This is a genomic window from Bradyrhizobium stylosanthis, from assembly GCF_001641335.1.
Taxonomy (GTDB): Bacteria; Pseudomonadota; Alphaproteobacteria; order Rhizobiales; family Xanthobacteraceae; genus Bradyrhizobium; species Bradyrhizobium stylosanthis.
The window spans coordinates 396641-453761 of record NZ_LVEM01000005.1; the positions used below are offsets into that span (position 1 = coordinate 396641).

The 57121-nt window shown below is 65.1% G+C and carries 49 protein-coding genes and 1 pseudogene (1 of these 50 only partly in view); 30 read left to right on the forward strand and 20 right to left on the reverse strand.

The window, feature by feature from the left end:
• The 3 genes and pseudogenes from A7X65_RS33140 to A7X65_RS33145 form a co-directional block, all read left to right on the forward strand.
• Positions 1 to 381, forward strand: partial view of an ABC transporter substrate-binding protein gene (locus A7X65_RS33140; RefSeq protein WP_208608640.1) — the end only. The gene continues 825 nt to the left of window position 1, outside the view; 381 of the gene's 1206 nt are visible here — the last part of the coding sequence; its start codon lies beyond the left edge, outside the window; its stop codon occupies positions 379 to 381.
• 473 nt (positions 382 to 854) lie between these two features.
• A pseudogene (locus A7X65_RS43380) lies at positions 855 to 1700 on the forward strand (serine/threonine protein kinase); the annotation flags it as partial.
• 142 nt (positions 1701 to 1842) lie between these two features.
• The gene (locus tag A7X65_RS33145) at positions 1843 to 6243 is read left to right on the forward strand and encodes a trifunctional serine/threonine-protein kinase/ATP-binding protein/sensor histidine kinase (protein ID WP_245324016.1); all 4401 of its coding nucleotides are present in this window, start codon (positions 1843 to 1845) and stop codon (positions 6241 to 6243) included.
• A gap of 1 nt (position 6244) precedes the next feature.
• Here the strand turns inward: A7X65_RS33145 and A7X65_RS33150 are convergent, their stop codons facing one another.
• Positions 6245 to 6610: a response regulator transcription factor gene (locus tag A7X65_RS33150; RefSeq protein ID WP_063693251.1), complete on the reverse strand. Its 366-nt coding sequence runs from the start codon at positions 6608 to 6610 to the stop codon at positions 6245 to 6247.
• Positions 6611 to 6898: 288 nt separating this feature from the next.
• Here A7X65_RS33150 and A7X65_RS33155 point away from each other — a divergent pair, with 288 nt between their 5' ends.
• Both A7X65_RS33155 and A7X65_RS33160 read left to right on the forward strand, forming a co-directional pair.
• On the forward strand, positions 6899 to 7537 hold the full coding sequence (locus tag A7X65_RS33155; RefSeq protein WP_063693853.1) for a response regulator transcription factor: 639 nt from the start codon (positions 6899 to 6901) through the stop codon (positions 7535 to 7537).
• Between the two features lie 278 nt (positions 7538 to 7815).
• Positions 7816 to 8127: a hypothetical protein gene (locus A7X65_RS33160; RefSeq protein WP_245324017.1), complete on the forward strand. Its 312-nt coding sequence runs from the start codon at positions 7816 to 7818 to the stop codon at positions 8125 to 8127.
• Between the two features lie 103 nt (positions 8128 to 8230).
• Here the strand turns inward: A7X65_RS33160 and A7X65_RS33165 are convergent, their stop codons facing one another.
• The 4 genes from A7X65_RS33165 to A7X65_RS33180 all read right to left on the reverse strand — a co-directional run bounded on the left by A7X65_RS33165 (position 8231) and on the right by A7X65_RS33180 (position 14612).
• Entirely contained in the window at positions 8231 to 8647 is a 417-nt protein-coding gene (locus A7X65_RS33165) for a CBS domain-containing protein (RefSeq protein WP_063693254.1), read from the reverse strand.
• A 69-nt stretch (positions 8648 to 8716) separates the two neighbouring features.
• Positions 8717 to 9187: an aminoacyl-tRNA deacylase gene (locus A7X65_RS33170; RefSeq protein WP_063693257.1), complete on the reverse strand. Its 471-nt coding sequence runs from the start codon at positions 9185 to 9187 to the stop codon at positions 8717 to 8719.
• 211 nt (positions 9188 to 9398) lie between these two features.
• Positions 9399 to 9719, reverse strand: a complete 321-nt coding sequence (locus tag A7X65_RS33175) for a hypothetical protein (protein WP_063693263.1) — start codon at positions 9717 to 9719, stop codon at positions 9399 to 9401.
• Positions 9720 to 9788: 69 nt separating this feature from the next.
• On the reverse strand, positions 9789 to 14612 hold the full coding sequence (locus A7X65_RS33180; RefSeq protein WP_063693266.1) for an NAD-glutamate dehydrogenase: 4824 nt from the start codon (positions 14610 to 14612) through the stop codon (positions 9789 to 9791).
• 436 nt (positions 14613 to 15048) lie between these two features.
• Between A7X65_RS33180 and A7X65_RS33185 the strand changes: the two genes are divergently transcribed.
• Together A7X65_RS33185 and A7X65_RS33190 are read left to right on the forward strand one after the other, a co-directional pair.
• Entirely contained in the window at positions 15049 to 15723 is a 675-nt protein-coding gene (locus A7X65_RS33185; RefSeq protein WP_167358320.1) for a tetratricopeptide repeat protein, read from the forward strand.
• A 103-nt stretch (positions 15724 to 15826) separates the two neighbouring features.
• Complete coding sequence (locus tag A7X65_RS33190) at positions 15827 to 16729, forward strand: hypothetical protein (RefSeq protein ID WP_063693271.1); 903 nt, start codon at positions 15827 to 15829, stop codon at positions 16727 to 16729.
• A gap of 8 nt (positions 16730 to 16737) precedes the next feature.
• On the opposite strand, the gene A7X65_RS33195 is transcribed toward A7X65_RS33190, so the two are convergent.
• Entirely contained in the window at positions 16738 to 17514 is a 777-nt protein-coding gene (locus A7X65_RS33195) for an IclR family transcriptional regulator (protein WP_063693854.1), read from the reverse strand.
• A 194-nt stretch (positions 17515 to 17708) separates the two neighbouring features.
• On the opposite strand from A7X65_RS33195, the gene A7X65_RS33200 reads away from it, so the two are divergent.
• From A7X65_RS33200 to A7X65_RS33210, 3 genes are read left to right on the forward strand one after another with little or no spacing between them, the layout of a single operon-like run.
• The gene (locus tag A7X65_RS33200; RefSeq protein ID WP_063693273.1) at positions 17709 to 18500 is read left to right on the forward strand and encodes an enoyl-CoA hydratase/isomerase family protein; all 792 of its coding nucleotides are present in this window, start codon (positions 17709 to 17711) and stop codon (positions 18498 to 18500) included.
• A 3-nt stretch (positions 18501 to 18503) separates the two neighbouring features.
• Positions 18504 to 20591, forward strand: coding sequence for an acetate--CoA ligase family protein (locus A7X65_RS33205; RefSeq protein ID WP_063693274.1), 2088 nt, complete (start codon positions 18504 to 18506; stop codon positions 20589 to 20591).
• Between the two features lie 22 nt (positions 20592 to 20613).
• Complete coding sequence (locus A7X65_RS33210; RefSeq protein ID WP_063693855.1) at positions 20614 to 21636, forward strand: tripartite tricarboxylate transporter substrate binding protein; 1023 nt, start codon at positions 20614 to 20616, stop codon at positions 21634 to 21636.
• A 233-nt stretch (positions 21637 to 21869) separates the two neighbouring features.
• Here the strand turns inward: A7X65_RS33210 and A7X65_RS33215 are convergent, their stop codons facing one another.
• Positions 21870 to 22583 carry a helix-turn-helix transcriptional regulator gene (locus A7X65_RS33215; protein WP_063693276.1) on the reverse strand — a complete coding sequence of 238 codons (714 nt, stop codon included), beginning with the start codon at positions 22581 to 22583 and terminating at the stop codon, positions 21870 to 21872.
• Between the two features lie 615 nt (positions 22584 to 23198).
• Here A7X65_RS33215 and A7X65_RS33220 point away from each other — a divergent pair.
• The 3 genes from A7X65_RS33220 (at position 23199) to A7X65_RS33230 (ending at position 25904) form a co-directional block, all read left to right on the forward strand.
• Positions 23199 to 23891, forward strand: coding sequence for a hypothetical protein (locus A7X65_RS33220; protein WP_063693279.1), 693 nt, complete (start codon positions 23199 to 23201; stop codon positions 23889 to 23891).
• A 290-nt stretch (positions 23892 to 24181) separates the two neighbouring features.
• Positions 24182 to 24847 carry a class I SAM-dependent methyltransferase gene (locus A7X65_RS33225; protein WP_063693856.1) on the forward strand — a complete coding sequence of 222 codons (666 nt, stop codon included), beginning with the start codon at positions 24182 to 24184 and terminating at the stop codon, positions 24845 to 24847.
• Positions 24848 to 24860: 13 nt separating this feature from the next.
• Complete coding sequence (locus A7X65_RS33230) at positions 24861 to 25904, forward strand: zinc-binding dehydrogenase (RefSeq protein ID WP_063693281.1); 1044 nt, start codon at positions 24861 to 24863, stop codon at positions 25902 to 25904.
• 21 nt (positions 25905 to 25925) lie between these two features.
• On the opposite strand, the gene A7X65_RS33235 is transcribed toward A7X65_RS33230, so the two are convergent.
• Entirely contained in the window at positions 25926 to 26252 is a 327-nt protein-coding gene (locus A7X65_RS33235) for a hypothetical protein (protein ID WP_063693283.1), read from the reverse strand.
• Positions 26253 to 26471: 219 nt separating this feature from the next.
• Between A7X65_RS33235 and A7X65_RS33240 the strand changes: the two genes are divergently transcribed.
• On the forward strand, positions 26472 to 26690 hold the full coding sequence (locus A7X65_RS33240; protein ID WP_063693286.1) for a hypothetical protein: 219 nt from the start codon (positions 26472 to 26474) through the stop codon (positions 26688 to 26690).
• A gap of 10 nt (positions 26691 to 26700) precedes the next feature.
• Positions 26701 to 27156, forward strand: a complete 456-nt coding sequence (locus tag A7X65_RS33245; RefSeq protein WP_063693288.1) for a hypothetical protein — start codon at positions 26701 to 26703, stop codon at positions 27154 to 27156.
• 64 nt (positions 27157 to 27220) lie between these two features.
• Here A7X65_RS33245 and A7X65_RS33250 read toward each other — a convergent pair whose 3' ends face one another.
• The 6 genes from A7X65_RS33250 to A7X65_RS33275 form a co-directional block, all read right to left on the reverse strand.
• Positions 27221 to 27649, reverse strand: coding sequence for a hypothetical protein (locus tag A7X65_RS33250; protein ID WP_063693291.1), 429 nt, complete (start codon positions 27647 to 27649; stop codon positions 27221 to 27223).
• Positions 27650 to 27689: 40 nt separating this feature from the next.
• On the reverse strand, positions 27690 to 28043 hold the full coding sequence (locus A7X65_RS41085) for a hypothetical protein (RefSeq protein WP_082885144.1): 354 nt from the start codon (positions 28041 to 28043) through the stop codon (positions 27690 to 27692).
• A gap of 60 nt (positions 28044 to 28103) precedes the next feature.
• Complete coding sequence (locus A7X65_RS33260) at positions 28104 to 28640, reverse strand: hypothetical protein (protein ID WP_063693857.1); 537 nt, start codon at positions 28638 to 28640, stop codon at positions 28104 to 28106.
• Positions 28641 to 28961: 321 nt separating this feature from the next.
• Complete coding sequence (locus A7X65_RS41090; RefSeq protein WP_082885145.1) at positions 28962 to 30038, reverse strand: M48 family metallopeptidase; 1077 nt, start codon at positions 30036 to 30038, stop codon at positions 28962 to 28964.
• Between the two features lie 119 nt (positions 30039 to 30157).
• Positions 30158 to 31180, reverse strand: a complete 1023-nt coding sequence (locus tag A7X65_RS33270; protein ID WP_063693859.1) for an LLM class flavin-dependent oxidoreductase — start codon at positions 31178 to 31180, stop codon at positions 30158 to 30160.
• 30 nt (positions 31181 to 31210) lie between these two features.
• On the reverse strand, positions 31211 to 32140 hold the full coding sequence (locus A7X65_RS33275) for a LysR family transcriptional regulator (protein ID WP_063693297.1): 930 nt from the start codon (positions 32138 to 32140) through the stop codon (positions 31211 to 31213).
• Between the two features lie 106 nt (positions 32141 to 32246).
• On the opposite strand from A7X65_RS33275, the gene styA reads away from it, so the two are divergent.
• Positions 32247 to 33497 carry a styrene monooxygenase subunit StyA gene (gene styA / locus A7X65_RS33280; RefSeq protein ID WP_063693300.1) on the forward strand — a complete coding sequence of 417 codons (1251 nt, stop codon included), beginning with the start codon at positions 32247 to 32249 and terminating at the stop codon, positions 33495 to 33497.
• A 23-nt stretch (positions 33498 to 33520) separates the two neighbouring features.
• Positions 33521 to 34006: a styrene monooxygenase NADH-dependent flavin reductase subunit StyB gene (gene styB / locus A7X65_RS33285; protein ID WP_063693860.1), complete on the forward strand. Its 486-nt coding sequence runs from the start codon at positions 33521 to 33523 to the stop codon at positions 34004 to 34006.
• Positions 34007 to 34016: 10 nt separating this feature from the next.
• Here styB and A7X65_RS33290 read toward each other — a convergent pair whose 3' ends face one another.
• Positions 34017 to 35585: an ATP-binding protein gene (locus A7X65_RS33290; RefSeq protein WP_063693861.1), complete on the reverse strand. Its 1569-nt coding sequence runs from the start codon at positions 35583 to 35585 to the stop codon at positions 34017 to 34019.
• Between the two features lie 618 nt (positions 35586 to 36203).
• Between A7X65_RS33290 and A7X65_RS33295 the strand changes: the two genes are divergently transcribed.
• Complete coding sequence (locus A7X65_RS33295) at positions 36204 to 36497, forward strand: antibiotic biosynthesis monooxygenase family protein (protein ID WP_063693862.1); 294 nt, start codon at positions 36204 to 36206, stop codon at positions 36495 to 36497.
• 106 nt (positions 36498 to 36603) lie between these two features.
• Here A7X65_RS33295 and A7X65_RS33300 read toward each other — a convergent pair whose 3' ends face one another.
• Together A7X65_RS33300 and A7X65_RS33305 are read right to left on the reverse strand one after the other, a co-directional pair.
• A complete protein-coding gene (locus tag A7X65_RS33300) occupies positions 36604 to 38625 on the reverse strand; it encodes a YgiQ family radical SAM protein (RefSeq protein WP_063693303.1) in 2022 nt (673 codons plus the stop codon).
• Positions 38626 to 38709: 84 nt separating this feature from the next.
• Complete coding sequence (locus tag A7X65_RS33305) at positions 38710 to 39576, reverse strand: beta-keto acid cleavage family enzyme (RefSeq protein ID WP_063693306.1); 867 nt, start codon at positions 39574 to 39576, stop codon at positions 38710 to 38712.
• Positions 39577 to 39732: 156 nt separating this feature from the next.
• Between A7X65_RS33305 and A7X65_RS33310 the strand changes: the two genes are divergently transcribed.
• The 3 genes from A7X65_RS33310 (at position 39733) to A7X65_RS42910 (ending at position 41256) form a co-directional block, all read left to right on the forward strand.
• Positions 39733 to 39918 (forward strand): hypothetical protein, encoded by a 186-nt coding sequence (locus tag A7X65_RS33310; protein WP_063693309.1) that lies wholly within the window; start codon positions 39733 to 39735, stop codon positions 39916 to 39918.
• 68 nt (positions 39919 to 39986) lie between these two features.
• Complete coding sequence (locus A7X65_RS33315; RefSeq protein ID WP_082885146.1) at positions 39987 to 40931, forward strand: DMT family transporter; 945 nt, start codon at positions 39987 to 39989, stop codon at positions 40929 to 40931.
• A 187-nt stretch (positions 40932 to 41118) separates the two neighbouring features.
• A complete protein-coding gene (locus A7X65_RS42910; RefSeq protein WP_167358314.1) occupies positions 41119 to 41256 on the forward strand; it encodes a hypothetical protein in 138 nt (45 codons plus the stop codon).
• 5 nt (positions 41257 to 41261) lie between these two features.
• On the opposite strand, the gene A7X65_RS33320 is transcribed toward A7X65_RS42910, so the two are convergent.
• Together A7X65_RS33320 and A7X65_RS33325 are read right to left on the reverse strand one after the other, a co-directional pair.
• Complete coding sequence (locus A7X65_RS33320; protein WP_063693315.1) at positions 41262 to 41942, reverse strand: GntR family transcriptional regulator; 681 nt, start codon at positions 41940 to 41942, stop codon at positions 41262 to 41264.
• A 12-nt stretch (positions 41943 to 41954) separates the two neighbouring features.
• On the reverse strand, positions 41955 to 43367 hold the full coding sequence (locus A7X65_RS33325; protein ID WP_063693318.1) for an FAD-binding oxidoreductase: 1413 nt from the start codon (positions 43365 to 43367) through the stop codon (positions 41955 to 41957).
• Positions 43368 to 43536: 169 nt separating this feature from the next.
• On the opposite strand from A7X65_RS33325, the gene A7X65_RS33330 reads away from it, so the two are divergent.
• From A7X65_RS33330 to A7X65_RS33345, 4 genes are all read left to right on the forward strand, one after another.
• Positions 43537 to 44421, forward strand: coding sequence for a dihydrodipicolinate synthase family protein (locus A7X65_RS33330; protein WP_063693321.1), 885 nt, complete (start codon positions 43537 to 43539; stop codon positions 44419 to 44421).
• 199 nt (positions 44422 to 44620) lie between these two features.
• The gene (locus A7X65_RS33335) at positions 44621 to 46957 is read left to right on the forward strand and encodes a TonB-dependent siderophore receptor (RefSeq protein ID WP_063693324.1); all 2337 of its coding nucleotides are present in this window, start codon (positions 44621 to 44623) and stop codon (positions 46955 to 46957) included.
• Positions 46958 to 46959: 2 nt separating this feature from the next.
• The gene (locus A7X65_RS33340) at positions 46960 to 47988 is read left to right on the forward strand and encodes an extracellular solute-binding protein (RefSeq protein ID WP_063693327.1); all 1029 of its coding nucleotides are present in this window, start codon (positions 46960 to 46962) and stop codon (positions 47986 to 47988) included.
• Positions 47981 to 49174, forward strand: coding sequence for a PepSY-associated TM helix domain-containing protein (locus A7X65_RS33345; RefSeq protein ID WP_063693330.1), 1194 nt, complete (start codon positions 47981 to 47983; stop codon positions 49172 to 49174). Before A7X65_RS33340 ends, A7X65_RS33345 begins: the two co-directional genes overlap by 8 nt.
• 57 nt (positions 49175 to 49231) lie before the next feature.
• On the opposite strand, the gene A7X65_RS33350 is transcribed toward A7X65_RS33345, so the two are convergent.
• Positions 49232 to 49897 carry a hypothetical protein gene (locus A7X65_RS33350; RefSeq protein ID WP_063693333.1) on the reverse strand — a complete coding sequence of 222 codons (666 nt, stop codon included), beginning with the start codon at positions 49895 to 49897 and terminating at the stop codon, positions 49232 to 49234.
• A gap of 182 nt (positions 49898 to 50079) precedes the next feature.
• On the opposite strand from A7X65_RS33350, the gene A7X65_RS33355 reads away from it, so the two are divergent.
• The 5 genes from A7X65_RS33355 (at position 50080) to A7X65_RS33375 (ending at position 57079) form a co-directional block, all read left to right on the forward strand.
• Positions 50080 to 51312 carry a rhodanese-like domain-containing protein gene (locus A7X65_RS33355; protein ID WP_063693336.1) on the forward strand — a complete coding sequence of 411 codons (1233 nt, stop codon included), beginning with the start codon at positions 50080 to 50082 and terminating at the stop codon, positions 51310 to 51312.
• A 183-nt stretch (positions 51313 to 51495) separates the two neighbouring features.
• Positions 51496 to 52740: a phosphoglycerate dehydrogenase gene (gene serA, locus A7X65_RS33360; protein WP_063693339.1), complete on the forward strand. Its 1245-nt coding sequence runs from the start codon at positions 51496 to 51498 to the stop codon at positions 52738 to 52740.
• A gap of 109 nt (positions 52741 to 52849) precedes the next feature.
• Entirely contained in the window at positions 52850 to 53869 is a 1020-nt protein-coding gene (locus A7X65_RS33365) for a patatin-like phospholipase family protein (protein WP_063693342.1), read from the forward strand.
• Positions 53870 to 53872: 3 nt separating this feature from the next.
• On the forward strand, positions 53873 to 55327 hold the full coding sequence (locus A7X65_RS33370) for a GntP family permease (RefSeq protein WP_063693345.1): 1455 nt from the start codon (positions 53873 to 53875) through the stop codon (positions 55325 to 55327).
• Positions 55328 to 55417: 90 nt separating this feature from the next.
• Positions 55418 to 57079 carry a tannase/feruloyl esterase family alpha/beta hydrolase gene (locus A7X65_RS33375; RefSeq protein WP_063693348.1) on the forward strand — a complete coding sequence of 554 codons (1662 nt, stop codon included), beginning with the start codon at positions 55418 to 55420 and terminating at the stop codon, positions 57077 to 57079.
• Positions 57080 to 57121 lie beyond the last annotated feature (42 nt).

Here is a 57121-nt window from a genome sequence, read left to right on the forward strand (position 1 = left end):
GCGTTCTACTGGGATCGTACCCCGGAAACGCGCGCGTGGTCGCAGCGATATTTCGATCGCCAGGGGCGCATGCCGACGATGGTCCAGGCGAGCATCTACTCGGCGGTTCGGCATTATCTGCGCGCTATTGCCGCAGCGGGCACCGACGAGTCCAAGACCGTGATGGCGAAGATGCGCGAGCTGCCGGTCGACGATTTCTATGCCAGGAACGCCCCGCTGCGCGTGGACGGCAGGCTCGTCCACGACATGTATCTCGCCGAGGTGAAATCGGCGGCCGACGTCAAGCGGCCCTGGGATTACTACAATATCATGAAGACCATCCCGGGCGATCAGGCTTTTCAAGCGCTGAAAGACGGCGGCTGTCCGCTCGCTGCGCGCTGACGCGTCTGCTCGGGACGAAGCAGGCCGGAAGATGCGCTGGCGCACCGGGTGGGCGCCTTTGCACGTTCTACCGATAAATTTCATTTTCGCACGGTGATCGTCAGTTCGCACGGCGAGCTGCTTCTATCGACGCGATTGATCGGTATATCGTGGCGCGTTGGTGCGGCCTAACCTCACACCGTCGGGCAGGTTGCTGTCCGATTTCGTGCATCCATTTCATTGCGCAACCTGGCCAAGGGCGAGCGTATTGGTCGCGAAAATGCGAACGGCCGGCAGGGGGAAGAGGATCGGACGCGCACCAGAGGGGTGCCTGGATGTCTTCGACCGTTACTCCGCCTGTAAGCGGCCTGCCGTTTGATGTCTTCAGGGCCGATGGGCTTGGTGGTTTCGAGCTTTTATCGCAAGGCGCCGATCGCGTCCTGTACAGGCGGGTGCGGCGAAGCGGCCCTGATCAATCTGCAATTTTGATCGCGATGCCCGCGGTCGAGCACCCGGCACGCGCAGTTCTCGATCGTCTCGTGCATGAATACGAGCTGAGGGACGAGCTGGATCGCGCATGGGCTGTCAGGCCCATCGAGCTCAGTCGCGAAGCCGGGCGGACGATGCTCGTTCTCGAAGATCCCGGCGGGGAGCTCCTCGACAGGCATCTTGCGCAAGCGATGGATGTCGAAAAATTCCTGCGGCTCGCGATCAACCTTTCGGCCGCTCTGCACGGATTGCATCAGCGCGGGATCATTCACAAGGACATCAAGCCTGCCAACGTCTTCTACGATCCTGACACTGGACAAGTGTGGCTGACGGGCTTCGGCATCGCTTCGCGCCTGCCGCGCGAACGCCAGGTGCCGGCTCCGCCCGAGGTGATCGCCGGTACGTTTGCCTACATGGCGCCCGAGCAGACCGGCCGGATGAATCGATCGATCGACGCGCGCAGCGATCTCTACGCGCTGGGGATTACGCTTTACCAGTGCTGCACCGGCGCCTTGCCCTTCTCCGCCACCGATCCGATGGAGTGGGTGCATTGTCATATCGCGCGGCAGCCTCTGTCGCCCGTCGAACGTTCGCCGGCCGTGCCCGGCCCGGTCTCGGCCGTGATCATGAGGCTGCTCGCCAAGACCGCGGAGGAGCGTTACCAGACCGCTGCCGGCGTTGCGCAGGATCTGCAACGTTGCCTGGCCGACTGGCAGCGTCAGGGCATCATCGACGAATTTCCGCTGGGCCAGCAGGACACGCCCGGCCGGTTGCTGATCTCTGAAAAGCTCTACGGTCGCGAACGAGAGATCACGACCTTGCTTTCCGCATTCGATCGGGCGACCGGCAGCGGTGCGGCCGAGCTCGTGCTGGTCTCCGGCTATTCGGGGATAGGCAAGTCGTCGGTCGTCAATGAGCTGCACAAGGTGCTGGTGCTGCCCCGCGGATTGTTCGCCGCGGGCAAGTTCGACCAGTACAATCGTGACATCCCCTATGCGACGCTCGCCCAGGCGCTCCACAGCCTGGTGCGATCGTTGCTGGGCAAAAGCGATGCCGCGCTGGCGCCTTGGCGCGACGCGGGAGGCGCTCGGCCCGAACGGCCAGCTCATGGTGGATCTGGTACCGATCCTCGAGGCGCTGATCGGACCGCAGTCACCCGTCTCCGAGCTGCCGCCGCAGGAAGCGCAGCGCCGCTTCCAGCTGGTGTTCGCCCGGATGCTGGGCGTGTTTGCACGTCCGGAGCATCCGCTGACGCTGTTCCTCGACGATCTGCAATGGCTCGACATCGCGACGCTGGATATCCTCGAATATCTGGCGACCCAATCCGATTTGCGCAACTTGCTGCTGGTCGGCGCCTACCGCGACAATGAGGTCACGGATACGCATCCGCTGATGCGGCGACTGGCGGCAATTCGTAACGCCGGCGGGCGTGTGCAGGAGATCGTGCTGAGCCCGCTCCGGCTAGGTGATGTCGAACGGCTGATCGCCGATGCGTTGCGCTCCGAGCCGGGGTTCGTTTCGCCGCTGGCCCGGCTCGTGCACGAGAAGACCGCCGGAAATCCTTTCTTCACCGTCGAGTTCTTCACGGCGCTCGCTGAAGAGGGTTTGCTCGTGTTCGATCACGCCCAGAGGCGCTGGTCCTGGGAGCTCGAGCGCATCCAGAACAAGGGTTACACCGAAAACGTGGTGGACCTCATGCTGGGCAAGCTGCAGCGCCTGCCCGTGGAGACGCAACGCGTCCTGCAACTCATGGCCTGCCTCGGCAACAAGGCGGCGGCCGGCACGCTGGCCACGGTTCACGATCAGGACGAAGCAGCCGTCGACGTTGCGATGTGGGCCGCGATGCAGGCCGGACTGGTGGTGCATTCAGACGGGCTCTACAGGTTCGTGCACGACCGTGTCCAGGAAGCTGGCTACGGTCTCATCCCCGAAAGCAATCTGGCAAAGGAGCATCTGCGGATCGGCCGCCTGCTTGAGGCCCGCGCGGCGGTGACGGCGACCGAAGAATCCGTCTTCGATATCGTTCGCCACCTCAACCGCGGCGCGGCGCTTCTGACCTCGGTCGAGGAGCGTGAGCGGCTGGCCGAACTCAATCTGCTCGCGGGAAAGCGGGCCAAAGCCACGATGGCCAGCAATTCGGCGTTGGGGTATTTCGTCGCCGGTGAAGCACTTCTGGGTGACCAGGGCTGGCAAAGCCGGCCCGACGTCGCTTTTGCGCTCGCGCTGAACCGCGCCGAATGCGAGTTCCTGACTGGAGCGCTCGCGGACGCCGAAAGCCGCCTGGCGATGCTGTCGGCGCGCGCCGGCGATCTACTCGACCGCGCTGCGATCACCTGTCTGCAGATCGAGCTTTACACGACCCTCGATCGCAGCGACCGAAGCGTCGAGGTCACCCTCGACTATCTGCGCGGCGTCGACATCACCTGGTCGGCCCATCCGGCGAGCGAGGACGTCGAGCGTGAGTACGAGCGCATCTGGCAGCAGATCGGTTCGCGTCCGATCGAGGCGCTGTTCGAGCTGCCGCAAATGGACGCCCCTGTCTGGAAAGCGACCATGGAGGTGCTCGCCGCGGCGATCACGCCTGCGCTGTACACCGACGAGAACCTTTATTGCCTCGTCATTGGCCGCATGGCCAATACGAGCCTGGAGCACGGCAACAGCGATGCGTCGGGCTACGGCTATGCCATTCTCGGCACGGTGCTGGGTCGCCGCTTCAACGACTACAGGTCAGCGTTCCGTTTCGGTGAGCTCGGCTTCAAGCTGGTGACGCAGCTCGGGCTGGATCGCTTCAAGGCGCGCATCTACGTGACCTTCGGGCACCACATCATTCCATGGACGAAGCACATCCGCACCAGCCGCGAGCTGCTGCAGCAGGCCCTGGACGCGGCGCACGACGCCGGCGATCTCACCTATGGAGCCTTTAGCCGGACTCACTTCGTCACGCATCTTCTGGCCTGCGGCGATCCGCTCGATGCGGTGCAGCGCGCGGCCGACGCAGGGCTCGATTTCGCGCGACAATCCCGGTTCGGTCTTGTCGTGGATCGAATTACCGGGCAGCGTCAGTTGATCCGGACGCTGCGCGGACTGACGCCGGCGTTCGGCTGCTTCGATGAGGACGGGTTTGACGAGGCGGGATTCGAGCAGCATCTGGCTGCGGACTCGCGGCTCGCGCTGGCCGCCTGCTGGTACTGGATCCGGAAGCTGCAAGCCCGCGTGCTCGCCGGTGACCATGCCGCCGCGATGATCGCGGCCGCACAGGCGGAACGCCTTCTCTGGACATCGCCCGCGTTCTTCGAGCGAGCGGAGTATCATTTTTATGCGGCCTTGGCCCGGGCGGCTGCTTGCGGCGCGCCCGGCGAAGCGGAGCGCGACGCGCATCTGGACGCATTGGCCGCCCACCATCGTCAGCTTCAGGAATGGTCCGGCAATTGCCCGGAAAATTTCGAGCACCGCGCCGCATTGGTCGGAGCGGAGATCGCCCGGTTGCGAGGACGGGACCGCGAGGCGATTGATCTCTACGAGCGCGCGGTGAGGCTCGCCCGCGCCAACGGCTTCGTCCACAACGAGGCGATCGCCAATGAGATCGCGTCGCATTTCTACACGACGCTGGGTCTGGAGACGAGCGCGCACGCCTATCTTCGCAATGCCCGGCACTGCTATGTCCGTTGGGGTGCTGTCGCCAAGGTGATGCAGCTCGACGAGGAGCACCCCGAACTCGCAGGGGAGCAACAGCCGAGGAGCCCGACAAGCACCTTCGGCGTGCCGGTCGAGTATCTCGACCTTGCCACCGTGACCAACGTGCTGCAGACGGCTTCGAGCGAGATCGTGCTTGGAAAGCTGCTCGACACGCTGATGCGTTCCGCGATCGAGCAGGCCGGCGCGGAGAGAGGGCTGCTGCTGCTGCCGTTCGGCAGCGAATTGCGGATCGCTGCAGAGGCCAGGACCCGCGACGACGCCATTGTCGTGCAGTCGAGCGATGTTGCCGTCAGCGCGGCTGCCTTACCGGAATCGATCCTCCATTATGTCCAGCGCACGCACGAGCTCGTGCTCCTCGACGACGCCTCGGCCCGGAATCCGTTTGTCGCCGATCCCTACATCGATCAGCACCAGGCTCGTTCGGTTCTCTGCCTGCCCTTGATCAATCAGACCAAGCTGATCGGCGTGCTCTATCTCGAGAACAATCTCAGCTCCCGCGCCTTCGTGCCGGCGCGGATCGCGGTTCTGAAGCTGCTCGCCTCGCAAGCTGCGATCTCGCTTGAGAATGCCAGGCTCTACCGCGACCTCGAAGAGCGCGAGGCCAAGATCCGCCGGCTGGCGGACTCCAGCATCATCGGAATCTTCATGTGGAATTTCGATGGCCGGATCCTGGAGGCCAATGACGCCTTCCTCCGCATGCTCGGCTACGACCGTCGGGACCTTGCCGACGGCCGCATGCTGTGGACCGGCCTGTCGCCGCCGGAATGGCGCGATCGCAGCGCGCGGGGCGTCGACGATCTGAAAAAGACCGGCGTCGCACAGCCCTACGAGAAGGAATACCTTAGACGGGATGGCAGCCGCGTGCCTGTCCTCGTCGGCGCCACGACCTTCGAGGAGAACGGCAACCAGGGCGTATCTTTCGTCCTTGATTTGACCGAGCGCAAGCGCGCCGAAGACGCGCTGCGTCAGCTGGAGTCCGATTTCGCCCACATGAACCGTGTCAGCATGCTCGGAGGATTGGCGGCGTCGCTGGCGCATGAGATCACGCAGCCGATCGCGAGTGCCCGCAACAATGCGCGCGCGGCGCAGAATTTTCTGGAGATGGCGCCGCCTGATCTGGGCGAGGCGATCGAGGCGATCACCTCGGTCGTATCGGATACCGATCGGGTCGGAGATATCATCGGCGGGATTCGCGAGCAGATCAGGAAATCGCCGCCGCGAAAGGATCGCTTCGATCTCAATGCGGCGATTGCCGAGGTGGCCGCGCTCGCGCGCAGCATGACGGTGCGCAGCGGCGTCCTGGCCGAGATCCGGCTTGCCGATGGATTGCCTCCCGTCCAGGGAGATCGCGTTCAATTGCAGCAGGTCATGCTGAACTTGATCCTCAACGCAGTGGAAGCGATGGGCTCGGTCGAGCCGGCCGCGCGGGAGCTGCTCATCAGCACGGAGCGTGAGTCGACCGGGGTCGTCGTGGCGGTCCGGGATTCCGGACCGGGGATCGATCCCGCGCATATCGAGCGCGTCTTCGAGGCGTTCTATACCACCAAGCCCAGCGGGACGGGGATGGGGCTCGCCATCTGCCGATCCATCATCGACGCACATCGCGGCAAGCTGTGGGCGTCGGTCAACGAGCCGCGCGGCGCCGTGTTCCGGTTCACACTACCCAACGCCGAAGAGGAGTTGGCTATCGGGAGGTAATTCACGGGGCGAGAATTTCGCTGAGGCACTGTGTGAGAGTCGAATGGTCGACCGGCTTGGCCAGATAAAGCGCGACCCCGTCGGCAAGCGCTCGCGCGCGGTCAATGTCATTCGGAAACGCTGTGACGAGGATCGTTGGAATTCTGCGGCCTGTGTCGACAAGCTGCTTATAGAGCGCAAGTCCGGTCATCCCGGGCATGTTGACGTCGGCGATAAGACAAGCCGTTTCGCCGAGATGAGGCGATGAGAGAAATTGGGAGGCGGACGGGAATGCGTGGACCTTGTAGCCAAGCGACCTCAGCAGTCTTTCCATCGACTCCCGAAAAAATCGATCGTCCTCAACGATCGATACCAGCTGTTGTTTCATATGCGGGCCTGTGGCACTTCGCTAACCCGCCTGGTGGGGGCCAGACACGCTCCGTGAAATGGGACCAGAAGTCCAGATAATGCCACGAGTTCAGCGCCGGGCCCCCTAAACTTTGGCTTAGCCTGCGCGAATTCTGCGCGGTTTGCAGGCACGGACGGATTGCTGCGAACTGTGTCCAAATGCCCGTCGTTGATCGTCTCGAGCAAGTTGGGCTGGCCAGTTTTACCGATTGGAGCTAGAATTCGTGCGCAGTGGTCTTCGAGATTTGTCGTGAATCCGAGCGATACGATGTCTTCCGCAAGTTCTACCGTATTGGTGATCGACGACGATCCGCATGTCCTCGCTTCGATTGGACGGCTGTTGCGATCGGTTGGCGTCAATGCCCAGCTGTTCGGGTCGATACCGGAGTTTCTCAGTTCCGATCCCCCTGATGGTCCCGCTTGCCTGGTGCTCGACGTCAGGTTGCCCGGCCAGAGCGGCCTCGATCTCCAGCGCGAGCTGGCCGAGGCCAACAACGAGATCCCGATCATTTTCGTCACCGGGCACGGCGACATCCCGATGACAGTGCAGGCCATGAAGCGCGGCGCGATCGAATTTCTCACCAAGCCGGTGCGCGACCAGGAGCTGCTCGACGCCATCCAGACTGGACTGTCTCGCGATCGCGCGCGGCGCGAGAGCGAAAGGGAATTGGCCGTCCTCAAGGAGCGCTTCGAGTCGTTGAGCCCGAGAGAGCGCGAGATCGTGATCCTGGTGGCTCACGGCCGCCTGAGCAAGCAGATCGCCTTCGATATCGGCATCGCCGAGGCCACAGTGAAGGTTCATCGCAGCAAGGCCATGCAGAAGATGCAGGCCGGCTCGCTGCTCGAACTCGGCCGCATCGCGGCCAGGCTCAAGCTGCTGCCAAATGTGGCCTCGCGCGCGAGCTGACGTCACCGGCCCGCCAGCACCTCCTTGCACTTGGCCGCGAAGGCGTTGAGGTCGGCGCCGATCTCGCTCGCCGCACGGCATCGCTGCGTCCCTCGGAACGTCCACCATGCGCCGCCGGGGGCAGGGATGAAACCCCTTGCCGGCCGGATGAAGCGAGCCGGAAACAAACCAGGCTTAGCGTCTGGTCTTCTCCAACCCGATTTGAGGGAGGATCTCATGAAAGCAGCGCTTTTGGTCCTGCCGCTTCTTGGCCAGCCCGCGATGCCGGTTCGGACCGCATGCCCGTCTTCAACGTGGAAGCCATGTGCAGGGACGTTTCCGCTGACGACAAAGCGTCGGGACTCGCCCTGGCGCAGGACGCCGGCGAATGCGTACGTGACGAGACGCTTGCACAGCAACAGCTCAGTTCGGCCTGGCTGACCGTTCCGGGGCCTGCGCGCGAAAGCTGCGAAGGCGAGGCTGCGGCAGCGGGAATACCAAGCTATGTCGATCTGCTCACCTGTTTGCAGATGACGGGCTGGGCGAATCCAGCTCCGCCACCGGCGATCCCGCTCAGGGGAGCGAGCAAGATGCGGAACGCCAAGAACTAATCCAAGAACTAGTTCAGGATGAGTTGCGCAGTTGCTGCGTTTCGCCGGCAGCGAAGCTTGCGAGCGATGCGACGAAGTTCCGGCGCGGACGTGGCGGTTGCCGTCAATGATGGGCCGACACGCTCTTGACGCACTGGCTCACCACATCGGCGGTGGCGAACTGGCCGACATCACCCAGGCTGATCATGCCGACCATCCGCTTGCTCTTGTTGATCACGGGCAGCCTGCGGATTTTCAGCGTCTCCATGTGATGTATGGCTTTCGCCAGATCGTCTTCTTCCCGGCAGCAATGGATGCCTTCGGTCATCACGTCCCGCGCCGTCATGCGCGCGTTGAAGCTCTTGCTCGCGAGGCCTTTGCAGACGATGTCGCGATCGGTCACCATCCCGATCAGCTGGTCGTCTTCGCCGATCGGAATGCAGCCGATGTCGTGCCCTTGCATCAACTTCGCGATCTCGGTGATCGGGGTGTCCGGGCTGACCCAGTCGACGCCCTTGTGCATCACGTCCTTGACCTTCATGGGAGGACCTCCGTTGCGAACGCAGCCCCCGTAACGCGATTATATAACGAACCGGGCGCGACCGCTGCGTCAATCGTGCATGCTGAAGCGTCCATGCGGTGCATTGGCCGTCAGCCGTTCGAACTGCGCGTGGGTCAATTGCAGCAGCGTCTCGTGGTCGCCGGCTTCGATATAGATCTCGGGCTGCGCCCGGATGCTGTCATCGACGATGAGATCGAGCCCGTAACACCGGCCTACCGCCGGAACGGCGCCATGCGCGCAGTCCGCGAACAGCCGGTTGATCTCGGTTTCGTTCGCCATCACGAGATCCGCGCCGAGCCTCTCCTTCAGGTCCGGCAGGTTGAGATGGTGCGACGCCGGCACGACCGCGAGCATATAGCCGCCGTCATGCCGCAACACGACCGCCTTGGCGAAACGGTCGCCCGGGACGTGGCAGGCCTGCGCCGTGCGCGCGGACGTCATGGTGAAGACGTGCGGGATCTCGGTGTACTGGATGTTCTCGGCAGCCAGGTATCGGTGGAGTGTGGGGGCAATGGTCATGGCGCTACCTTTCGGATGGGTATGCGAGCCATCCACCGTGAGGCTGCCCCCGCCGCACGTTGGGCGGCCGCGTGATTGCCGGACGTCAGCATAGGCCTCGCCCTCGAATGCCGCAATTGGGTCGGGCCTTCAAATCGTTCCGGGGCGCGCCATTTTCGCTTCGATCGCGAGGCAGCCGATCCATTGCGGCCTCTGCTGCGCTTACGGTGGCCTACCGGATCCTTGCCACAATGTGGGGCCGGTTCTTCTCGAGCCAGGCGACGGCCTCGGGTCCATCGACGACACACTCGAATGTGTCCCAGGTCGGGTCCTCCAGGGATTCCGGTTGCAGTCGCTTCGCCGCATACTCGACGAGGTCGTGCAGGCGTTCGTACCCTCGTCGGCGCTCGAGGGAATCCGCAATCGCCGTGCTGGTCCAGCCGCGTTGGGCCAGATCGATAATGCTCGGCGCATCAGCCTCGCTGAACCACGGTGTGGCATCGAACTCGATGCAGCGGACGTTGTCGGCGGTATGGCAAGTGGCGTGGATCATTGGATTCCTCCATTCACGGCTGCATCCTGCGCTGTCACTGCACCTTTTACCTCGCTGCCTCGCACACTCTCAGGCTTTGACCAGATCCCCCAGCAGGTTCGCCGCCACCGTCAGCTTGGCGAGCGTCAGGCCGCTGGCGGCAATTTCCTCGACCGAGCGGCGGATACGCGTCGCTTCGGGGTGAGCCGCGAGCCATGTCTCGACGGCCGCATGGCCGGACTGGCCGGTTGCCAGCATATCTGCGGCCAGCCTTCTTTCGGCGCCGGCGATCTGCTCGACGGCGCGATCGATCGCCATGCGCTCGAAATAATCGTTCGCCGGCACGCTGCGCGCGGCGGCGATGATGCGGTCGAGACGGAAATTCGCCTCGGCGGCGAAGAAGGTTGCGGCGGCATCGCCGATGGCGCGCGCGGTGCGCTCGGCGATCGTCACGATATCGGGTGCCGCGATCAGCGCGTCGAGATCGGCGAGCTCGCCGGCGAGGCCGGCCGGGACGCCGGCATCGGTGAGTTCCTGGCGCCGCTTGCCGCGCGCGGCCTGCAGGTCCGGCGGCAGGGTGGTGTCGAGGGAGGCCGCGATCTCGCGGACACCCGGGCCAAAGCGTCCGATCACCGCCTCGAGGCCGTCCTTGAAATCGACATTGCGCACGTACCAGACCATGCGGGAGATCAAAAGGTCCTGGATCGTCGCGTAGAGGCCGAGCTGCAACTGCCCGTCGATGCGGGTGTCGAGCGCGTCGATCGCGTCATTGAGCCGCCTCAGCTCGTAGATCGCGTCCACCGCCACCTGCGCCATGACGATGGTCGGGATATCGGCGTCGGTCTCGTCGGTCAGGCGCACGATGCAGGCCGGCCCACCGCGGTTGATCACGGCATTGGCAAGACTGGTTGCGATGATCTCGCGACGGAGGCGATGGAGTTCGACCGCGGCCGGGAACTTGCCGACAAGCTCGCGCGGAAAATACAGGGACAGTCTGCGGGCGAGATAAGGATCGTCCGGCACGCCGGTCAGCAGCAGGTCATCGTAGAGGGTGAGCTTGGCGTAGGCGAGCAGCACGGCAAGCTCGGGCCGCGTCAGGAACTGGCCGCGCCGTGTGCGCTCGGCGAGCACGGCGTCGTCGGGCAGGAACTCCACCGCGCGGCTGAGCAAGCCGCGCTGTTCGAGCGACTGCATCAGGCGGGTGAGGAAGCCGGTCTCGGCCACGCCCTTGCGCTCGGCGAGCGAGAGCGCCAACGTTTGCAGATAGTTGTTGCGCAGCACCAGCGCGCCGACCTCGTCGGTCATCGTCGCGAGCAGGCTGTTGCGCTCGGTGGGGCTGAGACGTCCCTCGCGCTCGGGGCGCGCCAGCGCGATCTTGATATTGACCTCGACGTCGGACGTATTCACGCCGGCCGAATTGTCGATGGCATCGGTGTTGAGCTTGACGCCCTTCTGCGCCGCTTCAATGCGGCCGCGCTGGGTGACGCCGAGGTTGGCCCCTTCGCCGATCACCCGGGCGCGCACATCGCCACCCGTGATGCGGATCGGATCATTGGCGCGGTCCCCGACCTGATCGTCGCTTTCCCCGAAGGAGCGGATATAGGTGCCGATGCCGCCAAACCACAAGAGGTCCGCGCGAGCCTTCAGGATTGCCGTCATCACCTCGAAAGGCGTGGCTTGCGGCTTGTCCAGATCGAGCAGGGTGCGCATTTCCGGAGTGAGCGGGATCGCCTTGAGCTGTCGCGAGAACACGCCGCCGCCCTGCGAGATCAGCGACTTGTCGTAGTCCTGCCAGCTCGATCGCGGCAGGTCGAACAGGCGCTTGCGTTCGGCCAGGCTGACGGCCGGATCGGGCGAGGGATCGATGAAGATGTCGCGATGATCGAAGGCCGCCACGAGCCTTGTCGCCGGCGAGAGCAGCATGCCGTTGCCGAAAACGTCGCCGGACATGTCGCCGACGCCGACCGCGGTGAACGGCATGGTCTGGATGTCGGTGCCGAGCTCGCGGAAGTGGCGCTTGACCGCCTCCCAGGCGCCGCGCGCCGTGATCCCCATCTTCTTGTGGTCGTAGCCCTGGCTGCCGCCGGATGCAAAGGCATCGCCGAGCCAATGGTTCTTCTCGGCCGAGATCGCGTTGGCGATGTCGGAGAAGGTGGCGGTGCCCTTGTCGGCGGCGACGACGAGGTAGGGGTCGTCGCCGTCGTGACGCATCGTCGAGTCGGGCGGCACGACGACATCGTCTTCGAAATTGTCGGTGAGCTCGAGCAGCGAGCGAACGAAGATGCGATAGGCTTCGGTGCCCTCCACGAGCCAGGCGTCGCGATTGGAAGGCGACGGCAGGCGCTTCGGCACGAAGCCGCCCTTGGCGCCGACCGGCACGATCACGGCGTTCTTGACCTGCTGGGCTTTGACCAGGCCGAGGATTTCGGTACGGAAATCCTGCGGCCGGTCCGACCAGCGCAGTCCGCCGCGCGCCACCTTGCCGAAACGCAGGTGAATGCCTTCGACACGGGGCGAATAAACAAAGATCTCATAGAGCGGTCGGGGAGGCGGCAGGTCCTCGATCCGGCGGGCGTCGAACTTGAAGGAGATCACCGGCCGCGGATGTCCGTCCCGGCCGACCTGCCACAAATTGGTGCGGATGGCCGACTGCACCAGATTGGTGAAACGGCGCAGGATGCGGTCTTCATCGAGCGAGGCGACGGATTTGAGCTGCTCCTCGATCTCGGCAAGGAGGGCCGCCTCGCGTGCCGAACGCTCGCGATCCGTCAAGGCGAGGCGCGGATCGAGGCGGGTCTGGAACAGCGCGACCAGGTTGGCCGTGATCGCGGCGTTCTTGCGCAGCGTCTCCCACATGTAATCCTGGGTGAACGGAGCGCGGATCTGGTGCAGATAGCGCGACAGCGCCCGGATGGTCGAGACTTCGCGCCAGCCGAGCGCTGTGCGCAGGACCAGCCCGTTATATCCATCGGATTCGGCACGATCGGTGACCACCGCCATGATCGAGGCTTCCAGGCGTTGGCTGAATTCCGGGGTGATCTCGATGGGCTGGCCGTCACCGGTCTCGATCGTCATGTCGTGCAGCCAGACCGGCTCCGGCCGGTTACCGGGCACGATCTGATAGGTGCGTTCGTCGACCACGCGAAGGCCGTGATTCTCGATCACCGGCACGCGGTATGACAATGAGAGCGGTGCGGCGTCCGAAAAGACCTTCAAGCCGAGGTGCTTGGAATCGTGCTCCTCGGAGCGGTGAACCGAAATCGTGACCGGGCGAGCCGGCGTCAGCTTTTCGATGGTGGCGATATCGGCGATGGCCTGCTCGGCGCTGAAAATTTCGGTGTAGCCACCGGCAAAGGCCCGGGCATAACGATTCGTGAGCATGCGCGCCCGCATGCCGTCGGTCGTCGCAGTGAGCGCGGCCTTCAGCTTGTCGACCCAGGTCGCGGCGATCGCGCTGATCCCGCCTTCGAGCGTGGCGACCTCGACGACAGGCGTTTTGCCTTCATAACGCCCGATGATGAAATGGACGCGCGCAAGCGCGCCTTCAGGGAATGATACATAGGAGGCGGACAGGGTCCCCTTGTAAGCCTGCGCCAGGAAGGCTCCGACGCGCGTGCGGACGTCGGTGTCGTACTTGTCGCGCGGGATGAAGGTGAGGATGGAGACGAAGCGGTCGAACTTGTCGACCCGCGCCAGCGCCCGGACGCGCGGGCGCTCATAGAGGATCAGGATCTCGATGACGAAATTGTAGAGCGTGTCGACGTCGATCTGGAACAGCTCGTCACGCGGATAGTCTTCGAGAATATGCATCAGCGCCTTGCCGGAATGGCCGTTCGGGTCGAAGCCTGCGCGCTGCAGCACCCGCGACACCTTGTGGCGCACATAGGGGATCTGCCGTACCGAGCGGGTATAGGCGCCCGAGGTAAAAAGGCCGACGACGCGCAACTCGCCTTCGAGCCGGCCGTCGGGCGAATAGAGCTTGATGCCCACATAATCCATCCGGATGCGGCGATGGACGCGGCTGGAGACATTCGCCTTGAAGACGATCAGCAGGGTCGGCTCGTGCATGAACTCGCGAATTTCCGACGTCATCACCACCATTTCGGTGCCGCGGCGCAGGACCTTCACGTCGGGATCGCGCAGGATGCCGAGGCCTTCGCCGGTCGTAATGTCGTCCGACGCGTCGCTGTCGGGCGAGAAGCGATATTCGCGCACGCCGAGGAAGGTGAAATTGTCCGCGCAGAGCCATTGCAGGAACTGATTGGCTTCGGCGACCTCGTCGATCGGCAGCGGCGGCGGATTGGAAGAGAACGTCTTGATCGCTTCCTCGACGCGGTCTCGCATCGCGCGCCAGTCGGCGACGCAGGCGCGGACATCGCTCAACGTCCTGGTGAGGCCGTCGATCAGCTTCTGACGATCGGCATCGGCGTCCAGGCGCGTGATGTGGAGATGAATGAGGCTCTCGCGCGCGCCCCTTGCTCCCTCCGGCAGCGCCTCGCCGTAGAAACGCAGCAGCTTGCCTTCATCGTCGCGCTCCACGGCGATGATCGGGTGAGCGACAAGGGTGACTTCGATACCCTGCTCGGCGAGCTCCGCCATGGTGGAATCGAACAGGAAGGGCATGTTGTCGTTGAGAATCTCGAGCACGGAAATCTCGCGCCCGTTCGGCAATGTCGGGTTGGCGACGCGGATGTCGGCGCTGCCGGCCGTGCGCCGCTGCACGTGCTCCCAGGCCTGCTCCGCCAGGAGGGCAAGCGAGGCGGCGTCGTAATTGGCGAGATCCTCGATATTTGTGTAGCCGAACAAAGGCTCGGCAAAGGCCCGGGGGCTCTTGCCCGCCGGCACGCTGCCTGCTGCATCGCGGATGAGGGTTGCCCGTGCGTTGTCGTCACGCCACGCCATAATGTCCTCCATTTGCCGCGCCGTCGGACCGTAGCCGCGATCATCAGCTTGCTTCTGGAGTGCATCTCTTCGAGCGCACGCGATCGCGCGTTAACGCGAATTCTTCGGTCTCGAAGCCCCGACGGCTTCCGACGACAATACTACGATCCCGGAGCGAAAGGCGCACGCTGTTGTGAGGCGCGTTGAAATCCCGACGACCGCGGGTGAGGCGGAGATCGGCCCGACAGCCGTCGAACCATTGGGACAGGAAGAAATCACAAGCAATTTCAATTGTGTATGCGTTCGAACCCTGTGCCGCGTGTTGGCGACCAAAGAGTCATGAATGAGATGCAGGCGGGCCGCCAGGCGTCGCCGGTCCCAAGCCAGGTATGCGAGACATCCTATGACGCCAATTCTTCGCAGTGCACTCGTGACTCTGGCCTTCGCGTCGACCGTCTCGTTGGCGGCGATGCCCGCGGCGGCCGACGATTTCGAGAGCTGCGGGAAGGCGCCCGGCGACCAGGCCATCGCGACGTGCACACGCGCGATCGATTCGGGTCGATATGACGGCGCCGAGCTTGCCTTGCTGTTCAACAATCGATGCCTGGCGTGGACCGAGAAGCAGGACGGCGACAAGGCCATTGAAGATTGCAGCCGGGCCATCCGGCTCAACCCGAACGATGCGACGGCGTTCTCCAATCGCGCCGTCGCCTATCAGCTCAAAGGGCAGCACGACCGCGCCATCGCCGATTTTAGTCAGCCGATCCGGCTCGAGCCGAACTCCGCGAATGCGCTCAACAATCGCGGCGTCGCCTATCTGCGCAGTGGCCAATATGACCGGTCCATCGCGGATTTTGACCAGGCGATCCGGATTGACCCGAACTCTGCCATGGCGCTCAGCAATCGCGGCAATGCCTATCAATTCAAAGGCCAGTACGACCGCGCCATCGCGGACTACGACCAGGCGATCCGGGTCGACCCGAATTACGTCATGGCGTTCTACAATCGGGGCGAATCATGGGAACGGAAGCATGATCTGCAACGCGCGTTGGCGGATTTCAGGAAGTACGCCGAACTGGCCCCGTTCGATTCCGATGGCCCAAAGGCGGTCGAGCGCGTCGCACAGGAGTTGAAGGGCCGGTGATCATGAGGCGTCGCGCAGGATCGCGGTCCGTCACCGGTTGTTCGGCCCCGCCGCTTGTGCGACCACTGTTTCATCGCGCCACGGCAAAGCAATAAGTTGTCTCATGCCCACCATCGCTCGTCTGCTCTCCCGCCTCGTTCTGTTCCTTGCATTGGCTGCCATCCCGGCGCTTCCCGCGCGCGCGGCTGAAACCTGCCCGTTCATCAGTGCGCAGGAGCTCGCCGGCGCGATGCCGGCGCTCAAATGGTCGCTGATCTCAAATCAGGACGGCCGCGGCTGCATCTACCAGGGCGGGCGCGGTGACACGATGATGCTGAGCGTGTTCCGCAATCCCGACAACGACCGCGCCAAGGAGTTGTACGCGACCTTCGTCAAGACGCTCGGTGAGCGCATGCCGCTGAACGCCGTCGCGGGGATCGGCGAGGAAGGCCAGGGCGGCACGACCGCCGCCGGCGCCGAGCGCCAGGAGGCCTCGATCGTCGCTCTGTCCGGCGATTATATCCTGCAGATCAGTGTCTATCCGACCGGCCGGCGCGCCGACGGCGCGCTGCTCGGGCCGATTACCGAAGCCGCGCGCATTGCCATCGCCAACGTCGGCAAGAGCAGCGAGCGGTTCGGCAATTGCGAGTGGCTCGCGGCCGCGGATGCCGACGGCTTTCTCGACAGCAGCACGCTGACGGTCCAGCGCACCGGCGCAGGCAGCTGCATGATGTTCGATCGCGAGGCCAACACCATGACCGCCGCGGTGATCGCGATGTCGCGCGACACGGTCGTCAGCATGATGAAGCGCGCATCCCCCTGCAAGCACGTGGCGATCCCCGAACTCGGCAGCGAAGCCTTCGGCGAGCATTCCTGCACCAAGGGCAACGGCAACGCCGTCACCATCTACGTCTGGAAGAACGGCAGGCAGGCTTTGATCGTATTCGCACCGGTCAAGCCGCATCCCGAGTCCGGCTCGGTCGAGCGGCTGAAGGCGGTCGCCGCGCGCGTTTATGGGAAGCTGTAGCGGTCGGTTCACCGGCCCGCCAGCGCCTCCTTGCACTTGGCCGCAAAGGCGTTGAGGTACGCGCCGATCTCGCTCGCCAGCGCATCCGAGCGGTCGACATTTTGCAGGCTCATGTTGAGGGCGTAGACCGGAAGCCCGTCCAGCACGATCGGCGTTGCGACGGCAAGAACGGCGGGCTGCCATGACACCGCGCAATAGCCGTCGCGTTCGACGGCGGCGATCGACCTCCTGACGTCCGTCAGCAACGCCTTGGTGGCCGCCGTGCTGCGCCGCTTGAACAGTTTCAGCAATCGCTCGCGCTCGCCTGCGGCAATGCCGGCGAGGTAGGCACGGCCGAGCGAGGTCAGCTCCATCGGAACCTGCTGGCCGGCGACCGCGTTGCGCAGCGCCGCGCGCGGGCTGTAGCGGATCGATTCGAGATAGACCATCATGGTGCGATCCGCCGTCGCGAGCCCGACATTCAGCCGGCGCTTGGCCGATTCCGCGCGCATCATCGGGCCGATGGCGTTGAGCACGGGCGACCCCGTCCGCATCGCGTGGCCGATGCTGATGACAGATGCCGCGAGGCGGTAGGTCCGCTCAAGGCGGACTTCGTCGAGCATCCCGGAATTGACCAGCGTCCGCGTTAGCCGGCTCACCGTCGATCGCGGCAATCCGGTCCGCTCCGCGATCTCGCCGTTGCCGAGCGTGTCCACGCCGGGCCGGAACGCCCGGAGGATCTCGATGCCCCGTTCGAGCGACCGGTTGCCGTCAACCCCGCCCGCATATGTGCGTGCCTGCGCCAAGCCAGCCTCCGCCATTTCCACTAAGTGGAATTAAGGGGATGTTTGCGAGGGTGCAAGCCGCTATACGCAGCGGGAAACAAGAATGCCCGGCTGCGGACGGCGCGACGAGGAAACAGTACCGCCTGAATCGGCATTCGAAAGCCCGTGCGGATCGCCCCCGCGGTGATCGATCTGGCGCCAACCAAGGAGTTTCCATGTCCTATCAGCTCATCGAATTCTCCGTCGAAGCCGGCGTCGCGACGATTGCGTTCAACCGCCCGGAACGGCGCAACGCCATGAGCGACGAGATGCGCGCCGAGTTCGCGAGCGCGCTCGAAACCGTTGCCCGCGACAAGGCGATCAAGGCTCTGGTGCTGACCGGGCGCGGCAACGCCTTCTGTGCCGGCGGCGACATCAGTGGAATGAAGCGCCGGCTCGCGGCGCCGCAGGGTGAGGTCGCCTTCAACGGCTGGAGCCGGCAGCAGGGCGTGCATCACGTGCAGGCGCTGCTGCTGGGCCTGCCGAAACCTGTGATCGCCGCTGTCAACGGCGCCGCCGCCGGCCTCGGTGCCGATACCGCGCTCGCCTGCGACTTCGTCATGGGCACGGAACGTTCGAAATTCACCTGGTCCTACATCAAGCGCGGTTTGATCCCCGACGGCGGCGGGCTGTATTTCCTGCCGCGCCGGGTCGGGCTTCCCAGGGCGAAGGAGCTGATCTTCACCGGACGCGTCGTCGAGGCCGACGAGGCGGTCGCGCTCGGCATCGTCGATCGCAAGGTGGCGGCGGCCGACCTCCTGCCCGCCGCGCAGGCCTGGGCCGCCGAACTGGCGCAGGGATCTCCCACCGCGCTGGCGCTCAGCAAGAAGATTCTGAACGAGACCTTCGAGCATTCCGCGCACGACATCTTCAATCTCGGCAGCCAGGCGCAGGCCATCTGCTACACCAGTGCTGAACATCGCGACGCCGTGACGGCGTTCCTCGCACAATCCGCCTCGAAGGATTGAGCGATGAGCGCGATCGAACGCCTGATCCGGCCGCGCAGCATCGCCGTCATCGGCGCATCCGCCGACCCCGGCAAGACGTCGGGGCGGCCGATCTCCTATCTGCAGAAGCACGGCTTCGCGGGCAAGATCTATCCCGTCAATCCCAAGGTCGCCGAGATCGGCGGTCTGAAATGCTACGCCGACATCGCTTCGCTGCCTGACGTGCCCGATGTCGGCCTTGTGCTGCTCGGCGCCGAGCGCGCCCACGTCGCGGTGCGCGAATTGGCCGAGCGCGGGACTGCGGCGGCGATCGTTCTCGCCAGCGGCTTCACAGAGATCGGGGCGGAAGGCGCCGCGCGCCAGCAGCAGCTCATGCAGGCCGCCGGATCCATGCGCCTGCTCGGGCCGAACACGATCGGCCTCGTTAATCTCACCGACAATATCGTGCTGTCGGCGTCCGGCGCGCTGGCGATGGATCGCTTCCCGGCCGGCCCGATCGGGCTGGTCTCGCAGAGCGGCGGCATTCTCGGCGCCGTGCTGTCGCGCGCTGCGGCGCGCGGGGTCGGGCTGTCCAAGCTGGTGTCGACCAGCAATGAAGCGGATCTCGAGCTCGCCGACGTGATCGACTATCTCGCCGACGACAGCGCGACAGAAGTCATTGCGCTCTATATCGAGGTGATCCGCAATCCCCTTCGCTTCCGTGAGGCGGTGCACAAGGCGCGCCGCGCCGGCAAGCCCATTGTCGCCTTCAAGATCGGGCGATCGGAGGCGGGTGCAAAGGCGGCCGTCTCGCACACGGGCGCGCTTGCGGGCTCCGACCGCATGTATGACGCCCTGTTCAGCCAGCTTGGCGTGATCCGCGCGAAGACGTTCGAGGACCTGCTCGACATCCCCGCAGCCCTTGCGGCGGGACGAAAGCTCTCCGGCAGGCGCGTGGCGATCCTCACCTCGACCGGCGGTGCCGGCACCATCGTGTCCGACAGTCTCGGCGTTGCTGGCTTTGCGACGCCCGCGCCCGATGCCGAGACGGCCGCGCAACTGCGCGCACTGCAGTCGGGATCGCAGGCCATGCTCGATCGCAATCCGATCGACGTGACCCTGGCCGGCCTGCAGCCGGATCTGCTGCGCGCCGCGATCCGCATCCTGCTTGCCAGTCCCTCCTACGACGCGCTGGTCGTCATTGCCGGCTCGTCGGCCGTGGGATCGCCCGCGTTGATGGCCGATGCCATCCACGACTGCCTGCCGCTCAGCGACAAGCCCGTCATGGCCTATGTGAGTCCCTACGCGCCCGACGTGGTCTCCGTCCTCACCCGGCGAGGCGTCCCGGCCTATACGTCCGCCGAAAGCTGCGCTGCCGCGCTTGACGGACTCCTGCGGGCGGGAATGCCGGAACAGGTCCAGTCATCGGCCGCGATCGGGACGACGGTCGACATCGGCGACCTCCCGTCGGGATCGCTGGATGAGGCGCAGGCCAAAACGCTGTTCGCCCGCTTCGGCATTCCCATCGCCGCAGAGAAGGCGGTCGCAACGGCTGAAGAAGCGGAGCAGGCGGCGCGCGACTTCGGCGGCCGGGTCGTGCTCAAGATTCTCTCGCGCGAGATCGCGCACAAGAGCGACGTCGGCGGCGTCGCGGTGGGCCTGACGGCCGAGACGATCGGTGCGCGGGTGACGGCGATGACGGAAGAGGTCGCGCGCAGGACCGGGAAGCGGCCCGACCAATTCCTGGTTCAGGAGATGGTGTCAGGCGGCGTCGAGATCATTCTCGGGATGCATCGCGATCCCCTGGGCACCGCGATCCTTCTCGGCATGGGCGGTGTCACCGCCGAGCTGTTCAAGGACACGACGATGCGTCTGCTGCCGCCGGAGGGCGGCCTCAGCCTCGCCGACGCTCGCGCGATGGCACGCGATCTCGTCACATGGCCCTTGCTCGACGGCTTTCGCGGCCGGCCGAAATGCGATGTCGGGGCGCTTGCCGCCGCGATCGTCGATTTCTCGCGCATGGTTGCGCAACTCGGTGACCGCCTCGCCGAAGCCGAAATCAATCCGGTGTTCGTGCTGCCGGCGGGCGAGGGCGTGAAGGCCGCCGACGGATTGGTCGTTCTCAATGTCTGAACAGAATCGCATGGAGCTCCAGATGGCCATTGGCATCATCAATCACCACAGCGCGCGCATGAAGGTTCTTGCCGTGCGGCGTCGGCTGAGCCTCGCCATCTTCGCCTGTGCGGTGGTTGCGGGCCTTGGACTTGCGCCGGCGCGGGCCGAGTATCCCGAGAAGATCATCAAGATCGTGGTGCCCTTCGCCGCCGGCGGCGGGACCGACATCATCGCACGGACGACGGCGCAGGAAATCCAGACCGACCTCGGCAAATCCGTCATCATCGAGAACAAGCCGGGCGCAGGCACCATCATCGGCACCCAGACGGTGGCGACGAGCGATCCCGACGGCTATTCGCTGCTGATGGCGACCTTCGCGCATGCGGTCAATCCGAGCCTGTACAACAAGCTGCCGTTCGATCCGCACAAGGATCTTGCGGCAGTCTCACTGATCGCACGCTCCTTCAATATCGTCGTCGTCAACCCGGCATCGAAGATCAACTCGATCGCCGATCTGATCGCCGAGGCCAGGGCCAATCCGGGCAAGCTCAATTTCGGCACGTTCGGCACCGGCACCTCGGCGCATCTCGCCGGCGAGTTGTTCAATGCCATGGCGAAGGTCAAGATGACGGCGGTGCCCTACAAGGGCGCGGCGCCTGCCATCAGCGACCTCCTCGGCGGGCAGATCGACGTGATGTTCACCACCGTCGCCAGCGCGGCCTCGCTGGTGGCGGCCGGGCAGCTCCGGGCGCTGGCCGTCACGTCCACCGAGCGTTCGGCCGCGTTCCCGCAATTGCCGACTGTCGCCGAAGCCGGTGTGCCCGGCTACGCCGCCGAGTCCTGGTATGGCCTGTACGCTCCGGCAAAGACGCCCGCGCCGGTGATCGCGCGCCTCAACCAGGCGGTCGCGAAGGCCGTCAAGTCCGGCGGTTTCAAGCAGCTCGAGGCCAACGAAGGCCTCATCATGGTCGGCAGCGCGCCCGAAGAGCTCGACCGCTATGTCGCCCAGGAGGAGGAGCGCTGGCGCAAGCTGGTGAAGGACGCCAACATCGAGGTGCAATAGCGCGCACCGGCGCGTCTTACCGCGCAGGATTCGGCTCGGAGTCCGATATCGGAAGGGGAAACGACGACAACCTCTCCCGCCTCCAAGGCGGCCTGGCCGACATGCACGCGATTGACGTCGACCTCGTCGATCCTGCCGACCACGAGCCGCGTCGAAAGATCGGCGACTGAAAACAGAGGCCTGTCCGCGACTGAACCCGGCTTCCAGGTTCGGTCGAGAGCGTGCCTGCCGTGTCAGGCTTGAATGATCTCGAGGCTGACGGCCCTGGCGATCAGTTGCGTGAGGGTCGCACATTCCAGCTTCGTGCGGGCGCCCTGCAGATAGAGGCGGACGGCGGTCGGTGACAGATGCAGGTCGGCGGCAATCTGTTTCGGGCTGAAGCCGCGCGCGGCGAGCTGAAGCGTCTCGCGCTCGCGCGCCGAGAGCAGTCGTTCGAGCCCCTGGGGTCGCAAGCCCGCTAGCCGCACGGCCTGATCGTGAATGAAATGGGCGATGATCAGAAAATCCCGCATATAGGTCATCCGCCGGCTGGCCCATATGTCCGTGGCAACGTTCGAGGCGATCGACAGGCGCGCATGCTCGCCGCCCGGTCCCCGGATCGGGATCGTCATGCCGCGAGAGCCGGCCATGCGAAAGGACGCTCGTGCATCCTGCATCTCCGGGGCGGCATCGTCCCAGTCGAGCGGCAAGAAATCGCTCCGGCCGTTTGGAAAGAGGGGGGCTGCCTGAAGGCCATCGTGTTTGAGGTATTGTTCCGCCAAGTCATCTTCGGATGAGAACAACAGGATCGGGTTGCGCGCATTCGTCGTCTCGGGTCTGCGTGCGGCGTTGTACGCTACGAGCGTGAGGCCATAATCTCTCGAAATTCGAGCCAGCACGGCTTTCAGTTCATCGAGAGTCGTTGAGCCTGCAATGTTTGCGAGGGTTTCTTCGATCGGCGGAAACATTTGCGTTGCCCCCAGTCTTATCCAGTCATGCGTTCTCCGGGTTCGTTGAGTGTTCCCGGTTAGGTTGTCGTAGTGGCGGGAGCTGGTGTAGAGCCGTTGCTTCAATCCATTCCACCAATGTCCCCATGCATGATGGTTCGCGGCTGATCTTCGCGGCGCGTCATTTGGACGCGCCCCGATCCGGAAGCATCGATCGATCTAAGGTGGGTAAGCCACACGCACGCAGAAAGTGCTGCCTTCGGCGCGATCCGGGCCATCGCTCAGGCGTCAGTGGCACGTCAGGCGGATTCCGGAGCGCAGCCCTGCCATTCAACAGTCGGTTCACTATCGGGGGCAGACTTGCAATTTCGCAGATTGCGCGGCCTTGATCGGAACCGTTAGCCTGCGAGCACTGATTCGGCTTCACGCCCTGAGGTTGATCAGCCGCGAGTGCGATGAGTGCGACCGGGAGTCCTGTCTACGGCGACATGGTGTCCTTATCGATGCGTCCGCTTCGGTCGGTCGAAACTGATGAAGGTGCGACGGCTATCGTGACGACTGGCATGAGGCCAGCCCCCTGCTTGTGACCCGGCAATGATTGGCGGACGTCCAGGTAACACAGACCAGGAGGCCTAAATGGTTGCCATCAATTCCGTCGGCGCGACAGCGCTCACCGTCCTGAAAGCCGCCAGCGCTCAGACGGCTGCCGAGCCCGAAGCAAGTCCCGTCAGCGTCATCCCTCATGTCAACGCTCTGTCGTCTCGCCTGTCGCCCCGCGTGTCTGACGCGCTGCTGAAGATCGCCGCGCTCATCAACGGAAAGGACATGCTCGTCAACGCAAAGACGGTCGCGGCAAAGGGAGGGATCTCTGCTGGCGGGGTTATCGATCGCGAAGGCTTTGTCGCTTCGCGCATGATGAAGCTCTCCGAGCTTCCAAGGGATCAGGCCGAATATCTGAAGAGGTTCGGCGCGGATGCAGCGGTGCGCATTGAGGGCGTCGAATTGAGCGATGCAGATTTTGAGCAAACGATCCTCCAGTTCGGCATGGAGAGCTGGAAGGATCTACCGGGCTTCAACGACGCGCTTGCCAACGGAACGTTGAAGATCCAGCGGGCAAGCGACGTGCCCGAACTCTACGAGTCGTTTCAGTACGATCTCTATAGCGGCGGAAACTATTTCGGCGGCGTAGGCTGGGGCGGCATCAAAAACAAGAAGCTCTACCTTGAGATCCAGGCGCAAGGCATTCAGCAGGCCCTCGGGTCGGTTCGCGGTCAGGAGTTTTATGTGACCTGGCCGGACGCGAGCCTGGCGAAACCTTCGTCGAACTGACCAGCCCTGCCGGCACCGCGATCACCATCGCGGTGTCGGATGGCCGCGCGGCGGCCGAGTCGATCCCTCCGGCGTCGCGCTGGCGACAAGTCCCTTCAGTCGGGACATTCTCCAGCCGATAGCGCGGCCAGCGTGCGGGCGCTGCCCCTTGCCCGCACGGCGCCGCATGCTCATTGATCTGAAACAACCAAGGCCTTCGGCGAAAGTGCTAGGGTTGAGTCGCGATTCACGACGCAGGGGCCCTTAAGGCCTTGAGACAATCTCAGCGCGTGATGGAATCCGAGGGCTCAATGGGACGACTGCTGAATATCGTTACGCCGCTGCATGCTGCGACCAAGCGCGACTACATGGGTCGCATGAACGACGACAAGATCGGCTGCTCGCTGAAGGCGCGGGAATACGAGGTCGATTATTGGGATGGCGACCGCCGCTTCGGCTATGGCGGCTATCGCTTCATCGAGGGGCGCTGGGCCCCGGTCGCCAGGGCGCTGATCGAGACCTACGGCCTCAAGGACGGCTCCAGCGTGCTCGACGTCGGCTGCGGCAAGGGTTTCCTGCTGTACGAGATGCAGAAGATCCTGCCGGGCCTGAAGGTCGTGGGCTTCGACATCTCCAAGCACGGTCTTGCCAATGCGCACGAGCAGGTGAAGCCCTATCTGTTCAACTATCGCGCCCAGGACGTCTATCCCTATGGCGATGCCAGCTTCGACCTCGTCATCTCGCTCGGCACGCTGCACAATCTCAGGCTCTACGAGCTCGATGCGGCGCTGAAGGAGATCGAGCGGGTCGGCAAGAACAAATACGTCATGGTCGAGGGCTACCGGAACGTCGCCGAGCTGCACAATCTCGAATGCTGGGCGCTGACGGCGGAGTCGATCCTGCACACCTCGGAATGGATCTGGCTGTACGGCAAGCTGGGCTACACCGGCGATTACGAATTCATCTATTTCGAGTGACCGGACGCTCCCCATGGATATCAAGACTGCGAAGGCCGCGATTCTCGTCGAATCGGGCAAGCCTCTGATCGTCGACGAGATCAATCTGCCTGATACCCTCGAGCACGGCCAGGTGCTGGTCCACGTGCATACCTCGGGGATCTGCGGCGCACAGATCAACGAGATCGACGCCGTCAAGGGCGTCGACAAGTTCCTGCCGCACTTGTTGGGACACGAGGCGCTGGCGACCGTCGTCGATACCGGGCCCGGCGTCGTCTCCTGCAAGCCGGGCGACACCGTCGTCATGCACTGGCGGCCGGGCAAGGGCATCCAGTCCAATACGCCGGTCTATTCCTGGCGCGGCAGGCGTCTCAACGCGGGCTGGGTCACCACGTTCAACGAATATGCCGTGGTGTCGGAGAACCGCGTCACGCCGGTGCCGGCCTCGATCGATCGCACCAGCGCGCCGCTGCTCGGTTGCGCGGTGACGACCGCGCTCGGCGTCGTCAACAACGATGCGAAAATCGCCATCGGCGAAGCCGTCGTCGTGTTCGGCGTCGGCGGCGTCGGGTTGAACATCGTGCAATTCGCCGCGATGGTCGGCGCCCATCCGGTCGTCGCGATCGACCGCCTCGACAACAAGCTGGAGATGGCGCGGCAGTTCGGCGCCACCCACACCATCAACTCCGACGCGGTGGAGGATGTCGTCGCCGCGGTTCGCGCCATCACGGGGGCCGACGGACCCGACAAGGTGGTCGAGACCACTGGCGTCAGGAAGCTGATCGAGCTCGCCTACGAGGTCACTGCGAAGAAAGGCCGCTGCATCCTCGTCGGCGTTCCCCGCGAGAAGGTCGAGATCTACACGCTGCCCCTGCATTTCGAGAAGGTGCTGAAGGGCTCGGAAGGCGGGCAATGCCAGCCGGCGCGCGACATCCCGCGCCTCGTTCGTCTCGACGAGGCCGGCAAGGTCAGCTACCGCGGCATCGTCACGCACGAGTTCGCGCTCGACGACATCAACGACGCGCTGGATCTGATGCGCAGCGGCGAGTCGGGGCGGATCGTTCTGAACGTCAGCTGAGCGCGAAATGCGCGGCGGCGTTCAGCGCAATCCCTGCTCGTCGATCAGGACCCGGTGGATCTCGATGCGCTCCGGCAGCTCGATCAGGAATTCAGCATCGCGCGCGAGATGATGAACCTTGCTCGGCTCCCCCCTGGTGAATGCCGACATCGCGTCGATATCCGCCCAGTAGGAGATGGTGGTGAACCACGTCTCCGCATCGCGGTCCTCGCGTAATTGCTGCACGCCAAGGGCCGTCTTCATCAGCGGCGGAATGCCCTCGGCTTGCAGATAGGCCTGGTAGGCGTCGGCGGCGTCGCGCCGGGTACGGCCGCGCCAGATGCGCGCGATGGTCGGCTTGGTCGGCATATGAACTCCCTTCGATGCGCAGGGGAACGCGAAGGCCGATCGGCGTAGCCGACGCAAAATGCCGTGGACCGGCGTCGGTTCCGGTCATGTCGGTGCCGTGTTTTGTCGCAGTCCTGAACCTGAACGCGCGAAAGACGGCAGCGGGATTCCAGCGTCATGCAGGAACTCCCACTTTTTCCCGACGTTGACCGACGGCCCGCAGAAGGAGCTGGTCGCACGATGAAGAACTTTTCCAGTGCCGCATTTTCCCCCGAGGTGATCGGGCTCATGACCGCCGCACTGGAGGCTGCGGTCGCGACCCTGCCGGAGCCCGTGCATTCCGCGCATGTCAATGCACTCGCTGAATCCATCCTGCGCACGGCCGGCACGGGCGAGCGCGATCCCGCCACCCTGCAGCGGATCGCCTTGATGGAATTGCAATTGGCGCCGCGCCACTGATGAGGACGACATGAAGACCATGACTGCCGTGATCGTTGCACTCTGCGCGGCATCGTCCGCTGCCCGGGCGGAGAGCTGGACCACCTACCGGATCGTGGAATCCGGGACGGCCGTCGACATTCCCACCTCGGTCTTCACCGAGCCGGCCGGAAAGCCGGACGGCTATGGCGAACGGTTTCGAAACTCGGACGGCAGCGCCGATCTCACCGTGCAGGCCGTTCCCGATCAAGGTCTCTCGCCGGCCGAATTTCTGGCCCGGAAGAATCCTCCATCCGGCATCGTCTACAAGCGGATCACGCCAAAATTCTTCGTGGTCTCCAGCATCAAGCGCGGCGCGATCTGGTACGACCGCTGCAACTTCTCGCGGCGCTATGTGCACTGCGTGCTGATCAACTACCCCGCGGCGGAGAAGCGGCAATGGGACCGCATCGTGACGCGCATCAGCCACAGCCTGAGCGGCGGCTGAACTGGTGACACAAAAGCTGCCCGACCAGGTCGGGCAGCAGGTGGTGAGGAATATAGCGGTTCGTCTAGCGCGCGGTCGTCGACGTCGTGGACATGGTCGGCTTCGAACCTGGCACATGCGACATCGTCTTGGTCGTCGAGCCCACTTCTTCACCCGCCTTCACCTTGGTGCGCGTGTGCGAGCGGCTGAACGTGCCGCCCTCATGGGCCTGGGCGCGGGCATTGGAATTCAGAACGGGGCCGTTGCCCTTGTTGGTGCTGACGCCGGTCTGCGCCCTGCCGTTCGCGGCCGCGGCGCTTCCGCCGGCTGCGATCGACGAGCCCGTGCTGCCCGTCGCCGAGGTCGAGGTGCCGCCGGTGCCGACGGTGGAGGCGGAGGTGCCGCCCACCGCGGCCGAGCCGCCCGTTCCTCCGGTCATGCTCTTCTGCGCAAGCGCGGGTGAGGCGGCAGCAAGCAGAAGCGCGACCGCCGAGGTCGTGACAAGCGTTCTCATGTTTCAATCCTCTGTGTTGATGACGATGCGTCCAGGATGACTAGGGCGACGAGGTCGAGATCGTGCAGCCGTTGACGGTGATGGTGCTGGCACTGGTGGAGCCAGGGCCGCCCGCCGTCGACGACGAGCTCGAGACGCTGCCGCCGCCTGCCTGCACATGCACCGACGATCCGCCCGCCGAGCTCGAGCTCGAAAGCGATCCGCTCGACGCGGTCGATCCCGTCGTGCCCGAGCTCGACGCGCCGGCCGCCGAAATGCTGCCGTCTGCATGTTTCTCGACGGTGACCTTGCAGGTCTCGCCCGTTGCCGTCTTGCCGGTCTTTTCCATGGTTGCCGCCTGAGCTGCGCTGCTCATCAGGGCCAGCGCTGCGATCGCAATGATGGATCTGTTCATGCGAGTTCTCCTTCAACAAGGACGAAGGAGCGGCATCGCTGCCGCTCCTCGCTCGAGGCATCAATCTTTGTCCTTCTTCATATCGCCCTTGTGGTGGCCTTTGCCCTTCTCCATGCCCATGTCGCTGGCATGGCCGGCGGACGAGCCGGCCGCGCCCACGGTCGAGCCGCTCTTGCCGCCGCCGGCCGACGATCCGCCGGTGCCGACCGTTGACGCGGAGTTGGAGCCGCTGCCCGCGGCGGAGCCGCCGGTGCCGACACTGGACGAGCTCTTGCCGCCGCCGGCGGACGAGCCACCGGTGCCGAGCGTCGAGGCCGAGCCGCTGCCCGAACCGCTGCCGGCCGCGGAGCCACCGGTGCCCACAGTCGAGCTGCTGGTGCCGCCGCCCGCCGACGAGCCGCCGGTGCCGAGCGTCGAAGCCGAGCCCGATCCGCTGCCCGTGCCGGCCGAAGAGCCGCCGGTGCCGACCGTCGAGCTGCTGGTGCCGCCGCCGGCCGAAGAGCCGCCCGTACCGACCGTCGAACTCGATTGCGCAACGGCGAGCGCCGTGCCGGCCAGCAGCGCAGCCGCAGCCACAGAAAGCTTCAGGATCCTCATGTCCATCTCCTCCAGGGGTTTTCAAAAAATCGCCAAGTCAGGCACGGGATAAATATGCAAATGGGCAAACGTTCCTGCGCCGGACACATCGACGCGATGCGCGAAATCTCAGGCGCGAAGTTCCGCGACGCGAGCAGATGACGTGTTCATTTGCTGTTCATGCGCGACGGCAGGAACAACGACGCCAGCCCAATTTGCGCCGAACGCGAGACCTCTTCTGCCTGCCGGAAAGCGCGCGTTGCGCGATCCGCGCGACTTCATCGCGAGAGGCCATAGCGGGAAGAATAGGAATCGGTAGCTATGGGCGCGCGCCGTCCGCGATCATCTGCCGACGCTGACCCACGCCTGCGCCTTCTTCCGCCATTCCCCGTCAAAGCGGGCAGGAAGGTCTCTGACCGCGTCCCGTGAGAGTAGCTGGTTGATGGCGGATGTCCTGATCTCGCCGATCTCGGGAATGTCGGTGTAACCGAGGTTGGCGAGCCGCTTGCCGAGAGGCGGGTGCGTCGAGTCCGGATCGCTCTCACGATCCAGACCAGCAACGGCAGCAGCGATCATCGGCTCGTGCGCCCTGATGTCTTCGAGCTGTCCGATGATCCGATCGAGGGGCGGGCGGGGCGCATTGATTGCGCCCAGGATCTCTTTCTCCAGAGGAGCGAACACGAGATCGGTGAGACGTGTTCCGCAGGCTTCCGTCATGACCAGTGCACGCGCCATCTCGCTCCGCCCAACTCGCTCTGCCGCACCGAGATCGGCGCCGAGCTCGTTTTCCCGCTTTAACGCGCGATATTCCCTCTCGAGCCATTCGAGCATGGAATGAAGGAGGGCAAGGGCAATGCGCCCGGTTATCGTTCGATCCGGATCGGCGTAGAAAAGCATATTCTCCGAAGCGGAGATGAAATCCCGGAGGTTCGCGCCGCCCGAAGTGTGTCGAAGCTGCGCATGTGCGACCTCGTGGGCAACGATGGCACGAATTGCAGGTTCGTCGAGAACGATCAGAAGCGGCAGGCCGACGGTCATCGTGACGTGTTGCCCGAACAGTCCGGCGTATCGGCTCACTTCCTCGATCGAGGCATTGAAATCGGTGTCGATCAGCAGGGTGCGCCGTGATCGCACAAAGGTGGGATCGAGTTCTTTCCACATGGCCCAGAGACCGGGGGCGATCTCCTCGCTCGCCTCGAAACTCCTATGCTTTCGCGAAGGCAGAAGCAGGAGGCCGATCATGAGCGCTGCCGCTACCGTGAATATGGAGAACACAATCGGCACGGTGGCCAGTGCCGCGATCGTGTACCGATCCATGATCATCAGCCAGGTGGCGAGGATCACACAAGCAATTGCCACCACCGGGAGAACAGCGTAGCGACCGAGCCGCAGGATGATCTTCAGGACGGGGCGTCTCATCCGTATCTTGACGACGACTCGAGGCGGATCAGGCCTTGTCACAAGTGCTTTTGATCTGCCTCATCATTGTCAAGGTAGCGGCTGAAGTCAACGTCATCCTCAGGTCGTGTAGCGACAGCTCACCGCCACCCCAGCGCGGGCGCCACATGCGTCAGGATCGCCTCGATCGCGTGCGTGCAATAGGCCACGCCGAGCTGGTTCGGGATCGTCAGCAGCAGCGTATCCGCTTCCGCGATCGCCTCGTCCTGCCTGAGCTGCTCGATCAGCGCATCCGGCTCCGCCGCGTAGCTCCGGCCGAAGATCGCCCTTGTCTGCGGATCGATGAAGCCGATCTGGTCTTCGCCGCCGCGCTCGCCGCCGAAATAGGCGCGGTCGCGGTCGTTCATCAGCGCGAAGATGCTGCGGCTGACCGACACGCGCGGTTCGCGGGTGTGGCCGGCTTCCTTCCATGCGGCGCGATAGGCACGGATCTGCGCGGCCTGCTGCACGTGGAAGGCTTCGCCGGTCTCGTCGTTCTTCAGCGTCGAGCTCTGCAGGTTCATGCCGAGCTTGGCCGCCCACACCGCCGTCGCGTTCGAGCCGGCGCCCCACCAGATGCGTTCGCGCAGGCCCTGCGAATGCGGCTCGATGCGCAACAGGCCCGGCGGGTTCGGAAACATCGGCTGCGGGTTGGGCTCGGCAAAGCCTTCGCCGCGCAAGAGGTCGAGGAAGACTTCGGCATGACGGCGGCCCATGTCGGCGTCGCTCGTGCCCTCGGCCGGGCGATAGCCAAAGTAGCGCCAGCCGTCGATCACCTGCTCGGGCGAGCCGCGGCTGATGCCGAGCTGCAGCCTGCCGCCGGCGATGAGGTCGGCGGAGCCGGCGTCCTCCACCATGTAGAGCGGGTTCTCGTAGCGCATGTCGATCACGGCCGTGCCGATCTCGATCTTGCTTGTCCGGGCGCCGACGGCCGCGAGCAGCGGGAAGGGCGATGCGAGCTGGCGCGCAAAGTGATGCACGCGGAAATAGGCGCCGTCGGCTCCCAGTTGTTCCGCCGCGACGGCAAGCTCGATGGATTGCAGCAGCGTGTCCGCCGCCGAGCGGGTCTGCGATTGCGGCGAGGGCGTCCAGTGTCCGAAGGACAGAAATCCGATCTTTTTCATGGGCGTCATTTAATACCGGCAGGGATGGCGTCAACTGTCCACGCGTGCGGCCTGGCCATGCGGCGAAGCCGGCACAAAGTGCCCAGCGCGCTCGACCAGCAGATCCAGGAAGCTCCGGGCGCGCAGCGACATCCACTGCGTCTCCGGATAGACCGCATGCAGCGGCAGCGCGGCGATGCCGTAGTCCGGCAGCACGTGTTCGAGCTCGCCGCTGCGCAGCCCCTCCGCTGCATTCCATTCGGGCAGGATGGCGATGCCGAGGTGATGCATCGTTGCCTCCTGCATCGCATCGGCATCGTCGACATGAATGGGGCCGTTGATCGATGCGACGTGGCGGCCGTGCTCCGACTCGAAGGCCCATTGGTGCGCCGGCGACATCCTGGAATAGACGATGCACTGGTGCGCGCCGAGATCGTCCGGTGTTCGCGGCATCGGGCGCCCGTGCAGATAGGTGGGCGTCGCCACCAGGTAGCGCTGCACGGTGCCGAGCCGGCGGGCGACCAGCGTGCTCGCTTCCAGGTTTCCGATCCGCAGCGCCAGCTCGATGCCCTCTTCGACGAGATTGACGAAGCGTTCGCTGAAGCGGATGTCCACCCGCACTTCCGGATAGTGCCGCACATATTCGGCGATGACGGGCATCATGTAGCGCCGTCCGAACGAGGAGGGCACGCCGATCCGCAGCGTGCCGCTCGGGCGGGGCGCCGCCTGCTCGACGCTCGATCGCGCCATGTCGAAGCTGTCGAGGATCTGCCGCGCGAGATCGTAGATGCGGTGCGCTTCCGCCGTCGGCTTCAGCGTGCGCGTGGTGCGCGAGAACAGTTGCGTGCCGAACTCGCTCTCCAGCATCGCGATGCGTTTGCTGATCGCGGGCTGGCCGATGCCGAGCTCCTTGGCCGCCGCCGAGAAGCTGCCGCCCTCGAGGGTGCGAACGAAAGCGCGCAGGCAATCGATCCGGTCCATAATTCATTCCTGATTAGAATAAATTATATCCCATTTATTCCGTATCGCGCAACATGGCGGGCCGTTACGCTCTCTCAAAACAAGCAATCACAGGGAGGGAGATCACGTGGCACGCCATATCGGAATTGTCGGCGCTGGAATCGCCGGCCTGCATCTCGCGCTTTACCTGCAAAAGCATGGCGTGGACGCCACTGTCATCACCGACCGGCTCCCTGAGGATTATCGCGATATCCGGTTGCTCAACACCGTCGCGCATCATCATGTGACGATCGCGCGCGAGGACTATCTCGGGGTCAATCACTGGACCGATCCGAAGGACCATTATTACTACCACGACCACGTCTTCAATTTTCCGCAGCCGCTGAGCTTTCGCGGCGACTTCTCGAAGGCGAGCCGCGCCGTCGACTACCGGATCTATCTTCCCGCGCTGATGCAGGACTTCACGAGGCGCGGCGGCAGGATCGAATATCGCCGCATCGAGGAGCGCGACATCCGCCCGCTGGTTGCCCGCTTCGATCTGCTGGTCGTCTCGACCGGCAAGGGACCGCTGGGCCAGCTCTTCAGCTACCGGCCGGAGCACACGCCCTATTCGCAGCCGCAGCGGCGCCTCTGCGTCGGGCTCTATACCGGCGTGCGGCAGCCCGATCCCATGAACGTCACGCTCTCGGTATCGCCCGGCCATGGCGAGATGATCGTGATCCCGACCATCACCTTCGGCGGCATCGCCAATGCGCTGCTGATGGAGAACGTGCCGGGCGGCGACATGGAGGAGCTGGCGACGCTCAGCTACGACGCCGATCCAAAGCACTTCCTGAAGGTGCTGCTGGGCAAGCTGGAGAAGCATCACCCGACCACCTACGACCGCATCGACACCGCGCGCTTCGATCTGGCGCAGCCGCAGGATCTCCTGCAGGGCGGCGTGGTCCCGACCGTGCGCAACACGGTGGTCGAGTTCGACGACGGCAAATGCGCCATCGCGCTCGGCGACGTCCATGCCATCGTCGATCCCATGATGGGGCAGGGCGCCAATGTCGCCTCCTATGCCGCCTTCGTGCTCGGCGAGGAGATCGTCAATTCCGACGCGCTCGACGCGCGCCTCTGCGAGACAATCGACCTCAAGCGGCAGGACCGCGTGCTGGCCGCCTCGCGCTGGACCAACGTCATGCTGCAACCGCCGACGGAAGCGCTGGGCATGCTGATCGGCGCGATGAGCCAGAACCCGGCGCTGGCGAACGAGTTCACCGAGAACTTCAACTATCCGGACCGGCAGTGGGACCGCATCTCCACGCCGCAGCGCATCCAGGCCTGGATCGAACGCATGTCGGCGCCGGCGGAGCCGGTCAGGGCGATTGCGTGAGATCGATGCGCGTGGAGACCGGGATGCCGCGCGCCAACCCGGCCTCGTTCCGCGAGGCCGCATCGCGCTTCGCGACCGGCGTCGCGGTGCTGACCGCACTCGACGAGCACGGTCGCGTCTGCGGCATGACCGCGAACAGTTTCGTCACCGTCAGCCTGTCGCCGCCGACCGTGCTGGTCTCCGTCATGCCCGGCCGCATGCACCGCGCGATCTCGGCGACCGGCCGCTATTGCGTCAACGTCCTGCCGGACCATGGCCGCGACCTCTCCAGGCATTTCGCCAGCCAGCCGAACAGCGGCGCGACGCCGGATTACGAGATCGTCGATGGTCTGCCGCGCCTTCAGGGCTGCATCGCCTGGTTCGCCTGCGAGGTCACACGCCACGTCGACGTCAGCGACCACACCCTGATCATCGCCGAGGTCTCGGCTTGCGACTATCGCGACACCACGCCGCTGGTGTTCTTTTCAAGCCGGTATCATCTCGGCCCCGGAGCGCCGGTGGACCGGTGAGGCGTGGAATTCACCCGCCTCGATGCAGCGCCACGCGGATCATGCGCGCGAGGTCGGACCTGCGATAGGGTTTCGGCAGCAGCAGAACGCCCGGTTCAAGCCGGCCGTGACTGAGAAGCGCGTTCTCCGTGTAGCCCGACGTAAACAGGACGCGCGCATCCGGACGGCGCGCGAGCACGGCCTCGGCCAACTGCCGCCCGTTCATGCCGCCCGACATGATCACGTCGGTCAGGAGCAGGTCGAAAGCAATTTCGTTCTCGACCTGCGCCAGCGCCTCCGAACCATTGGCGGCCAGGATCGTGCGATAGCCGAGATGCGCGAGCTGTGTGCTGATGTATTCGCGCACCAGGGGATCGTCCTCGACGACGAGGATGGTCTCGTCGCCGCCGCGGATTTCGACATGCGTGGTCGGCTCCGGCGAGGCCTCGGTCCCGCTTGCGCGGGGAAGATAGAGCTTGATCGAGGTGCCGTGGCCCGCCTCCGAATAGATCTTGATATGGCCGTCGGATTGCTTGACGAAGCCATAGACCATGCTGAGCCCAAGTCCCGTTCCCTTGCCGGTCTCCTTCGTCGTGAAAAACGGTTCGAACACCTTGTCGCGGATTGCTTCGGGAATGCCGCTACCGGTGTCGGTTACGGCCACCATGACGTACTGGCCAGGCCTCACATCGGGATTTGCAGTGGCATAGCCATCGTCGAGCACGACATTGCCGGTTTCCAGCATCAGCTTGCCGCCTTCGGGCATCGCGTCGCGCGCATTGACGGCGAGATTGAGGATGGCCGTTGCCAGATGGTTGGGGTCGATGAATGCCGGCCAGGCGTCGTCCTCGAGAGAGGTCTGAATCTCGATCTGCTCGCCCAGCGAGGGCCGGAGCAGTTTGGCGGTTTCCTCCACGAGGGCGTTCAGGTTCGTATCGCGCGGCTGCAGCGGCTGCTGACGAGAGAACGCCAGCAGATGCTTCGTGACTTCGGCACCGCGAGCCGCCGCATCGTCGATCATCCGGGTGATCGTTGACAGCTGCGGATCGTGGGCGACCGCCGCATGAAGAATCTCGGTCATCCCGATGATGACAGTCAGGATGTTGTTGAAGTCGTGAGCAATGCCCCCGGTCAGATGCCCGACGGCTTCCATCTTCTGGATCTGGCGTTGCCGCTGCTCCTCCTCCAGCCGCGCGTTCGCGTCCTTGACTTCACGCGCCCGGAGGAAGATCTCCGCTTCCATTCGTCCGGCCTGATCGCGCAATTGCTGCGCCAGCTTGTCCTGCTCGACCCCGTGCTGCTTGAGGCGAATGAACTCCGTGACGTCTTCCACGCAGTGAATGATATAGGAGATGTGTCCGTCCGGCCCGAACACAGGGCAGTTCCGCGGGCTCCAGAAGCGTTCCGTGAATCCGCCACCTTCCGCCTCCGGCTTGCGGATATCGTATTTCTGCACCGCCATGGCGTCGGTTCGTTTGAAGTGCAGGACCCGTTGCAGCGAAGCCTTCAGATTGCGGACGCCATCGGCAGCCGGGTCGTCGGGATTATCAGGAAAAACCTCGAACAGGCCGCGTCCCAGAATGGACGCGCGATCGGTCATCGTCGCACTCAGATACGCATCGCTCACGGCGACGATGCGAAAGCCCGAGGTAAGGACGAGGTAGAGGCCCGGAGCGCCTTCGAAGATAGCCTGAAAATCGGCTGCGTGCTGCAAAGATGGTTCACTGCGCAAGCTGGTCCTCCCCGCGAATCACTGGCAACCCGCGAAGATACGCCGCGTCGAGCGTGTTGGAAGATTTTCGGCGCCGGGCTCGGTTGTCAAATCACCCCGTGGGGAATGCGATGCGAGCTTGGCTTGCAATTACGGATAGCAAACAGCACGGGGGTTGGCAACGCGGCCTTGCCGATCGCGACACGGCTGTCCTGATACCGGATGCAGCAAGCCGGGCACTCCGACGACGATGGCATGATGCGCCTGTTTTGCCCGACGGGGCAAGCGATTTACGGTTTTTCGGAAGTCGGTGCCCGATCAGCAGGTTCAGGCGCGACAAAGGCGCACTGAAATCCCGATGCGCCATAAGCCCTTGATTCCGCTATCCGCCGCTACTGTGCATGGGGTTGTTTTCGACTTTTCGTTTTGGAGGGTGCAAAATTGTCCCGTTGAGCCGGAAGGTGTCCGGTGCTCGCTTTTCATCAATCCATTTTCGGGAGGCGCATCATGCAGGTTTACAATGTGGTCAGGTTCAAGGTGAAGCAGGGCGAGGAAGCCGCCTTCCTCGACGCGCACCGGGGCGGCAGGGCCAAATGGCCGGGCCTCGATCACGGCGTCATCATCAAGACCGGCGATCAGACCTTCTGCCTGATCGGCACCTGGGCGAGCCAGGACGCGCTGATGGCGGCGCGACCCGCGATGATCAAGACACTCGACAGCTTCAGGTCCGTGCTCGAGGACCAGGGCAACGGACGCGGCGTGACGGATGCCGTGTCGGGAGAGGCCGTGCTCGATCTCTAAAGCATGATCCGGAAAAGTGTGCAGCGGTTTTCCGAATAAGATCATGCTCAAACAAAGAGCCAAAGCGCGATGATGATCTCATCGCGCTTTGGTCGTGCGGCGCCCGCTACTTCATCACCCGCAGGCCCTTGGTCGTGAACTTCTGCGTCTTGCCGCCGGGGCGCACGGGGCGCCTGGTGCCGGCGGCCTTGCCGGTGCCGGGCGGCTGGTGCGCGGGGACGAGCTGGTGCGGCTGCGATCCGATCAGGTCGCGGCGGCCCATCTCGATCAGGGCCTCGCGCAGCACCGGCCAGTTGTCGGGGTCGTGATAGCGCAGGAACGCCTTGTGCAGGCGGCGCTGGCGCAGGCCCTTGATTGCCTCGACCTTGTCGCTGCCGCCGTGGCGCACGCCGCGCAGCGGGTTGACGCCGGTGTGGTACATCGCCGTCGCCGTCGCCATCGGCGAGGGCAGGAAGGTCTGCACCTGATCGGCGCGATAGCGGTTCTTCTTCAGCCACAGCGCGAGGTTCATCATGTCCTCGTCGGTCGTGCCCGGATGCGCCGCGATGAAATAGGGGATCAGATAGTACTTCTTGCCGGCGCGCTCGGCGGCTTCGTCGAACATGCGCTTGAACTTGTTGTAGGCGCCGATGCCCGGCTTCATCATCTTGTCGAGCGGGCCGCGCTCGGTATGCTCGGGCGCGATCTTGAGGTAGCCGCCGACGTGATGGGTGACGAGCTCCTTGATGTATTCCGGGCTCTCGACCGCGAGGTCGTAGCGCACGCCGGAGGCCACCATCACCTTCTTGATGCCCTTGGTCTCGCGCACCTTGCGATAGAGCCGGATCAGATCGTCATGCGAGGTGTTGAGGTTCGGGCAGATCTCGGGGAAGACGCAGGACGGCCGGCGGCACGCGGCCTCGACCTTCGGGTCCTTGCACGCCATCCGGTACATGTTGGCGGTGGGGCCGCCGATGTCGGAGATGACGCCGGTGAAGCCCGGCGTCTTGTCGCGGATCTTCTCGATCTCGCGCAGGATCGAGCCCTCCGAGCGGTTCTGGATGATGCGGCCCTCGTGCTCGGTGATCGAGCAGAAGGTGCAGCCGCCGAAGCAGCCGCGCATGATCGTGACCGAGAACTTGATCATGTCCCACGCCGGGATCTTCGCATCGCCATAGGAGGGATGCGGCGCGCGGGCGTAAGGCAGGTCGTAGACTGCGTCCATCTCGTCCGAGGTCAGCGGGATCGGCGGCGGGTTGAGCCAGAGGTCGCGGTCGCCGTGACGCTGCACCAGCGGCCGCGCATTGCCGGGATTGCTCTCCCGGTGCAGCACGCGCGAGGCGCGGGCATAGGCTTCCTTGTCCTGCTCGACCTGCTCCAGCGCCGGCAGGCGGATCACGGTCGCGCCCTTCTGGCGCGTGGCGCCCTCGTCGGCGGAGTCGAGATCGTCGGCGTGCAGCTCGGTGTAGTCCTCAGGGACTCGGCGGAACAGCGCCACGCCCCTGACGTCGTCGAGCTCGCGCGGCGCTTCGCCCGCGGCAAGCCGTTGCGCGACTTCGACGACGGCGCGCTCGGCGTTGCCGTAGAGCAGGAGGTCCGCCTTGGCGTCGGCCAGCACCGAGCGGCGCACCTTGTCGGACCAGTAGTCGTAATGCGCGATCCGGCGCAGCGAGGCCTCGATGCCGCCGAGCACGATCGGTACGTCCTTGAACGCCTCGCGGCAGCGCTGGGCATAAACGATGGTGCAGCGGTCCGGCCGCTTGCCGCCTTCGCCGCCGGCCGTATAGGCGTCGTCGCTGCGGATGCGCCGGTCCGCGGTGTAGCGGTTCACCATGGAATCCATGTTGCCGCCGGTGACGCCGAAGAACACCTTTGGCTTGCCCAATGCCTTGAACGGCTCGGCCGACTGCCAGTCCGGCTGGGCGATGATGCCGACCCGGAAGCCCTGTGCCTCCAGCAGCCGGCCGATGATGGCCATGCCGAAGCTCGGGTGGTCGACATAGGCGTCCCCGGTCACCAGCACGATGTCGCAGGCGTCCCAGCCGAGCGCGTCCATCTCGGCGCGGCTCATCGGGAGGAAAGGCGCCGGCTTGCGCGGGCGTGCCTGGGCCATCAGGGGCTTTTCGGCGGCGATGATCTGGATGTCCATGGGGCCAAGGGATAGGACTCCAGGCCTCCAAATTCAACCGACGGACGCGTGAAAAGATTACGGTTCCGTAGTCGTTCGGGCGGGTTAACCCTTCGCCAGCGCCTTCCGGACCTCGGCCGTCGTGGCCGGCTCCCCGCCATGCTCGCGCACCCTCCGGACCGCGTCCTCGACCAGGCCTGGATTGGTCGCCGTCGAGCCCAACAAGGCGTCCTCGAGCCCGACCCGGATATGGCCGCCGCGCGCCACGGCCTCGCCGATCAGCGGGGTGATGTCGACGCCGAGGCCCGAGACCATCCAGGGCGCGCCAGGTGCTTCCTCCTCCACCAGCGTGACCAGCGCCGCGAGGCCGTAAGGCTTCGGCGGAAAGCAGAACGCGAATTGCTGCGAGAACATGAAGCGGTAGACCGGCGACTTCACGCCGCTCGCGCGCGCCAGCGCGGCGCCTGCGCGGATGAAGCCCGGCTCGTAGATCGCGAAAGCGGGATGGATGTTGTGGCGCGCGGCAACGGCAAGCCCGTGGCGGATATGAGTTTCCGGATTGAGATAGGTCTCCGCCGGCCTGGCCTCCGCCGTGGTCGATGTCAGCGTGAAGTTGACGCTGCCGGGGTCGACCACCGCGAATTCGAGCAGGCCGCGCTCGGCCAGCGCCTCGATATGGGCAAAGCGCGCCCTGGGGTCGGCAACGTTGCCGCGCGCATCGAGGCCGGGGATGGAGGGATAGACGGGCACGTCGACCTTGGCGCGAATGCCCTCGATGATCCGCGCATAGACCTGCCAATCAAAAGTCTGCGGCCCGCCGCCGTCATAGGCATGGGTGTGAACGATCGCAGCGCCTGCTTTCGCACAGGCGATGCCCTCGGCGACGATCGCCTCGATCGTGTCGGGAATGCCGGGCTGCAGCGCGCGGCTCCAGGGGCCGTTCAACGCCGCTTCGATCCAGACCTTGTGCATGACGCGCCTCCCTCGTCCGCCGGAACGGACGGAATTTGTTTTGCGCGACCGTATCATGCATGTCGCGCGAAATCAGCGCCGTCAGCTATGTGACGCCGCCCACATACTGCCCGGCTGCATCGCGTCATCCTCGCCCCAGTTTCGAGGGAGAGATCCATGTTCCTGATCGACGTGCTGCTGGTCCTGGCGATCCTGTTTTTCCTGTTCCTGCCGATCAGTGATCGCAGGACGGTGCGGATGCGGCTCTGCATGGTCTGCGCACTGTTTGCCGTGCTCTCGGTCTCCGTGGTCCGGCCTCATCTCGCGCCGGTGCAGATCGCGAGTGTCGTTTCGACCCATTGAGCGCTGCAATCGTCGCATGCGGCGATCCCAGTTCTCACCGTCGCTGCCATGGAGTATTCGGTCACTCGATGGGCAAGGGCGCATCAGACGATCGCAGCGGGGCGGTAGCGGGCACGGCATTGTCTGCCGGCGCCTGGCTTGGCGCGATCGCGCTGATCGGCTTCATCCTGGTCGCGACCGCGCAGGCTTCCAACCAGATTCTCGCGCGCGGGCTTGCAGGATCGGTCCCGTCCTTCGCGCTCGCCTTCTTCCGCTGGAGCATCGTCGCCATCGGGCTCGCGCCGATCGCACTCAAGGAGATCCGCGACGGCCGCGTGCCGCTGGGGAAAAATCTCTGGCCGATCTTCGCCGCCGGCTTCATGGGCATGTTCCTGTGCGGCGGACCCGTCTACGCCGCGGGCGTGTCGACGACAGCGATCCACATCGCGCTGATCATGGCGCTGTCGCCGATCACGGTGCTGATGATCTCGGCAGTGCTCGGCATCGAGCATGTCGGCCCGCTGCAATGGCTCGGCACGGCACTCGCGCTGTCGGGCGCGCTGCTGATCATTTCCGGCGGCCATCCGGAGACGTTGTTCGCGCTGGAGACGGCATCGGGCGACGGCCTCGTCGTCATCGCGATGCTCGGCTGGTCCGGCTACACGCTGCTGCAATCGCGCGCCGCGCCGAAGGCCTCGCTGCTGGCGCGCATGAGCCTGTTCTCGGCCACCGGCGCTCTGTTCTCCCTGCCGCTCGCGGCTTGGGAGATGTGGACCATGCCGGCGCAGGTCTTTAGCACAAAGGCGCTGTCGGCCTATGTTTTCGCCGGGATCGTTCCCGGCCTGCTCGCCTATGCCGGCTTTGCCTGGCTCGGCGGCAAGTTCGGCTCGGTGCGCACCTCGCTGGTGCTCTATATCGGGCCGATCGCGAGCGCCCTGCTGTCATTCGCCATCCTGGGCGAGCCGCCCAGATTGATCCACCTTGTCGGCGGCTTGCTGATTCTCGGCGGTGTCTGGGCCAGTTTGCGGCGATAGCTCCATCGGCACACATTAAGGTTCATGCGCAGGAACCTTCGGCCGTGGTGAACATTCCTGATGGAGGGTTTGCGGCGGGACCGGTCCGCGCGCGCTCGCGCCCAAGATTTGGTCCAAAGCCTGGACTGCCTCGATATTCGCCTCGGGCGATGGGGGAGCGGTGAGTACAGTCATAGAGAACTTGCTGTTGCGAAAGCAGAAGCTCGTGGAACAGCTCGAGCAGGCGACCTCGGTCGAGGATCGCGACAAGATCGAGCACCAGCTCGAACAGATCAACACCGCGCTGGATTTTCTGGACAGGCCGGGATCGCGGGACGGGCGGTAGTCCGTTCAGCCCACCTTCAACGCGTCCACCTTCAGGGCCTTGGCATAGACCACGCCCGAATTGGTGATGTGCGTGGTCATGCTCGCCTCGAACGCGGCAAACTCGCCGCGCGCGAACAGATCGAGCAGCTTGCGGTGCTCGTCGAAGGAGGTGCGGGTGCGCACGTCGATCGGCGAGGTCAGATTGGTGCGCAGCGCGGCGACGCGGCCTGCGACCAACTGGTAGGATTCGGCGAGATAGCGGTTGCCGCAATGGGCGAACAGCGCCTCGTGGAACGCGGCATCGGCGCGGCCATAGGCGATGTTGTCCTTTGCCGCGATCGCGGGCTCCATCGCCGCGATCGCATCGTTCATCGCGGCGATCGCCCCGTCGCGATCGTGGCGAAAGGCGAGCTCGGCGGCTTTAGGCTCGAGCGCGATGCGGAAGGTGCAGAGCGCGGTGATGTCGTCCGCGCTCGGCGTGAAGACAAAACTGCCGACCTGCGGACGGATCACCACGAGACCCTGCGCCTGCAACTGACCCAAGGCCTCGCGCACCGGCGTGCGGCTGACGCCGAAGGACTTTGCGACCATCTCTTCCGAGATCGTCGCGCCGAGCCCGAACTCGCCCTCGATGATCGCCTGGCGCAGCCGCTGCATCACGCGCTGCGACAGCGATTTCGGCGTATCGAGCTTGAGTGACCGCATGCGCGCTTCCGCTCAGATGACCTTGCCGGGATTGAGCAGATGATCGGGATCGAGCGCGGCCTTCAGCGTCCGCATCAGCGCGATCTCGGGCTCGCTCCTTGCATGGCCCAGCCACTTCTTCTTCAGCGTGCCGATGCCGTGCTCGGCGGAGACACTGCCGCCCATCTCGCGGACGAGACCGTAGATGATCGCGTCCATCTCCTCCTTCGGCTGCTGCTCGACCGTGAGGCCGGTGACCCATGAGACCAGATGCAGATTGCCGTCGCCGATATGGCCGTAATAGACGCTCTCGCAGCCCTTGATGCCGTCAGCCAGCGCGGCCTTGCAGCGCGTGATGAACTCGTCCATGCGCGACACCGCAAGGCCGATGTCGTAGGAGATGTGCGGCCCCAGCACCTGGCCGAACTCGGCACAGATGTCGCGCACGCGCCAGAAGGCCTGCGTCTGCGCCAGCGATTGCGCCACGGCGGCGTCGGCAAGCAGTCCGCGCTCCATCAGCTCTTCGAGCCAGGCCTGGAAGCGCGGCGCATCGATGCTCTCGTCGGTGCCTTGCGCCTCGACCAGCACGTAGAGACCGTGACCCGGCGCGACCGGCGGCTTCACGCCGGCGCGATTCGTGATCACGTCCCAATAATCCGGCCACATCACCTCGAACGCGGACAGCAGCGGGCCGAGCCCGCTCCGCGCGGCACCGAGCAGGTCGATCACCGCCGCATAGTCCTTCAGCGCGCAGAGCGCCGCCATGGTCGAGCGCGGCTTCGGGAACAGTTTCAGCACGACGCGTGTGATGATGCCGAGCGTGCCTTCCGACCCGATGAAGAGATGCTTCAGATCATAGCCGGCATTGTTCTTCATCAGCTTGTTGAGATTGGTGATGATGGTGCCGTCGGGCAGCACCACTTCGAGGCCGAGCACCAGCTCGCGGGTCATGCCGTAGCGGATGACGCGGTTGCCGCCGGCATTGGTGGAGAGGTTGCCGCCGATGGCGCAGGAGCCGCGCGAGCCGAGATCGAGCGGAAAGAAGAAGCCGGCCTCGTCCGCGGCCTTCTGGATCGTCTCCAGCGGCGTGCCAGCTTTCACGGTCATCGTCATCGAGGCGGGATCGATCTCCTCGATGCCGGTCATGCGCTCCAGCGAGATCGCAACCCAGCCTTCTTCAGGCGAAGCGCCGCGGCACAGCCCGGTCAATCCGCCCTGTGGCACGAAGGGCAGGCGCGCCTGCCGGCAGGTGGTAATCGCATCGGCAACGCCCTGCGCGTCGAGCGGGCGGATCACCGCGCGCGGTGTCTGCGGCAGGCTCGCGCTCCAGTCGTTGCAATTGCGCGCAGGCACCTCGCGGCCGATCAGCACGGCGGTCGCGCCGAGCCTGTCGCGCAGGGCGCCGAGCATTTGGTCGGGACGCTCGATGGGGCTCACCATGTTCATGCGAGACCTCCTGAATTCGGCTGCGTCTCATGCGCGCCGTGACGGTGGAAAGGATTTGCGTTCGCCTTGTATGTAAGGTACAAGATAAAAAGTAAAGCAAAAACAATGATCCAGAACGGCCCTAAGGTGATCGGAGGCCGGTCCGGGATCGCAGCAAAGGGCGGGTCTGATGACGGAGGCAATTCGCGGGTTCTGGGTGGCATCGGCAACGCCGCTGGCGGCCGACGGCAATGTGGACTCCGCCAAGCTCGCGGCACACGCCAAGCATCTCTTCAGCAAGGGCGTCGACGGCGTCGTGCTGTTCGGCACCACCGGCGAGGGCACCTCGTTCAATGCCGCCGAACGTGTCGCGACCATCGAGGCCGTGCTCAAGGCGGGCGTTGCGCCGGAGCGCATCGGAATCGGCGGCGGCTTTCCCGCCATCACCGACAGCATCGCGCTGACGCGCGCCGTGCTCGGCCTTGGCCTGCGCCACGTGCTGATGCTCCCGCCCTATTTTGATCGCGGCGTCTCGCCCGAGGGCATCGAGGATGCGTTCGCGGCGATCTTCGACGGTGTCGCCGATGACCGCCTGCGCGCCTATCTCTATCACATCCCGCAGGCCTCGGGCGTCGCGATCCCGACGACGGTCGCCGCAAGCCTGCGCAAGCGCTACGGCAAGGTTGTCGCGGGCCTGAAAGACTCCAGCGGCGACTTCAAGCAGTTCCAGGCGTTCCGCGCCGCCGCGCCCGAGCTCGCCATCACCGTCGGCAACGAAGCCGACATCACCCGTGCGATCGCCGCGGGCGGCGCCGGCACCATCTGCGGCATGGCCAATGCCGTGCCCGAGCTGGTCAAGAGCATGGTCGAGGGCAAGGACGTCGAGGTGCGCATGCAGGCCGCGATCGACATCGTGCTGAAGACACCGTCGTTCACTGCGACGCTGAAGGCGATCCTGGCGGCGCAGACGGGAGACGCATCCTGGCTGCGCGTGCGCCCGCCGTTGCGTGCCTCGTCCGATGGCACCGCGCTCAAGCGCAAGCTCGACGAGTTGATTGCTCCCGCCATCGCGTGAGATCACGACATTGCGACATGCTGCCGCGCATTCTCGCGCAGCGTGTCGCAATTTCCGTGAGATCAATCGGAGATTGATGTTCGGCGCCCTCGGCGCTTAGAACGATTCAACACTAGAGCGATTCAAGTCGCCTTACGGTTCTCTTCGCGCGAACCGACTGTTACAGGCGCACACTTCAACGTTCTTGACTTGAAGTGGAATGAAAGTGCGTGCCCTCGTGGATGGCTGCGACAGCGGCCGTCGAACTCGTGCCGGCAAGAGCCGAGCAAGTCTTCTCATCGGAGCAGCCGTGCTGCTCGCTGAAACTCCCTCCACCACGACGAGCGCGCAGGCGCAATCGGCGCTGCCGCCGGTGACGGTGGAAGCTCCGGCGCCGCGGTCGAAACCGGCACGTGCCTCGGGAGAAACGCCACGCCGCACGCAAGCCGCTGCGCGCCGCCAGTCCAATCGCAATGCCACGGCCGCCCCTGCGGTGCCGACGCTCTCGGAGCGCGCCGCCGCGGCCGCCGTCGCGCAGCAAGCCGCGAAGCTGGGTTACCGCGCGATGCCGAGCTCGACGACGCTGCGCAGCGGCGCTTCGCCGCTCGATACCTCGCAGGCCGTCAACATCGTGCCCGAGCAGGTGCTGAAGGACCAGCTGCCGCGCAACATCGACGATGCGCTGATCAATATTTCCGGCATTACCCAGACCAACACGCTCGCCGGCAGCCAGGACGCGGTGATCCGCCGTGGCTTCGGCGACAACCGCGACGGCTCGATCATGCGCAACGGCATGCCGCTGGTGCAGGGTCGCAGCTTCAATCCCGCGGTCGAGAGCGTCGAAGTGCTGAAGGGGCCGGCCTCGCTGCTCTACGGCATCATGGACCCCGGCGGCATCGTCAACACCATCAGCAAGCGCCCCGAGCTCTATCAGCACGGTTCGGTGACGCTGCTCGGTTCGACCTTCAATGCCTCCAAGACCGGTGCCGACGGCCTGCTCGACGTCACCGGTCCGATCGGCGACCAGGGCCTTGCCTATCGCTTCATCGGCTACGGCGTCAGCGAGGATTACTGGCGCAATTTCGGCCGCCACCGCGAGATGCTGGTCGCGCCGTCACTCGCCTGGTACGGCGAGAACACCACGGTGCAGCTCAACTACGAGCACCGTGAGTTCATCTATCCGTTCGATCGCGGCACCGCGTTCAATCCGGCGACGAAAGCGCCGCTGGCAGTTCCCGCCGATCGCCGGCTCGATGAGCCCTTCAACAACACCTGGGGCACCTCCGACCTGATGCAGGCGTCGGTCGAGCATCGCTTCAACCAGGATTGGAAGCTCTACGCCGGCTACAGCTACAACACCGAAACCTTCAGCGCCAACCAGCTCCGCATCACCGGCATCAATTTCACGACCGGCAACGAGACGCGCAGCAATGACGGCACGCAGGGCTCGCTCAGCAACGCTAGCTACGGCACGTCCTACATCTCGGGCAGCTTCTGGCTCGCCAACATGCGCAACGAGGTGGTGTTCGGCGGCGATGGACAATACCGCACCATCTATCGCGACAATTTGATCCGGCAGGCAACGCCCGCCATCAACATCTACAACCCCATCTACGGGTTGATCGGACCGGGCACGACAGTATCGAACAGCGACAGTGCCCAGACCGACAAGCTCGGCCAGTGGTCGCTGTTCGTCCAGGACACGCTGCATCTGACCGAGCGGTTCGCGCTGGTCGGCGGCGTGCGCTACATGGACTACGACCAGATCGCCGGACGAGGAAAACCGTTCGTCACCAACACCAACGTGTCCCAGGACAAGGTGCTTCCGCTCGGCGGCGCCATTCTCAAGCTGACGGACGAGCTGTCGCTTTATGCGAGCTACACTGAATCGCTCAAGCCGAACTCGACCATCGCGCCGATCGGCGTCGTGATCGGTTCCAATGTGGCGCCGGAAGAAGGCGTATCCTACGAGACCGGCCTGAAGTTCGATGTGAACAAGCGCATCTCCGGTACGCTGGCATTCTACGATCTCGACAAGAAGAACGTTCAGACGACGAAGACCAACAGCGCGGGGATCGTGGAGATCCACACGGTCGGCCGCGCCCGCTCGCGCGGCGTCGAGCTGGACGTCACCGGCAGGCTCACCGACAGCTGGGCCCTGATCGGCAGCTATGGCTATACCGACGCGCGGGTGACGGCGTCCGAGGATCTGACGCTGCTCGGCAGAAAGCTGCAGAACGTCGCGCTGAACACGGCCTCGCTCTATCTGGTCTATGATTTCGGCACGGCGTTGCCCGGCCAGCTCCGGCTCGGTGGCGGCGCGCGCTATGTCGGTGACCGACCCGGCGATGCGATCAACAGCTTCTTCCTGCCGTCCTACGTCGTCGCGGACGTCTTCGCGACCTATGAGATGAAATACCAGAACACGCCGGTGATCTATCAGTTCAACGTCAAGAACCTGTTCGATACCGTCTACTATCCGTCCGCCGTCAACAATCTCAATGTCGCCATCGGCGATGCGCGGCGCTTCTCCCTCTCGGCAACGGTGAAGTTCTAGCCATGGCGGCGCGGCACAAAGCCATGGCGGTTGTGGTCGCGATAGCGGCCGCCTGGCTTGCCGCCACAGGAGCGTCCCGCGCCGAAGAGATCACGCTCTATTCGACCCGGGAGGCCGCGCTGGTCGCGCCCGTCGTTACGGCCTTCACGGAAGCCAGCGGCATCAAGGTGAATGTCGTCTTCGTCGAGGACAGCCTGGTCAAGCGCCTGTCGTCGGAAGGCACGGCATCGCCGGCGGACGCGTTGCTGACGATCGGGCTGGACAAGACGACGCAACTCTCCGCGCGGGGTTTCACGCAGGCTGTTTCATCGCCGCGCCTCGAACAGGCCGTTCCGGCCAGTCTTCGCGGTGGCGACGCGCAATGGATCGCGCTCGCCATCCGCCCACGCATTGCGTTCGTACGAATGCAGAGTGCGCTCGCCTCGATCGACTACGAGGACCTCGCGGGCCCGCAATGGAAGGGCAAGCTCTGCATGCGCTCGCCGCTGCATCAGAACAACGTCGCGCTGGTTGCTGCCTATCTAGCCCGCCACGGCGAGGCCGCGACGCAAGGCTGGCTCGCCGGCCTGAAGGCCAATCTTGCCCACAAGCCTGCCGGCAAGGACAACGATGTGATCCGCGAGCTCGCGCAAGGCCGTTGCGACATCGGCATCGGCAACACCGTGGCATTGGCGCAATTGCGTGACGGACGGGAAGGAGCCGACTGGCGCGCCTGGGCGATGGACGTCAAGGCGGTGCCGACGAGTTTCAAGGGCGGCGGCACGCACGTGAACCTCACCGGCGCGGCCATCGCGAAGCATGCGCCGCATCCGGCGTCGGCGCGGCAGTTCCTCGAATTCCTGGTCACGCCGGCTGGCCAGCGGATCTTCGCGGCGGCCGAGCTGGAATATCCTGTTCTCCCGGCGGCGGAGCGTGCGCCCATCGTTGCCGGAATGGGGGCGTTCATCGCCGATGCGCTGCCGATCGATCAGGTCGCCGCACAGCAGCAGGCCGCGATTGCGCTCATCAGGAAGGCCGGCTTCGATGAGTAGGGTAGGTCACACGATCAAGGCCGGTCTGCACCAGATCCACTCCATCGCGGGTCTCGTACTTGCGCTGCTGCTTGCGCTGATCGCGCTGACCGGCGCGATCATGAGCTTCGAGGACGAGATCGGCGACTATCTGAACAGCGGCATCATGCAGGTCGCGCCGCGCCAGACGCCGGCGCTGATGCCCGACGAGCTGGTCGCACGGCTGCAGGGGATACCTGATATCGGCAAGGTCGCATCCGTGACGCTGTCGAGCGATCCGACGGCGGCGGTGCGTGTCCGCTTCGGCCGCGACGAGCAGGGCGGGCGGCGCGGCTCGCTCTATGTCGATCCCTATGACGCCCGCGTGCTCGGCGCGCCGCGCGGCGAAGGATTCTTCGTCACGGTTCGCCAGTTGCATCGCTGGCTGCTCATTCCCGGCGAGGCCAAGGGCTGGGGGCGCCCGATCACGGGGATTGCCGCGATCGGCCTGATCGTCATGCTGATCACGGGCCTCGTGCTGCGCTGGCCGCGCCGTGCCGGCAGCGTGAAGATGTGGCTGAAGCCCAATCTCGGGCTCAGCGGTCGCGGGCTGCATCGCTCGCTGCATGCGGTGATCGGCACCTGGGTGTTGCCGGTCTATCTGGTGATGACGCTGACCGGGCTGTGGTACTCGTTCGACTGGTACAAGGACGGCGTGGTCTGGCTGCTGTCGCGTCCGGAAGTTTCTGCAGCAAAGATGCAGCCGAAGATGGCTGCAAAGGCGCCGCGCGCCGCCGGCCGTGACGAGCAGGCCCAGCAGGTCGGGTTCGATCGTGCCTGGACGACGATCCAGCGCGAGGAGGCTGGCCGTTTCTCCAAAGTGTTGCTGGCGCTGCCCAATGGACCGGGGACGGTGATCCGGATCCGGTCGTGGCCGAAGGACTCGACGCTCGACACCACGCGCGACGAATTCCGCATCGATGCCATCTCGGGGAAGGTGATCTCGGCCGAGCGCTATGCCGACAAGACGTTCGGCGAGAAGATCATCGCCAACGTGCTCGACATCCATCGCGGCGCGTTTCTGGGTTGGCCCGGCAAGCTCGCCTTCATGATCGCCGCAGCGCTGATGCCGCTGTTCTCGGTGACCGGCATTCTGCTCTATCTGTCGCGCCGCAAGCTGCGTCGCCCTGCGCCGCCGCCGCTCGGGCGCCTCGTTCCCGGCGAGTGATCTGACTGGCCGCCGTTCAAGCCCGCCTGGATCGAATCACGCTATCTGCCCGGCACGTCACTTCGGCTGCATGCGCCGTTCACCGATGACGACGTCGTTGTTGACGGCGTAGACGAAGCAGCCGCCGTCCCGGCCATTCCGCGCCGGATCGCTGTTGCATTTTGCAAGTGCGGCGGCCTGGGCATCTCCCAGGCTCGGGTCGCCGGCCGAGATGAACAGCTTTCCCCATGGGTGGATGGCCATGGCCTTGGGCTCCATGGCCTTGTCGTAGTTCTGCACGTCGGCGCGTTGTCGCGTGATCTGCCGGATGATCGGGATCTGGGATAGGTCGTATTTGCCGGTATAGTGCAGGCGCGGCATGTCTTTCGACGCTAACTCGCCTTCCACGACGATCTCTTCGTTCACCGCAATCAGAGCGCACGGTTTGCCATAGCGCAGCTGGCACGCTTCGAGCGATCGATCGCCGGTGACGGATGCATCCTCATGCTCGCAGGAGCGAAAATAGCTCGCGCCTACGAGCTCCACCGCCTGTCCCTTGTTTGGCTTGCAGGCAACGTAGTCCTTGACCAGTACATCGCGAGGGGTTTTCGGGGCCGGCGTCGTCGCCGCTATGATCGACGCCATCGCCCGCTCGAACTGGGACTTGCGCTCCGCATTGGTCAGCGCGGCCAGGGCCGCACCCGGAAGCACCAGAAATACCACCCAAAATTTCATGATCCGCATGCCGCCCCCCAATGCACGAATCGGAACTTTACCCGTCCCACGACGGCGGACAACATGCTTCGTTCCGCGGGTGCGTTGGATTTGCGCGCTGCAGGGCGGGCGGGCATGCCCCTTGTCGGGCTGGTCAAGCTGTCCGCAATCGGCCAAAAGCGCTTGTTCAAACTTCGAAGGCTGCATATCCAATGACGATCCCGACCGTCACCCCCGCCGAAATCCGTCGCGCGCTGCTGCTGCGCGAAGAGATCGCGCTGCTCGATCTCCGATATGAGGCCGCCTTTGCCACCGGCCATCCGCTGTTCGCCGCCAACATGGCCGCAGACCGGATTGCGATCGAGGCCGAGGTGCGACTGCCGCGCAGGGACGTGGCGATCGTGCTTTACGACGACGGCGAGGGGCTGGTCGCGACCGGCGCCGAACGCCTTGCCGCGCTCGGCTATACCAACGTCCGTGCGCTCGACGGCGGCCTGAAGGCCTGGCGCGATGCCGGCTATCAGATGTTCGAGGACGTCAATTCCTATTCGAAGGCGTTCGGGGAATTGGTCGAGGCACGCCGCCACACGCCGTCGTTCAGCGCCGACGAGGTGGCAAAGCTGATCGCGGACAAGGCCAATATCGCCATCCTCGACGTCCGCCGCTTCGACGAATATGCGACCATGAACATTCCGGGCTCGGTCAGCGTGCCCGGCGCGGAGCTGGTGCTGCGGGCGGGGCAGGCGGCGCCCGATCCCGACACCACCATCATCGTCAATTGCGCCGGCCGCACCCGCTCGATCATCGGCACGCAGTCGCTGATCAATGCCGGCGTGCCGAACAAGGTCCGCGCGCTGCGCAACGGCACGATCGGCTGGACGCTGGCGCGGCACACGCTCAATCACGGCGCCGACCGGCGCGGCGCGATCGGGCCGTTCGAAGGCGGTCCCGCGAATGCGCGCGACGTCGCCTATCGCGCCGGTGTCCGCCGCATCGGCACAAGCGAGATGTCGGCGCTGGTCGCAGAGACCGGCCGCACGCTCTATCGCTTCGACGTGCGCGATGCCGAGGACTATGCGGCCGGCCATCTCAAGGGCTTCCGTCACTATCCCGGCGGCCAGCTCGTCCAGGAGACCGACATGGCCGCGCCGGTGCGCGGGGCGCGCATTGTGCTGACCGACGACAAGGGAGTGCGCGCCGACATGACCGCGTCGTGGCTCGCGCAGATGGGCTGGGAGGTCTATGTGCTCGAGGGCGGCTATGACGGCGCGCTGGAGGTTGGGCCGCCGCTGGTGTTGCCGAAGCTGGACCCGGCCCACCGATATCGCCGGCCCTATGAAGGGACCGAAGTCGCCGAACGCGCGATGCAGGCCTATCTCGACTGGGAGTATGGCCTCGTCGAGCAGCTCCGGCTCGACGGCACGCACGGGTTTTACGTGATTTGACAGCGTGATCCGTCACCCCCGCGCAACCGCGAAGCGGTTGTCGCTGGAGGTGGCCACCACATGGCGCTGGGATGCCAGGCTCATCTCCCGCCCCGCCATCTTCTCCCCGTATCCGAACCCTATTGTGCTCGGCCTCGTCCGCGGTCTATGAGCTGCGGCAAAGCCGCCATCTCAGGAGATACTATGCCAGCCTCAGGCCAAAGCCCTGAGCGGAGCGCGAAGGCGCTTCTGCTCGAAGGCGTCAATGACAGCGCCGTGGACCTGTTCCGGAGCGCGGGCTTCACCAATGTCGAGCGGCTCGCCAAGGCGCTGGACGGCGAGGATCTGCGCCGGGCGCTCAAGGGCGTCTCGCTGCTCGGCATCCGCTCGCGGACCCAGATCACGGACGAGGTGCTGGCGGCCGCCGATGGGCTGCTCGCGGTCGGCTGTTTCAGCGTCGGCACCAACCAGGTCGATCTGCTGGCGGCGCGCAAGCGCGGCATTCCCGTGTTCAACGCGCCGTTCTCGAACACCCGCAGCGTCGCCGAGCTCGTGATCGGCGAGATCGTGATGCTGCTGCGGCAGATCTTCCCGCGCTCGGTCTCCGCCCATGACGGCGGCTGGGACAAGTCCGCGGCCGGCAGCCGCGAGGTGCGCGGCCGCACCCTCGGCATCGTCGGCTACGGCAATATCGGCTCGCAGCTCTCGACGCTGGCCGAGGCCATGGGCATGCGCGTGATCTATTACGACCGCACCGACAAGCTTCGCCACGGCAATACCGAGCCGGTCGAAAAGCTCGACGAGCTGCTGGCGCAGAGCGACGTCGTCAGCCTGCACGTGCCGGAGACGCCGGAGACCGCGGGCATGATCGGCGAGAAGGAGCTGCGGGCGATGAAGCCGGGCTCGTTCCTGATCAACAACAGCCGCGGCACCGTGGTCGATCTCGATGCGCTCGCAGGCGCCCTGCGCGACGGCCACATCGCCGGCGCGGCCATCGACGTGTTTCCGGTCGAGCCGTCCTCGAACGCGCATCGCTTCACGAGCCCCGTGCAGGGCATCGGTAACGTCATCCTCACCCCGCATATCGGCGGCTCGACCGAGGAGGCGCAGGAGCGCATCGGCGGCGAGGTCGCGCGCAAGCTGGTCGACTATTTCATCACGGGATCGACCATGGGCGCGGTGAATTTCCCGGAAGTGCAGTTGCACTTGCGTCCCTCCGGCGCGCGCTTCAGCCATGTCCATCGCAACGTGCCGGGCATGCTGCGTCGCCTGAACGAGGTCTTCCTCCAGCGCGACATCAACATCGCCGCGCAGTATCTGGAGACCGCGGGCGACCTCGGCTACGTCGTGCTCGATGCCGATCTCGGCGGCGAGGACTCGGCGGCGCTGCTGGCGCAGATCCGCGCCCTCGACGGCACGGTCGGCGCAAGGCTGGTATTCGAGCACTAAACAACCCCACGTTCGGGTTGCATCTTGTGGCAACTGCTCCCACACTGCGGTCGAATTCGGCATGTACCAATCATGTCGAATTTGAGCTTCAGTCGCGTGAGTGTCCGCCATGGAACGGGACGCCGTACTGATCGATCTCGCGCTTCAGGGCGGCGGTTCGCACGGCGCCTTCTCTTGGGGCGTGCTTGACCGCCTGCTGGAAGAGAAGTGGCTTGAGATTGCCGCGATCTCCGGAACCTCCGCGGGCGCGATGAATGCCGCGGTCCTTGCGGACGGCTGGACGGCCGGCGGCGCGGAGGGCGCGCGTGAGGCGCTCGAACAATATTGGCGCCGTGTTTCCAAGGCCGCGGCCTTCAGCCTGCTGCAGCGTTCGCCGCTCGACCGCCTGATGGGGCGCTGGACCCTCGATACATCGCCCTTCTACATCCTCACCGACCTGATGTCGCGCGTGCTGTCGCCCTACGATCTCAATCCGACCGGCTACAATCCGCTGCGCGCGGTGCTGGCCGAGAGCATCGATTTCGAGCGCCTCGCGCGCTCGCCGATCCAGCTGTTCATCACCGCGACGCGGGTGCGCACCGGGCGCGGCCGCATCTTCCGCAATGCGGAGATCACGGCGGATGTGCTGCTGGCATCGGCCTGCCTGCCCACCATGTTCCGCGCCATCGACATCGACGGCGAGCCCTATTGGGACGGCGGCTTCGCCGGCAATCCGACGATCACGCCGCTGGTTCGCGAGAGCGACGCGCACGACACCATCCTCGTCCAGATCAATCCGACCGAGCGGCTGGAGGAGCCGCGGACCGCAGCGGAGATACTCAACCGGCTCAACGAAATCTCCTTCAACTCGCCGCTGATGAAGGAGCTGCGCATGATCGCGCTGCTGCGCCAGGCGGCCGATCCCGGCAGCGGCGAGGGCGCGCGCTGGGCGAAGATGCGGACACACCGGATCAAGAGCGACATGCTGGCGAAATTCGGGGCGTCCTCGAAGCTCAACGCGGAGTGGGAGTTCGTCTCGATGCTGCGCGCCGAGGGGCGCATGGCCGCGGACGCCTTTCTCCGCGAGCACGGCGCGGATCTCGGCCACCGCTCGACCGCCGATCTCGACATCCTCCTGTCGGAGTGCTGAGGCATGGGTCTCCTCGGCCTCCTCGTCGGGCTCGGTCTGCTCGTGCTGTTCGCCTTTCGCGGCTGGAGCGTCCTGCTGCTCGCGCCGTTCGCCGCGCTCATTGCCGCGCTGTTCGGCGGCGAGCCACTGCTGGCGAACCTGACCCAGGTGTTCATGATCAACGCCGCGGGATTTCTAGCGCAGTTCTTCCCGATCTTCCTGCTCGGCGCCGTGTTCGGCAAGCTGATGGACGACAGCGGCGCGGTGACGTCGGTCGCCGCCTTCATGGCCGAGCGTCTTGGCGAGCGGCGCGTGATCCTGGCGGTCGTGCTCGCCGGTGCGATGGTCACCTATGGCGGTGTCAGCCTGTTCGTCGCGTTCTTCGTCATCGTCCCCATGGCCCGTTCGCTGTTTCGCGCCGCTTCCATCCCGCGTCGCCTGATCCCGGCGGCGATCGTGCTGGGAACGTCGACCTTTACGATGTCGGCCTTACCCGGCACGCCGTCGATCCAGAATGCCATCCCGATGCCGTTCTTCGGCACGACGCCGTTCGCCGCGCCGGGTCTCGGCATCATTGCCTCGCTCATCATGTTAGGCACGGGATTGTGGTGGCTGCACCGCGCCGAAGCGGCTGCGCGCCGCGCCGGCGAAGGCTATGGCGACGATGCCGAGGGCGCGATCGAGCAGGCCGCCGCCGACGAGCTCGTGCGCGAGCGCGCGACGACCGCCCGCGAATTCGATCCGGCCGAGCTGCAGCATGGTCAGCGCAGCGACCGGCCTTCGCCGGTCGTGAGCGCCATGGCACCGCTGGTCGTCGTCGTGGCCGTCAATCTCGTGATGTCGCTGGTGATATTGCCGCGGCTCGACGTCGGCTATCTCGCCGAGCAACGTTTCGGCGCCACGTCGCTTGCTGCCGTGGCCGGCGTCTGGTCGGTCGCGGTCGCGCTGGCCGCGGCCATCGTCACGACCATCGCGCTGAACTGGGCGCGGCTGCCGGCATTGCGCCGGACCATGGACGCCGGAGCCAATGCGTCGGTCCTGCCTGCGTTCAGCGTCGCCAGCCTCGTCGGCTTCGGCGCCGTCGTCGCCTCGCTGCCGGCATTCACGATCGTGCGCGACTGGGTCCTCGCGATCGAAGGCGGACCGCTGGTCTCGCTCGCCGTCGCGACCAACATCCTGGCCGCGTTGACCGGGTCGGCGTCGGGCGGCCTGACCATTGCCCTCGACGCTCTCGGCCCGACCTATGTCGAGCTTGCCACGCGGACCGGCATCGATCTTGGGCTGATGCATCGCGTGGCGGTGATCGGCGCGGGGACCCTCGACATCCTGCCGCACAATGGCGCGGTGGTCAGCCTGCTCGCGATCTGCGGCCTGACCCACCGTGACAGCTATTTCGACATCGTCATGGTCGGCATCGTGACGTCGCTGCTGGCGCTGGTGGCCGTGATCGCGCTCGGCAGTGTGCTGGGATCGTTCTGAAAGTCCGGTGTCGGCGATTGACGGATGGGCGAAGCTTGCATTGAATGCAGGCCAACGTTGGTACGCAACACAACAAGCCGGGTGGAAACGATGAAGCGAAACAGGGCGAAGCTATGCGCATGGCTCGTGGGCACGGCGGCCGCAATGGGCGCGCACGGTGCATCGGCGCTGACGCTGGCGGAGGATGCCGAGACGGTCTGCAAGGGGCTGGTCGGCGCCACTGACGCCGTGAAGATCGATGCCACGACGTTTCAGTCGCCATCGCCGCTCGCTGTCGCCGAGCGCGGCCCGACGCCGTCGGGGCGGATCACGCCAGCCAATCCCGGCTTCTGCAAGGTGCTCGGCCATATCGACCCTGTCGATCCCAAGGCGCCGCCGATCAAATTCCAGGTCAACCTGCCGATCGAATGGAACGGGCGCTCGGTGCAATATGGCGGCGGCGGTTTCAACGGCGTGCTGATCACGGGTCTCGCGCTGCCGCCCGCCTATCCCTTCGACAAGCCGTCGCCGCTCGCGCGCGGTTTTGTCACCTACGGCACCGACTCGGGACATGAGACCAAGCCGGGCGAGCTGCCGCAGCTGTTCGCATTGAACGACGAAGCCTTCGAGAACTTTGCCCACCGGTCCTACAAGAAGGTGCGCGACGTCGCCGTGACGCTGATGGAGCGTGCCTACGGCAAGAAGCCCCAGAAGATGTATTTCATGGGCTCGTCCGAGGGCGGCCGCGAAGGCCTCACCATGGCGCAGCGCTACCCAGATGATTTCGACGGCATCTTTTCCCGCGTGCCCGTCATCAACTGGGTCGGCCTGCAGCATGCCGGCACGCGTTCAGGCCTTGCGACCATGGGCGAGGGCTGGCTCAATCCGGCGCAGGTGAAGCTCGTCGGCGATGCCGTGCGCGCGGCCTGCGACAAGGCCGACGGCTCCGACGATGCGCTGGTGCAGGATCCCGTCGGCTGCAAGGCCGCCTTCAAGGTCGAGACGCTGCGCTGCGCGGACGGCAAGAGCGGCGATCAGTGTCTCACCGACCCACAGATCAAGGCCGTGAACACGCTGCACGGGACCTACAAATTTCCGTTCGCGCTCGCCAACGGCCTCGACGACTATCCAGGCTGGGGCGTCTCCGGCGAGGACACGCCGGCGGCAGGCCCGACGGGCGGCTGGACCGCGTGGTGGCTCGGCACCGCGCCGCCTGCGCAGCCGCCTGCGCCCAACAACGGCATCGCCTGGATCTACGGCGCCGGCGGCATCCAATATGTGTTCGCGCGCGATCCCAAGCTCGACGTCACCACCTACAATGTGGAGGATCACAAGGCGCGGCTGCTGGAGGTCTCCGGCCTGATGGATTCGACCGATCCCGATCTCAGCCGTTTCCGGGCCCGCGGCGGCCGGCTCATCATGCTCGAGCACATGGCCGACTACGCCCAGAGCCCCTATGCCGGCATCCGCTATTTCGAGAGCGTCGAGCGCAAGATGGGCAAGGCCGAGACGGCGGAGTTCGCGCGGCTCTACACCGCGCCCGGCGTCGATCATGTCGGCTCCGGCGCGCCCGCCAATGTCGACATGCTGAGCGTGCTCACCGACTGGGTCGAGAAGGGCAAGGCGCCCGACGATCTGGAGGTCACCGAGCAGAAGGTCGAGGCGCCGTCATTCGCCGTGACGCGCGCGATGCCACTGTGCCGCTGGCCCGCCTGGCCGCATTACAAGAGCGGCCCGGTGACGGAGGCCGCGAGCTTTACCTGCGCGCCGTAGCGCCTCGTCTGTCTCTGCTCCGTCATGGCCGGGCTCGTCCCG

Coding starts and splice junctions, on each gene's coding strand:
- A7X65_RS33145 (WP_245324016.1), top strand. CDS start 1,843: ATGCGACGCTCGCCCAGGCGCTCCACAGCCTGGTGCGATCGTTGCTGG.
- A7X65_RS33150 (WP_063693251.1), bottom strand. CDS start 6,610: ATGAAACAACAGCTGGTATCGATCGTTGAGGACGATCGATTTTTTCGG.
- A7X65_RS33155 (WP_063693853.1), top strand. CDS start 6,899: ATGTCTTCCGCAAGTTCTACCGTATTGGTGATCGACGACGATCCGCAT.
- A7X65_RS33160 (WP_245324017.1), top strand. CDS start 7,816: ATGCCCGTCTTCAACGTGGAAGCCATGTGCAGGGACGTTTCCGCTGAC.
- A7X65_RS33165 (WP_063693254.1), bottom strand. CDS start 8,647: ATGAAGGTCAAGGACGTGATGCACAAGGGCGTCGACTGGGTCAGCCCG.
- A7X65_RS33170 (WP_063693257.1), bottom strand. CDS start 9,187: ATGACCATTGCCCCCACACTCCACCGATACCTGGCTGCCGAGAACATC.
- A7X65_RS33175 (WP_063693263.1), bottom strand. CDS start 9,719: ATGATCCACGCCACTTGCCATACCGCCGACAACGTCCGCTGCATCGAG.
- A7X65_RS33180 (WP_063693266.1), bottom strand. CDS start 14,612: ATGGAGGACATTATGGCGTGGCGTGACGACAACGCACGGGCAACCCTC.
- A7X65_RS33185 (WP_167358320.1), top strand. CDS start 15,049: ATGCCCGCGGCGGCCGACGATTTCGAGAGCTGCGGGAAGGCGCCCGGC.
- A7X65_RS33190 (WP_063693271.1), top strand. CDS start 15,827: ATGCCCACCATCGCTCGTCTGCTCTCCCGCCTCGTTCTGTTCCTTGCA.
- A7X65_RS33200 (WP_063693273.1), top strand. CDS start 17,709: ATGTCCTATCAGCTCATCGAATTCTCCGTCGAAGCCGGCGTCGCGACG.
- A7X65_RS33205 (WP_063693274.1), top strand. CDS start 18,504: ATGAGCGCGATCGAACGCCTGATCCGGCCGCGCAGCATCGCCGTCATC.
- A7X65_RS33210 (WP_063693855.1), top strand. CDS start 20,614: ATGGCCATTGGCATCATCAATCACCACAGCGCGCGCATGAAGGTTCTT.
- A7X65_RS33215 (WP_063693276.1), bottom strand. CDS start 22,583: ATGTTTCCGCCGATCGAAGAAACCCTCGCAAACATTGCAGGCTCAACG.
- A7X65_RS33220 (WP_063693279.1), top strand. CDS start 23,199: ATGGTTGCCATCAATTCCGTCGGCGCGACAGCGCTCACCGTCCTGAAA.
- A7X65_RS33225 (WP_063693856.1), top strand. CDS start 24,182: ATGGGACGACTGCTGAATATCGTTACGCCGCTGCATGCTGCGACCAAG.
- A7X65_RS33230 (WP_063693281.1), top strand. CDS start 24,861: ATGGATATCAAGACTGCGAAGGCCGCGATTCTCGTCGAATCGGGCAAG.
- A7X65_RS33235 (WP_063693283.1), bottom strand. CDS start 26,252: ATGCCGACCAAGCCGACCATCGCGCGCATCTGGCGCGGCCGTACCCGG.
- A7X65_RS33240 (WP_063693286.1), top strand. CDS start 26,472: ATGAAGAACTTTTCCAGTGCCGCATTTTCCCCCGAGGTGATCGGGCTC.
- A7X65_RS33245 (WP_063693288.1), top strand. CDS start 26,701: ATGAAGACCATGACTGCCGTGATCGTTGCACTCTGCGCGGCATCGTCC.
- A7X65_RS33250 (WP_063693291.1), bottom strand. CDS start 27,649: ATGAGAACGCTTGTCACGACCTCGGCGGTCGCGCTTCTGCTTGCTGCC.
- A7X65_RS41085 (WP_082885144.1), bottom strand. CDS start 28,043: ATGAACAGATCCATCATTGCGATCGCAGCGCTGGCCCTGATGAGCAGC.
- A7X65_RS33260 (WP_063693857.1), bottom strand. CDS start 28,640: ATGAGGATCCTGAAGCTTTCTGTGGCTGCGGCTGCGCTGCTGGCCGGC.
- A7X65_RS41090 (WP_082885145.1), bottom strand. CDS start 30,038: ATGAGACGCCCCGTCCTGAAGATCATCCTGCGGCTCGGTCGCTACGCT.
- A7X65_RS33270 (WP_063693859.1), bottom strand. CDS start 31,180: ATGAAAAAGATCGGATTTCTGTCCTTCGGACACTGGACGCCCTCGCCG.
- A7X65_RS33275 (WP_063693297.1), bottom strand. CDS start 32,140: ATGGACCGGATCGATTGCCTGCGCGCTTTCGTTCGCACCCTCGAGGGC.
- styB (WP_063693860.1), top strand. CDS start 33,521: ATGCCGCGCGCCAACCCGGCCTCGTTCCGCGAGGCCGCATCGCGCTTC.
- A7X65_RS33290 (WP_063693861.1), bottom strand. CDS start 35,585: ATGACCGATCGCGCGTCCATTCTGGGACGCGGCCTGTTCGAGGTTTTT.
- A7X65_RS33295 (WP_063693862.1), top strand. CDS start 36,204: ATGCAGGTTTACAATGTGGTCAGGTTCAAGGTGAAGCAGGGCGAGGAA.
- A7X65_RS33300 (WP_063693303.1), bottom strand. CDS start 38,625: ATGGACATCCAGATCATCGCCGCCGAAAAGCCCCTGATGGCCCAGGCA.
- A7X65_RS33305 (WP_063693306.1), bottom strand. CDS start 39,576: ATGCACAAGGTCTGGATCGAAGCGGCGTTGAACGGCCCCTGGAGCCGC.
- A7X65_RS33310 (WP_063693309.1), top strand. CDS start 39,733: ATGTTCCTGATCGACGTGCTGCTGGTCCTGGCGATCCTGTTTTTCCTG.
- A7X65_RS33315 (WP_082885146.1), top strand. CDS start 39,987: ATGGGCAAGGGCGCATCAGACGATCGCAGCGGGGCGGTAGCGGGCACG.
- A7X65_RS33320 (WP_063693315.1), bottom strand. CDS start 41,942: ATGCGGTCACTCAAGCTCGATACGCCGAAATCGCTGTCGCAGCGCGTG.
- A7X65_RS33325 (WP_063693318.1), bottom strand. CDS start 43,367: ATGAACATGGTGAGCCCCATCGAGCGTCCCGACCAAATGCTCGGCGCC.
- A7X65_RS33330 (WP_063693321.1), top strand. CDS start 43,537: ATGACGGAGGCAATTCGCGGGTTCTGGGTGGCATCGGCAACGCCGCTG.
- A7X65_RS33335 (WP_063693324.1), top strand. CDS start 44,621: ATGAAAGTGCGTGCCCTCGTGGATGGCTGCGACAGCGGCCGTCGAACT.
- A7X65_RS33340 (WP_063693327.1), top strand. CDS start 46,960: ATGGCGGCGCGGCACAAAGCCATGGCGGTTGTGGTCGCGATAGCGGCC.
- A7X65_RS33345 (WP_063693330.1), top strand. CDS start 47,981: ATGAGTAGGGTAGGTCACACGATCAAGGCCGGTCTGCACCAGATCCAC.
- A7X65_RS33350 (WP_063693333.1), bottom strand. CDS start 49,897: ATGCGGATCATGAAATTTTGGGTGGTATTTCTGGTGCTTCCGGGTGCG.
- A7X65_RS33355 (WP_063693336.1), top strand. CDS start 50,080: ATGACGATCCCGACCGTCACCCCCGCCGAAATCCGTCGCGCGCTGCTG.
- serA (WP_063693339.1), top strand. CDS start 51,496: ATGCCAGCCTCAGGCCAAAGCCCTGAGCGGAGCGCGAAGGCGCTTCTG.
- A7X65_RS33365 (WP_063693342.1), top strand. CDS start 52,850: ATGGAACGGGACGCCGTACTGATCGATCTCGCGCTTCAGGGCGGCGGT.
- A7X65_RS33370 (WP_063693345.1), top strand. CDS start 53,873: ATGGGTCTCCTCGGCCTCCTCGTCGGGCTCGGTCTGCTCGTGCTGTTC.
- A7X65_RS33375 (WP_063693348.1), top strand. CDS start 55,418: ATGAAGCGAAACAGGGCGAAGCTATGCGCATGGCTCGTGGGCACGGCG.